This window comes from Oceanobacillus phoenicis, assembly GCF_047238145.1.
In the GTDB taxonomy this organism is placed as follows: domain Bacteria; phylum Bacillota; class Bacilli; order Bacillales; family Amphibacillaceae; genus Oceanobacillus.
In genome coordinates this window covers 2,407,819-2,465,489 of sequence record NZ_JBDFME010000001.1, presented here as the reverse complement: position 1 = coordinate 2,465,489, position 57,671 = coordinate 2,407,819, and the positions used below count along the sequence as shown (strand labels likewise).

The following is a 57,671-nucleotide window of genomic DNA, read 5'->3' as shown; positions in this document are numbered from 1 at the left end:
AAGGAAAACAAACTGCAAAAGACTTATTTTCTATCTCCCTACCTACCTTGGGTAGCAGAATGATTGGTTCTTTCTCTAACTTTTTAGATCCAATTTTGGTTGTTCAAAGTCTTGCAATTGCCGGAGTAACAGCTACAGTCGCTACGAAGCAATATGGTGAGCTCACCGGTTATGCGATGCCATTATTATTTCTACCAACATTTATAACAAGTTCTTTATCTATTGCCCTTGTCCCTTCTATAGCAGAAGCAGAAGCGAATAAACAAATGAGTATGATTCATAATCGAATTCATCAATCAATACGTATTTCTTTTGCATCTGGAGCAATTTCAACTGTTGTTCTTACGATCTTCGCTACAGAGATACTTACCTATATGTACGGTACAAGTTCTGCAAGTAAATTTCTATTGTTGATGGCACCTTTTTTCATATTTCTTTATATACAAGCTCCCCTACAATCTGCACTACAAGCACTTGATTTAGCTAGACCAGCTATGTGGAATAGTCTTATTGGTATGGGGATGAAATTTATAGTAATGATTTTATTTGCATCCAATCCTTCATTTGGCATATTAGGTGCTGCTATGGCAATTTGTGCAAGTGTCGTAATTGTCACTCTGCTTCACTTAGCCGTATTAAAGAAAAATATTAATTATATGATTCCATTTATTGACTTTGTAAAGATGATTGTCTTGATTATTGTTACATTTGGAATCGGATATGCTTTGAAACAAATCATACCTAATCTTGACGGGCAGATAATAATTTTTGGTGCGTTATTGATGGCATTGCTTTTGATATATATCCTATTGTTATTTATATTAAAATTTATTACAAAACAAGAGCTTCAACAAATACCTATATTCAGAAAAAAGTAACCCTTTCTAGTCACACGTTTTAAAACATGGAAAACAAAAATAACGAACAATAGTTGGATTTGACATGCTTACCCTTAAAGCATGCACATTCAAATATCCTAATTATTGTTCGTTATTTAATTTCATTCAGTGATCACGTATTTACATATTGGTATACGGTAATAAATAGCGAAAATAAATATATATGGAAGAAACAATTAGTGATATAAATACGATTATCAATCCAAATTTCATAAAACGAAGGAAAGATATTTTTTCACCTGCAGTCTCTGCCATCCCCGCAACAACAACATTTGCTGAAGCACCAATTAACGTTGCATTACCTCCTAAACAAGCTCCTATTGCTAGTGCCCACCAAATTGGGTCTAAATATATCATTCCATAAGATTCAAATTCTTGAATTACTGGAATCATAGCTGCAACAAATGGAATATTATCAATAAACCCAGAGAAAATCCCAGACATCCATAATATAAGAATTGTAGTCGTTACATAGTCCCCTTCTGTAGTTGCAACTAAAAATCTTGCTAGTTCATCAATAATACCAACCTGTTCTAACCCACCAACAATAGTAAATAAACCAATAAAGAAAAATAATGTTACCCACTCTACTTTAGAGAATACTTTTTCTGTATGTAAATCTTTTTCTGTAAGCAGTAGAAGAAGAATAGCCCCTGATAATGCAATAGCAGTCATAGAAACATGTACAATTGAATGAAATATAAAACCCGTTATGGTTAGCAATAATACACTTACAGATTTATATAATAAAGGAGAGATTAGTAATTTTTCCTTTGCGTTCAGTTTCGCTATTTTCTCAACTTCTGGTCGTGCTTCCTTTAAAGATTTTCGAAATATAACTAACAAGAATAATAGCTGGATAACAAACATTATTATTGCCACTGGTGCTGTATGTTGAAGAAATGATAGAAATGTAAAATGATCGACAGCTTGTCCAATCATTATATTTGGAGGATCACCAATCAATGTTGCAGAACCTCCTATATTTGAACTAAAAATGATCATTAATAAAAAGGGAAACAACGGTAAATTTAATAATTTCGTTATTTGAATCATAACAGGTACAAAAATTAACACAGTTGTTACATTATCTAGAAATGCTGAACCAATAGCCGTTAGAATACCAGACCCAATCAGTAAAGCAATCGGATTCCCCTTTACTTTTTGCGCAAAACGAATTGCGATAAATGTAAATAGTCCTGTTTTTTCAGTAATTGAAATGAGGACCATCATAGAAAATAATAATGCAATTGTATTCCAATCAATATACTGCGTAAATACTTCATCTATCGTATATACCCCTGTTAATATTAGCAGAGTTCCTCCTGCTAGTGCGATAATTGCTCGATTTACTTTTTCCGTCATAATAAATATATAACTTACGATAAAGATAATTGCTGTAAGAATTACTTCCATATTTTTTATCCTCTCGTTACAAATATTTATTTATTCCGTATGTAACTGGCAATAATACCCCACAGAGTAAATTTTCACACTTTATACCGTGATAAGGCGACAACAAAACTCCGTAAAATACTAGAAAAGAAGGTAATATGTTCATGAGAGTATCATTCGCTAAGTCTTACCAAACGTCGTCAGTAATTAATCCACCTATTGAAGGAAGTCCCCTCTATAACACTATATGCAAAGATAGAATGAAATATCTTCTTCTAAATTGAATTCTTAGGAATAAACTGTATTAGATGAGGACAAACACTTTCCAAAGGGGGATAATGGTTTGAACAGAAATCAATGGACTGCGTTGTTATATGGATGGGTAGCTTTATTTGGCATTCTAATCATATCCAGTTTAATTCTTGCTTTGCTTCTTAATTTCACAGAATTTAGTGAGTCAGCTTTAAGTTTAGTTACTTTAATAATTGGTATTTTAGCTCTATTCATTGGAGGATTAATTGCAGGATTAAAAGGAAAAACTAAAGGATGGATGATTGGAGCTATGATTGGGGTGGGTTTCACATTATTAATATTTTTAGTACAATATCTAGGTTATCAACAAGGATTCACATTAAAACAGTCTGCTTATCATAGTCTTTATCTAGCTGTTGCACTTCTAGGTGGTATAATAGGTGTGAATTTATCTGGCACTACAGAAGTTGAATAAAAATAAAGGAATTAAAAAAAGCTAATGTTGATGTATTTGCCCTTTTAAAGCGCAACATCGTCATTAGCTTCTTTTATCTTCCCATAACTACATCATATGTATATATGGGCTAAGTGAAATTAGTCTTGTTTAACTTCACGAATAGCATTACGATCGTAAGTTAACTTCGTACCTTCTTGTGTAATTAAAACAATCGTACCTTCATCTAATGCATGGATTTTAGCGTGCAATCCACCAATAGTAATGATATCATTACCTTTTTCTAAATTATCCTGCATTTGTTTTACTTGCTTTTGACGTTTTTGTTGTGGACGAATAAGTAGGAAATAAAAAATCGCAAACATTATTATAATCCACATAAATGGCATAATAGCCTCCATCTACCTCAACTCCTTTCTAAAAGTTCTTTGGATTAGTTTTGTTTAATCCATATTGTTCAAAGAATGACTCTTTGAAATCACCAAGTCGATCTTCTTTTATAGCAGTTCGGACTTGCTCCATTAATTTTAACAGAAAATGCAAGTTATGATAAGTCGTAAGTCTGAACCCGAGTGTTTCATTACATTTTATGAGATGTCTGATGTACGCTCTTGTATAATTTTTACAAACATGACAACTACAATTCTCATCTATCGGACTAAAATCTCGCGCATATTTAGCATTTCTAACTACTAATCGTCCATTTGACGTCATGCATGTACCATTACGTGCAATTCTAGTTGGTAATACACAGTCAAACATATCAACCCCACGAATAGCTCCGTCTATAAGTGCATCTGGCGAACCAACCCCCATTAAGTAACGAGGTTTATTCGATGGGAGAAGCGGTGTTGTAAATTCTAATACTTTATTCATTACATGTTTTGGCTCCCCAACAGAAAGTCCACCAATGGCATAGCCAGGAAAATCTAATGAAACAAGATCTTCTGCACTTTGCTTTCGTAATGCTTCATATTCGCCACCTTGGACAATTCCAAACAAACCTTGGTCATTGGGACGTGTATGTGCCTGTAGACATCTTTCCGCCCAGCGTGAGGTTCTTTCTACCGAAGATTTCATATACTCGTATTCTGCTGGATATGGAGGACATTCATCGAAAGCCATCATAATATCAGATCCAAGAGCATTTTGAATATCCATTGCCTTTTCAGGAGATAAGAAAAGTTTCTCACCGTTTAAGTGATTACGGAAATGGACTCCCTCTTCTTTTATTTCACGCATATCACTCAGACTAAATACTTGAAAACCACCTGAATCGGTCAGTATTGCACCATCCCAATTCATAAATTTATGCAGTCCACCTGCTTCACGTATAATATCTTCACCTGGCCGTAACCAGAGATGGTAGGTATTCGATAATATAATATTTGCTTCCATGGATTGCAAATCTTCAGGACTCATCGTTTTAACTGTAGCCAAAGTCCCTACAGGCATAAATGTTGGTGTATCAAAGGAACCATGAGGAGTATGAACTCGTCCTAATCTTGCTCCTGTTTGTTTATCCGTCTTAATCAATTCATACGTTATAGGATTCATTTTATTCTTCCTTTTTATAAGATTAACATAGCGTCACCAAAACTAAAGAAACGATACTTCTCTTCTACAGCTTCATTGTAAGCATGAAGGATTGCTTCTTTACCAGCTAACGCACTTACCATCATAATTAATGTTGATTTAGGTAAATGGAAATTTGTTATTAAACCATCAATTGCTCGGAATTCATATGGAGGATAGATAAAGATATCTGTCCACCCTCTAGTAGCAACAAACTTACCATTATTGTCGCGCGCAATCGTTTCTAGTGTGCGAGTAGAGGTAGTTCCTACAGTGATAATTCTCCGACCTGTTTCCTTTGCTTCATTAAGTGTTGCTGCTGTTGCTTCCGACATGGAATAAAACTCTGAATGCATATCGTGTTCTTCAACTGAATCAACACTAACTGGTCGAAACGTACCGAGTCCTACATGTAGTGTGATAAACACAATACTGACACCCATAGCCTTAATATCTTCTAATAGCTTATCTGTAAAATGTAACCCTGCAGTTGGCGCAGCTGCAGAACCTTTCTCTTTCGCATAGACAGTTTGATATCTATCTTGTTCAGGCAATTGTTCTTTAATGTATGGAGGTAGTGGCATCTCACCTAACTGATCTAAAATTTCATAAAAAATACCTGTATAAGAGAAGGTCATTATTCGTCCACCGTGATCTTTATAGTCAATACATGTCGCTTTTAACTCCCCATTACCAAAAACAATTTCTGTACCAACTTTTACCTTTTTAGCTGGTTTAACGAGTACTTCCCATGTATCTCCTTCTTCTTGGTGTAATAGTAAAACTTCTATTTTTGCACCAGTGTCTAATTTCACGCCATATAATCTTGCAGGTAGTACTTTTGTGTCATTTAATACCAAACAATCTCCCTTTTGAAGATAACTAGTAATATCTTTAAAATGACGGTGGGTTATTTCACTAGTCTGTTTATCCAGAACACATAAACGTGAAGATGTACGATCCTTAAGTGGCGTTTGTGCAATTAATTCTTCTGGTAAATCAAAATCAAAATCTTCTATTTGCATGTTTATCTCCTTCATTTAACGAAATCTTCCAATGATAAACATAATCAATGTCAGTATGATACTAACAACGATTGAGGTTACAATTGGAAAATGAAATGTAAAATTACCTTTATTTATTGTGATATCCCCGGGTAATCTGCCAATAAACGTCCACAGAATACCAATTATGATAAAAATAACTCCAATGATAATAAACATTTTACCCATGTTTAGTCTTCACCAGTCCTTTTTATTCCTAAATGGTCATACGCCTTAGACGTAATGACTCTTCCCCTAGGTGTTCGTTGGATAAAACCAAGTTGTAACAAGAAAGGCTCATAGACTTCTTCAATTGTTTGTGATTCCTCGCCAATAGTAGCTGCAATTGTATCTAAACCTACCGGGCCACCATGAAATCCTTCAATAATTCCTTTAAGCAATTTATGATCAACATGGTCTAAACCTGCATCGTCTACTTGAAGCATCTGCAATGCTTCTTTTGTTGATTCCAGACTTATTTCCTCTTCTCCTTTTACTTGAGAAATATCTCTCACACGTTTTAAGAGCCTATTAGCAATTCGTGGTGTTCCCCTTGATCGTCTAGCCACTTCAATAGCTGCTTCTGAAGCAATCGGCATGTTAAATATATCTGCAGTACGCTCTACAATGTTGCACAAATCCTTTATTTCATAATACTCGAGGCGGCTAAGTACTCCGAACCTATCTCGCAAAGGAGCACTTAATAATCCGGCTCTTGTTGTAGCTCCTACTAGCGTAAAAGGAGGTAAATCAATTCTTACAGACCTTGCACTCGGACCAGAACCAATAACAATGTCAATAAAGAAATCCTCCATAGCAGCATAGAGCACCTCTTCTACTGATCTAGGGAGTCGATGCACTTCATCAATGAATAGAACATCTCCTGGCTCAAGGGATGACAATATTGCTGCTAAGTCTCCCGCTCTTTCAATAGCTGGGCCGGAAGTAGAACGAAATTGAACTCCCATCTCATGAGATATGATGGATGCTAAGGTCGTTTTCCCTAAACCTGGCGGACCATATAATAACACATGATCTAACGGTTCTTCACGCATTTTAGCTGCTTGAATAAAGATAGTTAGGTTTTCTTTTACTTTATCTTGTCCAATATATTGAGAAAGTGTGGATGGACGCAGACTAAATTCTATCTCTACATCTTGATCTTGAAGTTCTCCGTCTATCATTCGATCATCCATTTATTCTCCCCCCTTCCTATTTTGCTAATAATGCCAATGCTTTTCGAATAGCTTCATCTATACTTAGTTCACCATTTTCTTTTTTCAAATGCGGCAGAACTTGCTTAATTTCTTTATCCGTATAGCCTAATGCTTTTAGTGCTTCCTTCGCTTCAGAGAACACTTCATTATCACTGACATTAATGTTACTATTTTTCTGCTGTTCATCTGTTATCGAAAGCTCGCTTGTTAATTTTCCTTTTAAATCAAGGATAATTTGTCTTGCTGTCTTTTTACCAACACCAGGAAAACTAGTTAAAAACTTATCATCCTCATTTTCAACTGCAGAAATAAATCCTGATATATCCACTCCTGCTAAAATGGCTAAAGCTCCCTTTGGACCAATGCCTGAAACAGATATTAGTTTTGTAAATAAGTATTTTTCATCTTTATTTCGAAATCCAAACAGAATTTGTGCATCCTCTCGCACATGATGATAGGTTTGTATATGTATTTGCTGATTTAATAAATCTTGAAAAACAAAAGGATTTGGACACACTATTTCATAACCAATTCCACCTACATCGATGATAAGCGATTCATCCCCTAAGGAAACCAACGTCCCTTTAATATATGCAATCATATTTTCATCCCCTATTTAATTACATAAAAGAATGAATAAACTTCTATTTCATTATGAAATAGAAGCTTAAACATTCCATTAACTAATTTCTTTCTTCTAAATTATGATGGATATCTTGAACGTCTTCACTTTCCTCAAGCGCATCTATTAACTTCATCATCTTCGCTTCATCTTCTGAAGATAATTGATTGTAGTTCTGCGGGAATAATGTCACTTCAGAGTCAGCTAAGGTATATTCATTATCTTCTAGATATTTTACAACTTGTTGGAAATTTTCCGGTTCTGTATAGAGTTCAAAAGCACCCTCTTGTGGAACAACATCTTCCACACCTGCTTCTAAAGCATCCATAGTAATCGTATCTTCGTCTAACGTACCCTCTTCATTTTCAATAACAATATATCCTTTACGATCAAACATAAATGATACACTGCCATTTTCCCCAAGGTTTCCACCATTTTTCTTGAAAGCATGTCGTACTTCAGCAGCAGTACGGTTCTTATTATCAGTAAGAACATTAACAATTACTGCGACTCCACCTGGTCCATAACCTTCGTAAGTTATTTCTTCATAGGTTGCTCCATCAAGTGAACCTGTAGCTTTTTTAATGTTACGATCAATATTGTCATTTGGCATATTATCAGCTTTTGCTTTATCAACAGCTGTACGCAACGCAGCGTTTGTATTTAAATCCCCGCCACCTTGCTTAGCTGCAAGATATATATCTTTAGCATGACGCATAAAAACTTTACCTTTTTTGGCATCTTGTGCATTTTTACGTTTTTGTATATTTTTCCATTTGGAATGACCAGCCATAAGATCTTCCCCTCTCTTCAAACTCTTTTTTTACTATATCAAAAAAAGCCTAATTGGAAAAGGGATAAAGACTTCTATCATTCATTTGTGTTTAACTGAAATATATCTTCAAATAAGCTCTCCACTTGTTCTCCGATTTCTTCTGCCTGGAGCCTGGAGTCCAAGTTTTTCATGCGGTCCCATTGTACATCATCCGTATAAACAATAATTTCTTTATTCGAATCTTCAAGTTGTCTTTCAATATGCTTAACTAGTTTATCTCCAGTATCTGGACTTGCATGTTCTTTTAATATCACTCCGACTACAATACGTTCTTCCGTAGATGCTACTTGTGCTTGTACAACGTCGACACGATTTCGCAATGACTCCGTCAATCGAATAGACTCTTCATTCGTGAAAGCATCCGTATAATGATTTGCACGAGTTTCATTTACACCATATTGTCTACTTTGAATATAACCACCTTGTTCTCCAATTGATTGTTGATTAGAATCTTCCATGTCTTGATCTTCAAAGTGAATTGGTTGTACAGATTCTGATTCTGTACGATTATTATTTTGCAGATCGCTAGCAGTATTATCATCCGTACAACCCATTAATACTGTTCCGAGAACTACGACGGATATGAGCAAATTAGAATTATATATTCTCATCATAAAAACCTCCCTTAAACTTATTTTGTATAAGGAAGGTTCTTTTACACAGTTAAATATAGGTAATTTCGAGGGAAATCAATTTGTCCCTTCAAAACGATGTTATTATCAAAAAAGTCAATTGGTGGATAAACTGCCTGGAAATGTTCGTCCTGTTCAAAAAATCTTCAGGTCATGCCCATGTTTTGGAACATTTAGTGGCGGAAGAACGAAAACCCGCCACTAAATAAAGTTTTACTATATTCATTTTTCTTTACGAGGATGAATTTGGCGATTGAGGGTAAAATGGTGGTTTTGGATAAACTGAACGATGTTGACTATCTATAAATTGTGCAGGATATGTTTGTTGAGAATTTGTTGGAACCTGATGTGGTTGAGCATTTACTTGCTTATGCTGTTGGTTTGGCTCAGGTTTATTTTCATTTCTATTTTCACCACTATTTACAGAAGGCAGTGTTCCTGGATATTGTATAAAATTATTTTCATTTATCGGTCTGTCAAAGCCTTGAACCATTTGTCCTTGATTCATATTAGGGAACATCCAATTCATATCCTGACCATTATTCATAGAAGCATCTGTATTATTTTGTTGTTGTCCATTCATCCAATTTTCTGTTGAACCAAAATTCCCCTGCCACATTCCATTATTGTCATTGCCTTGGTATCCAGCAAAATTCATTGCGGAATTATTTTTTCCTCCACATCCACAATCTCCACCATGTGTTGCTCCTGGATGAAATCCATGACCCGGATGCATCATAGGCATTGGTGCAAAGCAAGGGTCAAAACATGGTGGCGGTGGACATGGAACAAAATAGACCGGGCCCATATTTGGCGGACAAGGCATCGGTGGACAAGGTACTTGAATTGCCCCTGGTGGACAGAAATCCTCCACTGGTTTTTCCTTTGGCTTCTCTTTTGGTTTTTCTTTTGGTTTTTCTTTGGGTTTTTCTTTTGGCTTTACTTTAGGTTTTTCCTTTGGCTTTACTTTAGGTTTTTCCTTCGGTTTCTCTTTTGGCTTTTCTTTTTTAACTTGTTCTTTCGGTTTTTCTAAGATCGGCATACTTGGCATCGAAGGCATTGCAGGCATCTTAGGTTTTGTTTGCATTTCTTCTTTTGGCTTTTCTTTCTTATACTCATCTTCTTTAACTACAGCAATAGGTGTGGGAGATTGATCCTTATAAGGATGTTGGGTTTCTTTTTTTGTTTCCTTTTTTGTAGTCTGTTGCGTCTCTTTTACGGATGTTTCTTTTTTAACTTGCTTCGCTGAACCTGGTATTTTTATTTTCATCCCTGGCATTATTTTTTCTGGGTTTGATAACTGTGTATTTACATCTTTTAATTCTTGAAAATCAACTCCATACTTTTTGGATAACTTCCACAAGGTATCTCCCTTTTGTACAATGTGTATTTTCAAAATGAACGAACTCCTTTCCCTTCATTTCTGGGCTGGGCTAATACTCTATATCAGCATATGCACTAGAAATAAAAAGTTGCATATATGGAAAAAGCAGTTCTTTATAATTCCAATAATAAAAGGCTATCGATTTCAATCGATAGCCAAATGATGGTTTTCTTTAGTTTTAGGATTGCAACATATGATATACAGGATAAGTACCTAAAATTGTTACTTGACACCCAAGTGCCTCCAGTTCTGATTTCACTCCTGGAAATAGTATATCATCATAAGGTTGATCAACATCAATTATAAAGAAATAATTACCTAACCCTGTCTTTGTTGGACGTGATTCAATTTTAGAGAGGTTTAGCTTTCTCCATGAAAACGCAGATAATATTTGATGCAGCGCACCTGACTGATCGTTCGGTAAAGTAATCAACATTGTCGTCTTCTCCGAATCTTTCTTGTGTTTAATGTGTACCTTCTCCGGATGATTTGAAAGAACTAAAAATCGCGTATGATTATTTGGATAATCATGAATATTTTCTTGCAAGATATGTAACCCATATTCTTCTGCTGCTAATCGATTTCCGATTGCAGCAATGGGTTTTTCTGTGTTACTTACAATTTCAGCAGCTTTTCCGGTCGAAGACGTATGCTTTGTCATTGCGGATTGCAAATGGCGATGTAAATATTGGTGACATTGTGCAATTGCATGACTATGCGAATATACCTCATGGATATCTGATAGGGTGCTTGTCACTTCTTTGCGTACAAGTAAATGTTGTTGAATCGGTACTACTATCTCAGCAACTACTGGCAAACGCACTTGATGTATTAGGTAGTCAATTGTCAATTGAACAGTTCCTTCAATCGCATTTTCTATCGGCACGACTCCAATATCTACTTCTCCTTTATCGACCGCATCGATACATTCTGGAATCGTTCTATACCCATTTTTCATTTCCCCGTTAAAAACAGAATCTACTGCCATTTTAGTAAATGTACCTTTTGGTCCTAAATATCCTATACTTGTCACTTTACTTCCCCCTTGCAGCTACTGTCACATCGTATTACTCAATAAATTCAAATTCATACTCAAGCAATCTGACAACGTCCCCATCTTGGGCTCCTCTTTCTCGTAAAGCTTTATCTACACCCATTCCACGAAGTTGTCTAGAAAAGCGCTGTACAGCTTCATCGTGTTGAAAATCAGTCATCTTAAATAATTTCTCAATACGTTGTCCATATAATACAAATGCCCCATCCGGGTCTCTCGTAATATGGAAAGGATCTTCTTCCTTTTGGAATCTGTACACGACTGTATCGTCTGTTTCTTCTAATTCTTTTTCATATTTTGGAATTGTTTCTAATTTATCCGCTATCGCAAATAAGAGGTCTCTCAATCCCTCTTTCGTCAGTGCTGAAATTTCATAAATAGGTATATCAACTTCCAATTTTTCTTTGAAATGAATAAGATTCTCTTGTGCGTTCGGCATATCCATTTTATTCGCTGCAATAATTTGTGGACGAACCATTAGTTTTTCATCATAATCACTTAGTTCTTGATTAATCATTATATAATCTTCATATGGATCTCTACCTTCAGTTCCTGCCATATCAATCACATGTAGGATAACTCTTGTCCGTTCTATATGTCTTAAAAATTGATGCCCTAACCCTACTCCTTGTGATGCTCCCTCGATTAAACCTGGCAAGTCAGCCAGAACAAAACTCCGTGAATCCTGAGTATCAACAACACCTAGATTTGGTGATAACGTTGTAAAATGATAATCAGCAATCTTCGGTTTTGCAGCACTAACCACAGAAAGTAAAGTCGACTTACCAACACTTGGAAAGCCTACAAGACCTACATCCGCAATTAATTTCAATTCTACCTTTATATTTCTTTCTTGACCTGGTTCACCATTCTCAGCCATATCTGGTGCAGGATTTCTAGGTGTTGCAAATCGTGTGTTCCCACGACCTCCTCGCCCACCTTTTACAATTACTGCTTCTTGTTCGTGTTTTGTAAGGTCAGCAATTACTTCTCCTGTATCTTCATCAATAACTGTCGTACCAGGGGGTACAGGGACTATAAGTGGCTCAGCATTTTTCCCATGCTGAGTTTTACTCATACCATTTTCTCCTCGTTTTCCTTTATAATGACGGTTATAACGAAACTCCATTAAAGTATTTAAACCTTCATCTACTTTAAAGACAACATTTGAACCATTTCCGCCATCTCCACCAGCTGGGCCGCCTTTAGGAACATATTTCTCTCTACGATATGCTACAAGGCCGTTACCACCATCACCAGCTTTTACATATACACTTACTTGATCGACAAACATTTTATTTCACCTCATTATTCTCTAGTTAGCGAGAATACGAATTGCAACCGGTCATTAAATCGTTCGATTTGTATATTTCCTAAACTACTTTGCCAAACGTCAACTGCCATATTTGGAATTTTGCCTTGTATAGCATAAACAATATCCCATTGGTCTCTTTTGATGTTATCAATTATTCGTATTTCCACTTCATACATGCAATCAGAATTTAAATGATTCTGTAATACATGCATTATTTGATTACATTTACTTACTATCCATTGATCATTTATTGGATGATTAGAGGTAGTGGAAGTCACTTCTATAAAATAAGATATTGAATAAGAACGGTAGTTTTGTTCGAATTCTAATATCCATAGCATTAAAGAAGGAGCATGTAATTGCATTAATTTCCTCTCTTCTTCATAATATGCAATTGCCTCATTTAATTTATCTTCTGCTTTTTCTACTTTCCCCATACTCAAATATCCAGAAACTAGTTGTAATCGATTCATTAGATCATGGCGATAATGTTGAATTATATGCAGTACATCCTCAGTCATCGATTTCACCTCATTAAATCTGAGTATAGCAGAAAAAGAGAGAAAGCAAAAGAATGACTCATTAAAAGTAAGAGGAAAACTTTTTAAAAGACATAGAAAAAAGAACTCCAGCTATAATAAACCGGAGTTCTTTATCTTAAGCATATAAAATTATGCTTCTTTAGCAACTGGATATACACTTACTTTTTTACGGTTACGACCATAGCGTTCGAATTTAACAACACCGTCGATTTTTGAGAAAAGCGTGTCATCTCCGCCGCGACCCACGTTTTCACCTGGGTAAATTTTTGTTCCACGTTGACGATAAAGGATAGATCCACCAGACACAAATTGACCGTCCGCACGCTTAGAACCTAGACGTTTCGATTCAGAATCACGTCCGTTTTTAGAACTACCTTGCCCTTTTTTCGTAGAGAAAAATTGTAAATCAAGACGTAGCATAGAAATGCACCTCCTTATTTATAATTCACTTGCATATGATCTCCATATTCCGCTTCAATTGTTTGAAGGGATACTATCATACCTTCTAATAGTAGTTGAACTCGTTCAGCTACCTCTAGATCAAGATCTTTAGGAATCTCTACATATAAGTAGCCTCCGTCTTTCCCTTGATCAATATGCAAATCTGTGTCACATAATTTAATTACTGCATTCACTCCTCCAAATGATACAGCAGATACTCCTGCACAAACAAGATCATAACCATATGGGCCACTATCTGCATGTCCAGAAAGTTCAAATGCTGTTATTTGGTTGTTTGCTTGGAATACAGTAACTTTAATCATTATAATCCACAGAACCTTTATGCATTAATTTTGTCGATTACTAACTTCGTGTAAGGTTGACGATGACCTTGTTTACGATGATAGTTCTTTTTCGGCTTAAACTTGTGTACATCAATTTTCTTTTGACGACCGTGTTTTTCAACTTTTGCAGTTACAGTAGCACCGTCAATTAATGGAGCACCAACTTTAACGTCATCCCCACCAATGAATAGTACTTTGTCGAACGTTACAGATTCATTCACGTCAGCTGTAACTTTCTCTACATAAATTTCTTGGCCTTCAACTACTTTAATTTGCTTACCACCAGTTTCAATAATTGCGTACATGTTCTTGCACCTCCTCATTCAACTCAGACTCGCCATTTAGGTAATCCAATGCGGATTTTTAAATGTTCAGCACAACCAGCGATTGCTACTTACGCTTTTCCCATTCACCTATTCTGTGCGGTTGTAGCACGGGTGCTACGATGAATAACAGATTGATGTTACCATGTTTTGATCTAGTTTGTCAAGCACTCATCCAAAAATCCGATTACTTAAACAAAAAAGAATCACCAATTCTACCTTTAATTTGATTCTCTTGAAAATAATGTTCTAGACATTCACTATCATCAATAAAAATTCTTGATTGATCCGGATATTGTATATAAATTGGATGTTTTTTTTCACGATGAAAGAAAGACAATACCTCTCCATATGTACTTTCAGATGATACATATAAAGGCTTCACAGAACGTACAACATGTTTTCCTTCATATCGGTGAAGCAAAAATCTTATAAACACATAGAAACGTTGCTTCCACTCTCTCCAATTTTCTACAAATAGAAATGCCCAAACAAAAAATGCACTCAGTGTAAAAGGTAAGAACAAGAATTGTATAGCAACAACAAATGCTATCATAACAAATGAGGATATAATCGTAAAATGGTATGCTCCTTTAAAAGGAAATAAATACGAACAAAGCAATAATAATAATTTACCGCCATCTAATGGCCAAACAGGAATTAAATTAAAGAACAGTATCATCGAGTTATAATAGAAAATTGAAGAAATCAACGCTTCCGGTAATAATTGAAACCCATCCACAAAAAATAAACCAACATAAATAAGAATATGAATAAAAGGGCCAGCAATAGTTACAACTAATTCTTCTCGAATCGGTTTATTACCATGTTCATCGGTTTTCATTACTCCACCAAATGCCCACAAAATAACTAAGGGAATTCTCCATTTATAATACGTAGCGGCAAAGAAATGCCCGAGTTCATGCAAAAGAACAAGAGAAAATATGATCGCCATTTCCATAATAGTACCTGTTAAAAAGGACACTATTATAAATATTAATAATATTGGATGTATACGAATTGGTGGTATCCACCTTTTAATTATTGTCATCAACTTGAATCACCTGAGCAGGATCTACATAATGATTATCCTTCTCAATCGAAAAGAAAACCGATTGTTCGTCCGTAGTAGGTGTAAAAGTTCCTACTAACTCATTTGCTTGAATAAATTGATATAGATGAACATCCACAGAACTTAAATTTCCATATTGAGATATCGAGCCATCTGCATGTTGAACCTTCACTGTTTTTTCTGTATTTGTATCATTTCCTGCAAATACAATGACCCCCTCATTTATCGCAGTTACATTGGTCGATTGTCCTGGATCAATCATAATACCTATTCCATTTGCTTCAAATGACTCAGAAATATTTCCGGTAACTGGTAGAGCCACTGGTTGAGAATTATCCCCTTCAGTCACTACACTAGGTGTAAGAGACAGAGGTCTTCCAAATACTTCTTTATACCAAACATTCACTTTAGCAAATGGGAATTGATCAGTTAATGCAGAAGCTGCCCATGCTTTTGGTTTGTTCAAAGCAGTAGATTCCGATTCCCATATGATTGCTGCTCCAAGAAAAAGCATAAGAGATAATATTGCCTTTACGGCATATTTTGCTACTGGAGAAGAGCTAGTTGTTTTACTTTGACCTGTACTTGTTGGAAATGCAGGATAATATCCATGTGATTCTTCCGTGTCTGGTAGAGCATGTGATCGAAGGTATTCCTTTCCTTTAGATTGATCTGTCTTTATTCCTCTTGCTTTTTTTCGCTGTTCAATTGATTTTCTAATCTTTTGAATATCCTTATCCATAGCCTCACATTCCTTCAATTGATTTATAACATGTATATGTACAAGCATCACATTGTATGAACAGGAATACCGTATGGATTAAAAAACACCTCAAAACATATCCACTGTTTTGAAGTGTTTTACAATAGTTTATATTTTAAAAAACTCTTTTACACGTTGAAAAATACCTTTTTCATCATCAAGTGCTTGGAGTGGCACTGTCTCTCCTAATATTCTTCTAGCAATATTTCGATAAGCAATAGATGCTTTAGAATTTGGATGAAGCGCAATTGGTTCTCCATTATTAGAAGCTTTAATTACCTCATCATCATCTACAACGATTCCAATTAAATCAATCGATAGTAAATTAACGATATCATCAATATCTAACATATCGCCATTTTTCATCATATGATTGCGAATTCGATTAATAACTAAACGAGGTGTATCTTTCATATCTTCTTTTTCTAACAAACCTACAATTCGATCTGCATCACGAACACTGGATTTTTCTGGAGTAGTTACTACTATCGCTCGATCTGCTCCAGCAATCGCATTTTGAAAACCTTGCTCTATACCCGCTGGGCAATCAATTATAATATAATCATATTCTTGTTTTAATTCCGCTATTATCTCTTTCATACCATGAATCGTAACAGCAGTTTTATCACTCGTCTGCGCTGCTGGTAAAAGCGTTAGATAATCAAAACGTTTGTCTTTAATTAGAGCTTGTTTTAATTTACATCTTCCCTCTATTACATCAACAATATCAAAAATTATTCTATTCTCTAACCCCATAACAACATCCAGATTTCTTAGCCCAATATCTGTATCTATTAAACATACTTTTTTCTCCATTAATGCCAGGGCAGTTCCGATATTCGCTGAAGTAGTTGTCTTTCCTACTCCTCCTTTACCAGAAGTAATTACGATAGCTTCACCCATTATTCATTCTCCTCTCAAATCCACTTATTTCTTTCCGTTTTTTTGAAAGAACCTTTAGGGAATCGATAGTGATTTTATCTTGATCTGTATCAATAATACCACATTCCATATAAACACCATCAGATTCATAGTCAGGTGCCCGACTTATATAATCAGCAATTCGCAATTGTGTTGGTTTCATGTAAGACGCTGCTATAAAAGCATCTTTATCCCCATGATAACCTGCATGAGCAACCCCTAATAGATTACCCATTATATAAATATTCCCACTAGCTATAACTCGTCCTCCAGGGTTTACATCGCCAACTAATAGTAAATCTCCTTGAATTTCTAATATCTGCCCGGATCTAACAACACGGTTAATTACTTTAACTTCACTTTCGTCCATCCATCTCTTAGCATCATTGATAGGAATCAAATTTGAATCGATTCCTATCACTTGAAATCGCTGGTCAGTAGTAATAATTTGACGAATCTGCTCTTCTTTATCTTCACTTACATATCTATCTCCTAGTTTAACTTTAACAGAAACAACAGGCTCGTCTTGTTTAGGTTTACTATACTGAATTTTTTCTTCTAACTCTTTTAAAATCTCTTCAAATGAAGCATCTTCATCTATAAATAGACTTAATCCGTCTCTGGTACCTTTAATTGTAATGATTTGTTTTAGATCTTGCACGCTCTAATCACCTCATTTTCACACTCCATTAATGATATATGTATCATACATCTCACTTAACGCATTCGTTCTCCAAGTGGAATTTCTGTTTTCCATTTATCGAGCCTTTTTGATGAGAATGGATAAATAACAATTAAAAAGACAAGATTTAATAAGATTGTTGGAGCTAATCGATTTAATATAAAACTTTCTAATGAAATATCTACCATTCCAACAACAGAGAATATTCCATAAATCGCAAATTCTATTAATACTATACCAAACGTGGCTAGTAATAATAGAACATAGAAATTACCTTGCAACATTTTTTTAATTCCATGAACAATATAAATTACTAACGCATAAGAAAACATATACACTCCGAGAATACCCGTATACACAACATCAAAAAGCAACCCAAAAATTAATGCATATAATACGGAATAATACGTATCGTTATGGTCAAAAAATACAGCTATATAAACTAAAAAGATAAATAGCCAATGAGGTACGATGAAATAGTCTCCCGATAATAATTGTAGTGGTAGTAACTCTAATGCTAGCCCTTCTAATACAATTATTATAAATAAAATGAGAGGTAATACAAGGCGCCTAATCAAGACTCATCCTCCTCATCTCCATCTTCATTTTCTTCCATTTCTTGTGGTTGTTCTATAGCACGATCTACCACAATGACATTGTTGATATCATAAAGGTCTGCAGCCGGTTCGACCATAGCAATTCGAGTAAGTCCATATTGATCAGATACTACTTCCTTAACTTCTCCGATTTTTAAACCTGCAGGGAATTTTCCACCCTTCTCAGAAGAATATACTACATCTCCTTCTTCTACATTTTTCTCAGATTCTTCAATAATACGGAATAATAAAGAATTCGATTCTTTATCAAACCCTTCAATCATTCCAAAGACATCTTGATCATCTTCTTTTGTTATTGTAGCTGATATACGATTAAATTCATCAAAACCTGTAAGTAATTGTACAGTCGCTGTAACATTGGATATTTGTAACACTTTCCCGATCATTCCATCAGCAGTAATCACTACCATGTTTGCTTCTACCCCATGTTCTGATCCACGGTTGATGGTCACTTGATCCATCCATTGTTCCGGTGAGCGAGAAATAACAGACGCGTGGATAGGATCATAATCTCTAACCGTTTCAGTCATCCCAATTATTTCTCTTAGTTCTTCGTTCTCTTCTTCTAATTTTTGTACATCATATAATAAAGAATCTTGTTGAGCAATTTGCTCTCTTAAAACTTGATTCTCTTCATAAGTATTTTTCATATCATCGATATTAGATATAATACCCGTTACAAAGGAAACTGGTGCATGAATTGTATTTTGCACCCAACCCACAGTATCATTGATAATGGTCTCAACAAAACTCATATTTTCTCTATCTCTTAAGGAATATCCGATTAGAGCTACTAAAACAATGACTCCAATTAGGATAATAAAAAGCTTTTTGCTACGTAAAAATTGCATATTAACACACCTACTTATTAATTTAACGGACGAGCAGACACACTTGGACTATTTCTAAATTGATTGATATACTCTAAAGATTTTCCAGTTCCTATTGCAACACTTTCTAAAGGTTCGTCCGTAACAAATACTGGAATCTTTGTTTCATCACTAATTACTTGATCTAGATTTTTTAATAGTGCCCCTCCACCAGAAAGTACGATTCCACGATCCATAATATCAGCTGATAATTCTGGAGGTGTTTTTTCCAATGTTGTTTTTACCGCATTGACAATAGAATCAACTGTATCATCTAATGATTTAGATATTTCTTCGGATGTTACTGTAATGGTTTTTGGAAGTCCAGTCAACAAATCTCTACCTCTAATCTCCATTTCTTCAGCATTTTTACCACCTTTTGCTGATCCAATGTCCATTTTAATAGATTCTGCTGAACGTTCTCCAATCATAAGATTATAATGTTTACGAATATAATTGATAATGGCTTCATCCATATCATCCCCGGCAATTCGAATGGATTCACTTGTTACGATACCCCCAAGTGATATTACTGCGATTTCAGTAGTACCACCACCAATATCTACTATCATACTTCCAGTAGGCTCCCAGACAGGCAGACCAGCTCCAATTGCTGCAGCAAATGGCTCCGCTATTGGATACGCTTCTTTCGCTCCTGCTTGTTTGGTTGCATCAATTACAGCACGTTCCTCTACCATTGTAATTCCAGAAGGAACACATACCATAACATTTGGCTTTTTTGCAAATAAGGAACGCTTTTTCATTGCTTTTTTCATGTAATAATTCATCATTACAGAGGTAGTATCATAATCTGCAATTACTCCATCTTTCATTGGACGGATAACAGAAATATTTCCTGGAGTCCTTCCAATCATGTTTCGTGCATTACGACCTACAGCCTCAATATTACCTGTCTCTAGATTTTTTGCTACTACAGATGGTTCCCGCACAATAATCCCTTTCCCTTTAACAAAAACAAGTGTATTGGCTGTGCCCAAATCAATCCCTAAATCCTGTGAAAAATTAAACATACCCAAGTGTATCTCCCTTTCCATCAATCCCTATTTTCTTTATGTATCTCGCTTTTATCACTATTATACTCTATTCATTATAAATGATAAGAAGCGCCTCTTCCTTTCTAACAATGAAAGATGGCGCTAAATTTATCAATTCTTATTTAATTATACGAAAAAACTTATAAAATAGATAGTATTTATAAATAACCTTTTTCTTTTAGAGATACGAATTTTTTATCGCCAATGATGAGATGGTCTAACACTTCAATTCCGATTAATTTACCAGAGTCCACTAAACGTTTCGTCACATGAATATCTTCTTGTGACGGTGTAGGGTCGTAGGGTAGGAAAAATACGCCTTTCTACATTGAAGTTAGAAGGTTTTATTTTCCCTCCCTCAGAACCGTACGTACACCTTTCAGCGTATACGGCTCGCTAGTTGAAATTAAGCAAGTCAACAGGAAAGACTTTGGGTTACTTTTTAGAGATTAGCAGTAGAACTTTCTTACGATGTAACTTTAAATGATGCATTTTAATAAATACGAAAAAATTACTATTCCCATACCTATCTATACATATAAGACCCATCCTTCCATTTTGTTGTTGTTTCATAGACAAAGCGATTTGCTTAGATGTAGTCTTATATTTAAAAGCAATCGTTTTTAAAAAGCTGCTTTCTGCTAAATGAACGATTTTTTCAATATCATTAAAATTCGCAGCAAAGAGATAATGATTAGCAAATGAAATAAGCTCCTCATTGTATATCCTTAAGATTCGTTGGGCAGAAAATTGTAAAAGGCTTTTTCTAGATAAAGGTATATACTTTTGCAAATCACCATATCCTTTTTGAGATACCCACTGGTTCATTTGTTGCTTAGGAATAATTAATCTAAGTTGCTGTTTTCTATTAGAAACTAACTCATCATTTCTTTTATATAAGAGCTGGAATTTTTGAAAATAGATTTTATCGCTTATATGACGTAGGTTTGATTGTATATTGCAGAAAGAATGAATACCATTCTGGTTAAGCTCATTATTAATATGGTTAAGCAAAACAGACGCATGAAGTTTTGCCCCATTTATACCAACTAGCAACTCCTCTTTATAAAAAACAACTTTATGAGAAACATCATTATTTTCAAATTCACCAATGATATCTTGTATGTTGTGAGCAATCGATTCCCAGAAAATAGTTTTTAAAATAGTCATTAACTTATTCCTTGGATAGGTATAAGAGTGCCAATGTTTTTGCTGATTCGATGCATGAAAAACGAGTTGAATAAATCTATAATCATTTATCTTACCTTTCATAATAGCCATTACAAATTTAACAAACTGTTCTGTACATGTAATTTTCTCAAAAGTTATTTTTATGCACCAGTTTATGTCATTCCATGTTTTTAATTTTTGGAGTGTAGAAAATGGAGGATTAATTTTTGTTGGTAGTGATTGATCAAAGCTCTTTATATGATAAATATGCTCTAATATAACGACTACTGATTCTATTACTAATATATTCTTAGTATGGAGAGGGTCATTTATCTTGTGGGAATTCGAAAACCAAAACCTTCCTAATCTTAATTCATAAATAATTTCTTCTATCATGTTGTTTACAATATGACTCTGTACGTTACTTAGATGATTTATACGCTTAATAACTATTTGCCATAAATCTTTCTTATACAATAACCGGTAACAATCGAATATTGTCCTTTCCTGTTGAGATGCTCTCTGTATTACGTCCAATTGAGGAAATGGATGAATCGTCATGTTCATGACTCCTATCGTCAAGACGTATTTCAACCTGTCTCCCTTCCCCTTGCTAAACTTATTACAAGCTAACATTGAGTACTATGAAGACTCCGTTACCATATGCCAACTGATACGGCACTTAGGCAATCCCTGCATTATGTCAATATATAGTTACGTGATGTTTAGGTACCCATTTCGATGGTTTCTTCTTTTTGAAGATGGGAGGATAATCCTTACAATGAGTTAGAAAGCGGTGAATTCTTGACTCATAATATCCTAACTATTTAATATAATAGCTACACACCCACTATCCCTTCATCTTGGGTTCAAGCAATTTAGCTTTTACCATGCACCACTTGATCTGAAGGACAATAATATAAGACGCTTACTATTTCCTCCTTTTCACATCATGCTATTGTCCCCTAATTGGTTTCCCAATCAAGGTAAGATGCTGACCATAGAACATTGTAAGGGGTTCTAGATACTTCAAAGTATCACTATATAGAGACACCTTGCAGGCGCACACCGCTCGGGTGATTGTGGGCTACAATTAATGATGCTGCAGAACGTTTAACTGCTTCTTTAAATACTTCTCTTGGATGAACTATCGAAGCATTTAAACTACCTATAAAAACTGTCTGGTAATGAATAATTTGATTTTTGGTATTTAGGAATAGGACTACAAAATGTTCTTGGCTTAAGTAACGCATTTCTTCCATAATATAGCTGGCACCGTCTTCCGGAGATCGTATAACATAAGGGCCATCGGGCTTATAGGCATTCAATCTTTTCCCTAGTTCAATGGCAGCAAGAATGATAAGTCCTTTTGCTGTGCCTATGCCTTTAATTGCTATAAGTTCTTCAATAGTCGCATCTCTTAATAATTTCATCCCTTCAAAATGCATTAGAATTCGATTGGATAATACATTCACTGAATCTTGTTTGGTCCCACTTCCGATAAGAATGGATAGTATTTCCTGATTCGATAAATGGGATGCTCCATGTTTTAGTAATCTTTCTCTAGGTCGATCTTCTTTTGGTACATTCTTCATAGTTAGTACCGACGTTTTCATCCTCTCCCTCCTTTCTTCGTTTAGCATATCGGTAGGAGGGAAATACAACAAATGTAAAAAATTGTATTTCACATTAAATTTTCTAACATATAAAGAGTATTTATCCTTAAAGAAACTTGCAAAGAAACCTAGTCGAAGTTATAAAAAATATAAATCCATATCAATTTGAACCACGTCAAAAAGCTTGTGAAGAAACCAGATAGATTTCCTCACAAGCTCTATATTACCTTTGTAGCATCTCGTACTCATGCATTAATCTTAAGAGTTGCTGAGAAGATGGTTCTCCGCTCGTCTCATTTAAAGTCTCTACCAATTTATTTATTGCATGTGTTTCTTTCGGAACATTCTCTATCAATGGTTGAATTTTATCGCTAGTGATTGGATCTGTCGCATTCAATTGATTTGTTAACTCCGTCTGCCAAAAAGAATGTAATGAATCTATCCACTGTACTTCTTCTTTTGTTAAATCTGCCTCACCTTCAGTGGTACTCCATTCTTTCACATATAGATCAACATTACCTTGTTGACTTATCGACTCTGCAATAGATTGACCCAATTCTTTTGTAGGAGCAACTCCTGCTAATAAAAAATATTGGTCTTCTCTTTCCCAAATAATCGTTTTGATATCTAACTCGGTATAATTCTTTTGCCATTCAGCAGCGTTCGCTTCTTCAGAAAAAATTCCCACTTGTATAATATAAGAATGTAATGGTTCTAATTGATATGATTCTTCAGACATCGCCAATGATGGTTCAGTACCATTCACCCCTCCGGCAGTTGGGACTGAACCGTTGGTTGAAGATGGAGAATCCACTTGTACAAACATCCGAATTAAAGTAAAGCCAAGAATCGACCCGATAATTACTGCGGATATAACTGCCATAAATAAGGGCTTTAACTGAAATGACTTTTGTTTTTGTTTATTAGAAAAGCCTTTTTTAGATTTTTTTAAAGCGGTTAATACTGGCAGTTTATCCTGTTCATGGTTTTCTTGGGCAGCAGCTGATTCTTCTGGTGAACTTGAGAATTCTTCTGTAGGTAACTTATACGTCCATTTTTTTCCATTTTTCTCTACTAATATTGGTTTCTTTTTCTCCACATTATGTTCCTCCTGTGCCCAGTAGTATGTTCCTCACTCTAGCACAGGAGATATAAAAAGTAAGACGAAATCTGACACTAGCACTAAGAATCGTTCAACATATTTCGCTTTTGTTCAAGTACATATTGCCTTACTAATGATATAAAGTGTAAGGATCCAGTGATATAATAACAACTAGCCTTGTTTTCAAAAGTCTTATCCATGTATTTTTTCCAGTCATAAACAATTGCTTCTGGATGATTCGTTTTTAATTGTTCCAATTCCTTAAAGGTTGGTGCTCGAACATGGTCAAACGTTGTCACACTTATGTTTGACAAATTTTCTTTTAGACAATTTATCATGTTGTTTACGTCCTTATCTTTAAAAGCTGCAAACAATATATGATGATCATTAGAATGTTGTCGTTTTATCGTATCAACCAAAGCATGTATACCTTCTAAATTATGCGCACCATCTACAATTATTGACGGGTTATTATGGATTTTCTCTAATCTTCCGGATAATTTAGCTTGTTCCACTCCTTCAATTATCTTATCTTCTTTCATCTGCCAGCCTTGCTCACTTAATAGATGTAATACATAAAGAGCTATAGAAGCATTATAGTGTTGATGTTTTCCATTCATACTTAAATTTATATGGAGTTGCTTATTAGATATAAAAAATTTAAAACGGTTCAAGGTTATAGATTCATAAGTAAAATCTTTATCTAAAACAAATAATGGTGAATTCATTTCTTCTGCTTTCTTCTCAATTATGTCATACGAAGGTGCAGTATCACTGACTCCGGTAACCATTGGGATCATAGGTTTAATTATTCCCGCTTTTTGTTCAGCTATTTCTACTAACGTTTCTCCTAAAAATGCAGTATGGTCGTAAGAAACCGTAGTGATTACAGTGAGTATTGGTGAAATTACATTTGTAGTATCCCACATTCCTCCCATGCCTGCTTCGACGACTGTAATATCCACATTATCTTTGAAACAAACAAAGCTTAGTACAGTTAATATCTCAAAATTACTAGGGGAGTTCTCTTCTTTATCTAACATTTCAATTGCAGGCAATATCTTTTGAAATGCATGTGAAAATTCACTTTCCGAAATTGGTTGTTGATTAAATTGAATAAATCCTCTTATTCCATAAAAGCTAGGAGAGGTAAATGAACCAACTTTATAACCATTAGCTATGAGTGCAGATTGAACAAATTGACTCGTTGACCCTTTTCCATTTGTACCAGCTATATGAATAATAGATAGGTTTTTATCTGGATTGTCGACAAACTTCAATAATTTGTTCACTCTTTCTAATCCAGGTTGAACACCAATCGTTTCTCTTTCATTAAAAAATTGCTCTATTTGTTGAAATAACATACTTTCCCTACTTTCCAAACCATCATATAATAATTATATCAGAAAGGATGATTCGTTTAATGAAAAAGACTGGATGGATTATTGTCAATGGCAATCTAACAACGAATAAATTCATCGATTATGCAGAAATGATACAATCGGCTGCACAAAAGCGGCATATGGATGTCAGTATTATTAAAAACAATGAAATTTTACTTGATTTATCTGATAGGCATCCGCTTGGATTACATAGACAAACGTATACATTGCCTGATTTTGTATTCTTTATTGATAAAGATATCTACTTGGCAAAATATCTAGAACAACTTGGAATTCCCGTTTTCAATAGTTCTGCTACGATAGAGATGAGTGATGATAAAATACAAACGTATCAAAAACTCACAGATATTGGAATCCCTATTCCACATACAATAATTGCTCCTAAAATCTACTCTACAGGTATACTATCTGATGATTATCTACAGTCAATCATTCACAAACTAGGTTTACCACTAATAGTTAAAGAAGCGTTCGGTTCTTTTGGTGAGCAAGTGTACCTCGTGCACGAATTTAAGGAACTTAAAAAATTGACGAATCAATTACAAGGAAAACCTTATTTATTTCAATCTTATATTTCTTCTAGCCATGGAAGAGATCTAAGATTACAAGTTGTAGGAGATAAAATTATTGCAGGAATGGAAAGAAATAATGATCAAGATTTTAGAGCAAATATAACAAATGGTGGAAATATGAAACCATTTACACCTGATCAAAAGGCAACTAATATCGCTATTGCTGCTGCACAAGCTATTAATGCCGATTTTGCTGGAGTAGACTTATTATTTGGGCAGGAAGATTCTTACTTGGTTTGTGAAATTAACGCCAATGCTCATATTCGGAATCTGACGGAATGTACGAGTGTGGATATAGCGGATGAAATGATAACCTATATTGAAGGGAAAATAAGATGACTGTAGGCTGGTTAATTTATTCAGAAGGAGACGCCATAAAGAATGCAAGCTATATTGAATGGTTTCAATTGGAGGCAACAAAACAAGGCCTGTCTTTACAATTAATTATTCGTGAACAATTAACTGTTGGAATTAATACAAATCAACCTATACTTTGTTATGACAATAAACAGATAACCATACCGGATTTCGCCATTGTCCGATATATGGATCCATTATTAAGTAAGCATTTAGAGGGGATAGGAATAAGTGTATTCAATTCCTCCACCATCTCACAAATTTTCAACCATAAAGGCTATACCCATAATGCTATAATCCAAACTGGAGTCTCTATGCCAGATACCTATTATTATTCAAATGGTCTCCTGCCACACAATCCGCCACTTGGATTCCCGTTCATAGGCAAAATAGCAAATGGAAAAGGCGGAAAGCAAGTTTCCTTAATTCATAATATGAACGAATGGGATACATACAGGTTAAATTGTCATTCAGATATCATACTTCAATCCACTGAAGATATTCAGTTTGGTAAAGATATACGAGTATTCGTGATTGGTAAACAAATCATTGGTGCCGTATTGCGAGAAAGCAAAACAGACTTTCGAGCTAATTATACACTGGGAGGAACTGCATCCTTGTATAATTTAACCTCTCATCAACGATCTCTCGTACAGAAAATTATAGATGAATTTCATTTCGATATGGTAGGAATTGATTTTCTTCTATCTACTGAAGGAGAATTACGATTCAATGAAATTGAAGATGTTGTAGGTTCACGTACGTGGAGTAAAGTGAGCAATATAAATTTACTCGAGCTTTACATCAAACATATTAAATCATCTATTTAAATGAAGTTCGACCATTGTCGAACCACCCCTCCCTGATAAAACAGGGGCGCACTCGCTACGTTGCTTACGAGCGCTTGCGCCTTTGTTTTTGTTATCTTACTATTTTAGTTCAGATAAACGTGTCTTGACTTTTGCTTGTTTATCTAAATAATCTTTTTCTTTTCGTTTTTCCTCTTCCACCACTGATTCTGGTGCTTTACTTACAAAACCTTGATTAGATAGTTTTTTCTGTACTCGTTCCACTTCTTTCGTCCATTTTGTAAGTTCATTTTCTAATCGTTTAATTTCTTTTTCAAAATCAATTAAACCTTCAAGCGGAAGGAATATTTCGGCTCCTGTTACTACAGAAGTCATTGCTTTTCCAGGTGCTTCTATATCTGTTGAGATAGACAATTCACTCGGATTACAAAAACGCTCTAAATAATCTCGATTTTTCTCCAATTCCGTAGTTAGCTGTTGATTTTCTGTTTTTATAAGCATTTTAATTTGCTTCGACATTGGAGTATCTACTTCTGCACGACTATTTCGTACCGAACGAATAATGGATACTAAGCGTTGCATCTCTTGTATCGCTTGATTGTCCTCAAATTCAGAATTAACCTCTGGCCAGTTACTAACTGTAATCGATGGTCCTTCATGAGGCAACTGTTGCCAGATCTCTTCTGTAATAAATGGCATAAACGGATGTAACATTCGCATCGTTTGATCAAGCACATGAGCAAGAACAGAACGAGTTGTCTTTTTCTTGTCTTCATCTTCTCCATATAGTGATAATTTTGCCATCTCAATATACCAATCACAAAATTCATCCCAGATAAAGTTGTATAGATGTCTACCAGCTTCACCAAATTCATACTTATTTGAGTTTCGTGTCACTTGTTCAATGGTTTCATTTAATCTCGCTAGAATCCAACGATCTGGAAGAGATAGATTTCCTGTTAAATCAATATCTTCATAAGTGAATCCTTCCAAATTCATGATAGAAAAACGAGATGCATTCCATACTTTATTAGCAAAATTCCACGTTGATTCTACCTTTTCCCAATGGAATCGCAAATCTTGACCTGGTGTTGACCCTGTCATTAAGAAATAGCGTAACGAATCTGCTCCATATTTCTCAATAACATCCATTGGATCTACTCCATTTCCAAGTGACTTACTCATTTTTCTTCCATCAGCATCACGAATAAGTCCATGTAATAACGTATCCTCAAATGGTTTTTCATCCATAAATTCTTTGGATTGGAAAATCATTCTCGATACCCAGAAGAAAATAATGTCATAACCTGTTACTAATACATTCGTTGGGAAATAACGTTTTAAATCTTCGGATTCTTCATCCGGCCATCCCAATGTAGAAAATGGCCATAACGCAGATGAGAACCATGTATCTAATACATCTTCATCCTGCTCCCAATTTTCAATATCAGTTGGTGCTTCCTTACCAACATATATCTCATTCGTTTCTTTATGATACCAAGCTGGAATTCGATGTCCCCACCATAATTGACGAGAAATACACCAATCGCGAATATTATCCATCCAATTAAAATAAGTTTGTTCAAATCGTTCAGGGACAAAATTTACTCTTTGGTCCGCATCTGCTTGCATATCGAGTGCTGATTTTGCCAAAGGATCCATTTTAACAAACCACTGTGTTGAAAGATATGGTTCCACAACGGCTCCACTACGTTCAGAATGGCCAACCTGATGAGATCGTTCTTCAATATCGAACAATACTCCTTGTTCCTGAAGATCTTTTACGATTTGTTTACGACAATCAAAACGGTCTAACCCTTGATATTCTAAAGCATTTTCATTCATAGACCCATCTTCATTCATCACTAGGATGCGTTCTAATTGATGTCGATTACCTATTTCAAAATCATTTGGATCATGTGCTGGTGTTATTTTTACTGCTCCAGAACCAAGTTCCATATCAACATAATCGTCTGCTACAATTTCAATTTCTCTCCCAACGATAGGTAATATAACTGTTCTACCGATTAGATGCTGGTACCGCTCATCTTTCGGATGAACAGCAACTGCTGTATCTCCCAGCATCGTTTCTGGACGTGTTGTAGCTATTTCAATAGTTTCATTACTACCTTTAATCGGATAGCGCATATGATAAAATTTACCTTGAACTTCTTCGTATATTACTTCAATATCAGATAGAGCTGTCTTGGTGGACGGATCCCAGTTAATTATATATTCACCACGATAAATGAGCCCTTTCTCATATAACTTAACAAATACTTCTCGAACTGCATCAGACAATCCCTCGTCCAATGTAAACCGTTCTCTTGAGTAATCTAGACCTAGCCCAAGTTTTTCCCATTGTGAACGAATAAAGCTAGCATATTCTTCTTTCCATTCCCATGCTTTTTCTAAAAATTTCTCACGACCTAATTCATAGCGATTTGTGCCTGATTCTTTTAATCTTGCCTCCACCTTTGCTTGAGTCGCAATACCAGCATGATCCATTCCTGGGAGCCATAAAACATCATAGCCTTGCATACGTTTCATCCTTGTAATAGTATCTTGCATCGCCGTATCCCATGCATGCCCTAAATGTAATCGTCCAGTTACATTTGGAGGTGGAATAACAATAGAAAATGGTTCCTTATCGGGATCTCCTGTTGCTTCAAAAAACTTTCCATCCAACCAAAATTGATATCGACCATCTTCCACTTCTTTTGGATTATACTTTGGAGAAAGTGATTGCTTTTTACCCTTGTCCTGTTTCATTTATAAACCTCCTTTTAATAAAGCAAAAAACCCTTTTCATCCTTATAAAAGGACGAAAAGGGTATAGTTTCCGTGGTACCACCTTTGTTTGCAAGCAATGACTTGCACACTCTTGTTCGGATAACGGCTTAATCGCCGGTCTCCCCTACTTTTTCTTTCAGAGAAACTGCATCAAGGACGACTTCAAGAACAACGTACTTAGGAAATTTCCAGCTCAAGATTTCCCTCTCTAAAAGTGTGTATTCTTTACTACTCCCTATCTTCGCATTTATTTTGCTTATTCGTATTATTATTTTATCTGGAACTTCCTATAGCGTCAACTGTTATTTATTATAGGCACGAAACAAGCTTATTTATACATAATATACTTTAGAATAAAAAAGGTGTGCACATTCACTAAAATTCAGGAGGTTATTTAATTATGGCAAGGTTTTATCGTTTTCGACTTCCACCTTGGGCACGAAAGTGTATTATTATTATAGAAGTATCGGTAACACCCATTATGGTATTTCAACTTGTTCGAACATTACTGATTCCAACTACGTTTGATATACTTTTAACTGGTGTATTAATTGGATTAGTAATTGCCTTCTATCTTGAATGGATTTAATTTGTATCAACATTTATCGTTTCGTACTCTTCTTGTATAAAATCGACCCATTTCATTCCAAATTGTAACCGTCTAAATTGATGTTGAAGTTCTCTCGTTTGTTCAAACATAGATTTTTTTGTTCTTTGCTCAGTAAAATTTTGAACAACACTTATATAAAAAGCAGGATTTAATAAATTTATAGTTAATAAATGCATCTCTTTTACGGTTAGGTGATTTGTTTTACGATATAACTTAAAAGCTTGCTGAATCTCTTCAATTGGTTGGTCATATTGACCAGTAAGATGTTGAAAATAGTTAGCAATATCAGTAGAAGGATGGTCAAAACTGGCCTCTTCCCAATTCAACAAATATCCACCTCTACAATGTGATGGTTCTACTTTTCCATGGCATAAACTCTTTGACCAGGAAATACTCTCTTCTTCCTGATCGAATATAGCATTCATTTTATTTTGAAGTAATTCTGAAGCGTGTACGACACCTTTATACTGAGAACATGCAATTAATTCAAAAGGTGACATGTACCTTCTGCTTTCAAAATGAACGATATTTTCTTTTAGACCGTCCGGCACCTCTCTACAAAACGATTGGAATCCTTCAAAGTCCTTTTTCATTGTGTCGATTTGAATCCGTTCAGTTTGCTTTGTTTTTTTGTGAATAAGAGCCAATGTCTGCATCGTACTCTCGATTTGATAATTAATATCCTTGTTTCTTGGAATATCAACCCATGGAGTTAAATAATAATAGAAATGTTCATGTCTCTGATAAAGTGATCCATCTTTTGTTACATATACAGGTAGGATTTCAGAGATATTCTTTTCGCTAGCAACATGATAAATACTGACCCATGATTCAATTGTATCTTCATTTAGAAAGCTGCGTTTTAAAGCATAATCACGCATTCCATCATATACTCGAAAAAGTCGATTCGTAACTTTTTCAATTTCTAGAGGATAAATGCTGTAATGTTCAAGTACTTCTTTTAATATCTCCACCTGTTATCACCCCTTAAGAAACACAAAATTAATTAACTATCCTCATTCACTAATTATGTATACCTACGCAAAGCTTGTTTGCGCAGGACCTCCTTATTTTGGAGGGATATACAGTAATTGACCTTGATTTACTTCAAAGTCTGACTCTAATTGATTATGTTTGATTAATTGTAATGGACTAATAGAAAACCTTTGTGCAATGGTTTCTATAGTATCATCCTGTTGAACAATACATAGGCGCATTTTTGTATACTGTTCTTCTTCTGCATTACGGAAAATATCAGACAAATAAGTTGCATCTTCCGGATTATCTTCATTATCGAGAATATCAAGATCTTCCTGTTCCTGATCATTAACTTCGTAATCAGTTTCTTCTACAAATTCTTCTTCATAATCATCATCTTCTGGGGACGCTTCTGCTTCCGAAATACTTTGAAAGTACTCTGATAACGGTTGAGACTTCACCTTCCAACGATCAGGGTCATCATTTGAATCTTCATCTTTATTTTCCTCTGTTCTCTCAAGTTTTACTGCGTCCTCTTCTTGTATTGGATGTTCTATTTCAAAAGAAAAAGAATCTTCTTCTTCTGAATTTTCCCTGGCTGATTCTGGCTCTAGATTATTATCCTGTTGTATACCTTCAATATCTATAGAAGCATATACTTTTAATTGATCCTCTTCCAATAATTCATAGTCAAAAGACTCAATTTGAACAGTCACATCATCAAGATTAGCTACTCGATATGGCGGAACAGAAATTTCTACTGGAAATGTGTGAGAAAATAGATATAATCCATTTATTTCCTCAATTTTTTCTACGTAGCGTTTGGATTGAATTTGATCAAAATCCAATGTTTCTTCTTCTATTTCTGTATAAGGAACCTTTTGATATTCACCTTGCAGTTCAATCACACCACGAATTAAAATATAGTCTTCATACGCATGAATAGATATCTCCGGTTCCAACGATATTCCTCTGATTTCCTCCACTTCCTGTCCTTTTTCAAAGAACAAGGATTCTTCTAATTCAAACGTAAAAGCATTGGAATCAGTCGACAAGTCTTATTCCTCCCTTCACATAGCTTCCTATGCCACTTTTTCTTTATCATTTATATGTGCTTACCAACAAGGATATGCAAAAAAGCAATGTAAAATGAAGCTCTCACCTCATCAAACATTGCTTTATAATGAACTTTTATTTTTCTATCTGTTCAAAAGCTTTATAAATAGCTTCAACAGTTTTTTCTATATCTTCATCAGTATGAGCAGTCGATAGGAACAATCCTTCAAATTGAGAAGGTGGTAAGAAAATGCCTTCATTAACCATCGCACGATAATACTGTGCAAAGTAATCAAGATTAGAGGTTTGTGCTGTCTCAAAGTTAATTACTTCTTCATTTGTGAAAAATACACCAACCATTGAACCTGCTCGATTAATGTGGAGTGGTATATCAAACTTCTCTGCAGCTTCCTTAAAGCCCTGCACTAACTTATCTACTTTATTATTGATATCTTTATAAGATTCCTCGGATAAAGCAGATAAAGTCTCATATCCTGCTGTCATGGCTAATGGATTACCAGATAGTGTACCAGCTTGGTAAATCGGACCGGTAGGAGCAATCTGTTCCATAATTTCGCGCTTACCACCATAAGCACCAACCGGTAATCCACCACCGATTACTTTTCCTAGGCATGTTAAATCAGGAGTTACATCATAATGACCTTGTGCACAATGATAACCGACTCTAAATCCAGTCATTACTTCATCAAATATTAATAAGGAACCATTTTCTTCCGTAATATGTCGAACATATTGTAAGAAACCATCTTTCGGTGGAACTACTCCCATATTTCCACATACCGGCTCCATAATTACTGCTGCAATGCGATCTCCATATTGTTCAAAAGCTAGTTTTAAGCTATCCATATCATTGTAAGGTACAGTAATGGTATTCTTTGCAATATTTTCAGGTACTCCAGGACTATCAGGTAATCCAAGTGTTGCCACACCTGATCCTGCTTTAATAAGTAGGGAGTCACCATGACCATGATAACTTCCTTCAAACTTTATGATTAAATCTCTATTCGTATACCCACGAGCCAATCGAATGGCACTCATCGTTGCTTCTGTACCTGAATTAACCATTCGAACCATTTCAATTGAAGGAACGCGATTAATTACCAGTTTAGCTAAATCATTCTCTAATAGGGTTGGCGCCCCAAAACTTGTTCCTTTAGCAGTAATATCTTGAAGCTTTTTAACAACACGTTCATCAGAATGTCCAAGAATTAATGGTCCCCAACTTAAAACATAGTCAATATATTCATTGTTATCAATATCTACTATTTTAGAGCCCTTGCCTTCTTTCATAAAAATTGGATTCATTCCAACAGATTTAAATGCTCTTACTGGTGAGTTAACCCCACCCGGCATTAGATCTGCCGCTTCCTTATACGCATCAATTGATTGATTTATCGTCATTATACTACCTCCTTAATTCGATTCCTGTAACCATTTCGCAACATCCTTAGCAAAATAAGAAATAATTAAATCAGCACCAGCTCGTTTCATCGATATAAGTTTTTCCATTACTAATGCTTTTTCATCAATCCATCCTTTTTGTGCAGCAGCTTTTACCATGGAGTATTCCCCACTAACATTGTATGCTACTACTGGCAAATCAAAGTTATCACGAATCTCACGAACGATATCAAGATAAGACATAGCAGGCTTCACAATTAGGAAATCAGCGCCTTCTTCTACATCCGAACTTGCCTCGCGAATTGCTTCTAAACGATTTGCAGGATCCATTTGATACGTCTTACGATCTCCAAATTGAGGAGTGCTATCAGCAGCGTCTCTAAACGGACCATAAAATGCAGAAGCATATTTTACTGCATATGACATGATTGGAATATGACTAAACCCTGCTTCATCTAGAGCTTTACGAATTACTACCACAAACCCATCCATCATATTAGATGGCGCAATAATATCTGCACCAGCTTTAGCTTGTGAGACAGCAGTTTTAGCCAATAATTCTAATGAAGCATCATTATCTACATCTTGGTTCTGTATAACGCCACAGTGACCATGAGAAGTGTACTCACATAAACAAGTATCCGCTACAACCAATATATCAGGAAAAGCTTTCTTAACCATACGTGTAGCCTCTTGGATAATTCCATGATCATGAAATGCCTCAGAGCCTATCTCATCTTTATTAGACACCACACCAAATAAGATTATTGAACGTATACCTAATTCATATGCTTCTTTAACTTCTTCTAATAAATGATCAAAGGATAACTGATAAATCCCCGGCATTGAAGATATTTCATTTTTTATATTTGATCCTTCAATTACAAATATAGGGTAAATAAAATCAGTCGGTCTTAAGTGAGTTTCTCTTACTAATGAACGCATTGACGATGAAGAACGTAAGCGACGATGACGTTTAAAAGACAATTGTTGATCCATATTAAGTTACACCCTTTCGTAAAACCAAATCAATCATAACTTCTATCATTGCCTCCGTAGTAAATTCACTAGGAACATGACGATTTGGTATTTGTAATTTTTCTGCTTTCGCTTCTGTAGTTGTTCCAATACAAATATAGTCACATGAAGATGGTATATCTTCAACTAGTTCACTTAATGCCATCACTGTTGAAGGACTTGTTAATGTGACAAAGTCAACATTACTAATCGTATTTTTTAATTCATGCTTCGCTTCATAACGATAAGTAGTTTCATATACGTCTAATGTATCAAAGGAAATTTTATAATGAGAAAAGGCATTTGGAATAATCTCTCTGGAAAGATTTCCTCTTATAATTAATATTGGTTGTTCTCGTTTATAATTTTGTATAAACTCTTCTGCCATTGTCTCTGCATCAAATTTAGTGGGAATAAATTCCGGTTTCAATCCATACTCATTTAAAGCGAGTTTTGTTTTTGATCCGACAATACCAACTTTTATATTAGTCGGTAATTTAATACCTAACTGATGTAGGTAATGAAAAAAACCGTGAACTCCATTTGAACTCGTAAAAAGAATCCATTGATACTTTTCTAATTGCAACCAAATCGGATTTTCTATATCACTTTTATATTGTATAGACAAAAGTGGAACAACCATTGGTTTACCACCAAAACTTTCAATCTGTTCAGCAAAAACTTTTGCTTGTTGTTCTTCTCGAGTAATCAAAACACTCTTTCCTTGAAGAGAGTGGCTCATTACTGATCCATCTCCTCTTTCACCCGATCAACGATTTCTTTTGCGCCTTGATTAATTAATAACTCAGCTGCTTTTTTTCCTACTTCTGTAGGTTCTGTACCCCGAACTGTTTCTTTTAAGATTGTCGTTCCATCTGGCGTTCCTACTAAGGCGGTTAATACTACCTCATCTCCATCTAAATACGCGTAACCTCCGATTGGGACTTGGCATCCACCTTCTAATAAATTTAGAAACGTTCTTTCAGCACTTACAGTCTTCGCAGTATAAGCATCATGAATCTTTTCAACTATATTTGTAAGTTCTTTATCATCTTCTCTGCTTTCAATTGCCAGTGCCCCTTGTCCTACTGCGGGAACACACACCTCTGGTTCCAAGTACTCTGTAATTAGTTCTTCACTTAGTCCCACCCGTTTTAATCCAGAAACTGCGAGAATAATTGCATCATAATCTTCTTCTTGAAGTTTACGAATTCGAGTTTCAATATTTCCTCGAATCCATTTTATAGTCAAATCCGGTCGCTCTGCTAAAATCTGTGCCCCTCGACGTAAACTACTTGTACCTACAATGGCACCTTCAGGAAGATCTTGCAAAAGAATATTGTCTTTTGCAAGATAGGCGTCACGATGATCTTCACGCTCTGGAATAGACGAAATTGTAAGTCCTTCTGGTATTGCAGCAGGCATATCCTTCATACTATGTACTGCAAAATCAATTTCCTTATCATACATTGCTTTTTCTATTTCTTTAACAAATAGTCCCTTACCACCAACCTTAGATAAGGTTACATCTAGAATCTTATCTCCTTTTGTAACAATCTTTTTTATTTCAAATTCATTTTTTACGCCAGCTTTTTTCAACTGATCGATAACCCATTCTGTTTGAGTTAAAGCAAGATTACTTTTTCTTGTGCCAACAATAATTTTCCTCATCTAAGATCCTCCTAGTAATGAAAGTTTGATAACGTACTGGATAGGAAAAAATTAATTAATAATACCAAAAACGAAATAATATTATACAAAGCTATGCCCTTCCCTCGATATCCTATAACCCGCATAAACAAAAAGATTATATACATAATTAAAACAACGAAGGAGCCGATTGTTTTCATATCAAACCATATGAATGGCCAATTAGAAACATAAGCCCATACAATCCCTAAAATTATAGCAATTAATAATATTGGTACTCCAATACGATTAATCTTAAAGCTTAGTTTATCTAGTGTTTGAAGATCTCCAAATCGAGACATCCACCGATAACCCTTCTTTTTTTTTAGTAGTCCATACTGTATATAATACATACATGATAGAAAGAATCCAATCGTAAATAGACCATATGAAATAAGTGCTAATGTTATATGAGCTATTAGCATTTCTTGTGCAAACTGAATTGTTCCACCTGGAAATTGAGTATCAGCATGGGCGGTCATATACATTAACATTAGTATATAAGCAAAACCGTTAATAAACAGGACAATAGAACGAATAGAATATAGCCGATAAATTACCAAAGATAAACCAATTAATATCCATGAGTAAAAATATAATCCATCTATAACTGTAGCTACCGGAAACGCCTTCTCACTAAAAACATGATAAAAGAAAAAAACGGTTTGAATAACCCAAACCATTGAAAGCAACCAGAAAGCAATTCGTACCGCTTTCCGGTTCGTATGAATAAAATCAATCATAAATCCGATAAGACTAAAGCTATATAGCAATAACAACAATTCGTATAGCCACTTTATTTCAACCATCTCGGTATCCTTTCTTTCGATCAGGCTGTTGTGATTTTTTCAAGCATTGGAAAAGAAGACGGTTCTTCTTTAGCAATCTTCATTAAAGTTTCATTTTTTTTTGCTTGTTTAACTAATTCTTCCTTAACCTCGTCTTCAATGCCAAATATATCTATAAATAACTGCAATGATTCTTCTGCGTCTTCTTTACCTGCAAATTCTTTTGCTTGTGTAACAGGTTCTTTTAATAGTTGATTTATAATACTTTTTGTATGCTTATTTAATACCTTTCTTTCCCTGTCAGTAAGGTTTGGGATTTTACGTTCTATACTTTGCATTGTTTCTGCCTGAATGGTTAATGCTTTTTGTCTTAGTGCGGAAATGACTGGAATTACTCCTAATGTTTTTAACCATTCCTTGAACGTAACAATCTCTTCTTCTATTAACATTTCTATTTTTTCAGCGGCATGTTTTCTAGACTCAAGGTTGTCATCAACAATATGCTGTAAGTTATCAATATCATATAAGAATACATTTTCAAGTTCAGAAATCTCTGGATCCATATCACGCGGTACTGCAATATCAACTAGGAAAAGCGCACGACCTTTTCTCTGTTTTTGCACTTTCTCCATCATCTCTTTTGTAACAACAATCGAATCAGCACCAGTAGAGCTAATTAAAATATCAGCTTGCTTTAAGATAGCTGGAAGTTGATCTATACTTGCAACATCTGCATTAAACTTTCCTGCCATTTCTGTAGCATTTTCAAGCGTACGATTTACTACAGTAATCTTTGTAGCGCCTGATCCTTGAATGTTTTTTGCTGCTAACTCGCCCATTTTTCCTGCACCAAGAATAGCTACATGTTTTTCTTGCAAATCGCCAAAAATTTTCTTTGCTAATTCCACTGCCGCATAACTAATAGAAACTGCGTGTTCTCCAATCGCCGTTTCCTTATGTGCACGTTTCCCAAAAGTAATAGCTTGTTTAAATAGCTCATTAAATATGGTTCCCGTAGTATTAACTTGTTGCGAATTTAAGAAGGCTTGTTTTACTTGGCCAAGAATTTGCGTTTCTCCAAGCACCATGGAATCTAAACCAGTAGATACTCGAAATAAATGCTCCATTGCTCCATCATCTTCTGTTATTCTTAGATAAGTAGAGAATTCTTCTTTTTCAATACCAAACCAATCAGATAAAAACTGTTTTATATAATATCTGCCAGTATGAAGTTGATCTACAACCGCGTAAATCTCCGTACGATTGCATGTAGAGATAATTACATCTTCTAATATGCTTTTTTGATTTTTCAATTCCACCATTGCATCTTGCAACGATTCTTCAGAGAATGTAAATTTTTCCCTAATATCAACAGGGGTTGTTTTGTAATTAAACCCAACTTTTAGAATATGCACAGTACTACCCCCAAAATCTTTAAATCGGACTTTTTTAATATTATTATAACCTAATACTTATTATAACATGTAAATTATATCGTGAATCTTTAAAATGTGAACAGAATCTGAAACAATATGTTAATATATATTGGAAAGAATCAATTCGACTGTACTTTAACACAACAACACCGGGATAGCAAGGAATCAACTCAATATTGGAGGCAAATAGAATATGAAAAAGCAACATTCCTTAATTGCATATTTATGTATTGCAATAGGGGTATATTTTTTATTTAGAGAACTAAAACTACCTTTCTTTACTGATTTTTATTCATGGCAAACATTACTGATGATTATAGGGATTGGTGTCCTCATACATAGTTACACTACACGTACATATAGTAACCTTTTTGCTGGTACATTAATACTTGGAATCGGGATTCATCTTCATGGTGTTAAACATTATAATTTCTGGATTGATCATTGGGGAGTATTCCCTTTAATTATTGGATTAGCATTACTCGTACGTTACTCTAAGACAAAAAAAGGATTATTATCAGGCATAATCATTGTGATTATTGGATTACTACTTATTTTCTCCGATCAATTATCATATTATACCGAATGGATGAATCCAATAACTGAATTAGTAGATCGTTTTTGGCCTTTATTGCTGATTCTTCTAGGATTCTATATGCTGAAGAAACCAAAAAAATAAATAAAACCAACGTAAGACTACCAGTTATCTATCAGGTTTCCGTCTTTCGTTGGTTCTTTTTGTATTACCGAGCTAAGGAAGTTTTAGGTTCGTTTTTCAAGAGATTTGTAAATATTTCTGTTGGTGAACCTACTTCAACTATTTTTCTATCATGCATATATACGATTTGGTCTCTTACTTCTTTTGCAATTCCTATTTCATGTGCCACAATGACCATCGTCATTCCCTCATCTGCCTGTTTTTTTATCTAATAATTTCCCCATTTTTTTCATTTAGTTACTCCCTTAATTTCATGTAGTATAGTATAACAATTTACTAAACGTTGCCCAACTTACGAATGCTTAATAATTTGTACAAGTTATTAAGCAATTGGCATTTATATTAACCATGCAGTTATATAACCCTTTTATAACGGTTTTTAATCTAATTTTCCTAAATATTAATATCAAATATTGCTTTTAAGTATTAAAAAAGTAGTGAGCACAATGAATGATTGTACCCACTACTTGTCATATATAATTTATCTTTTTATATATTGGGAAAGAGCTGACCAGGCTTCATCCTTTCCATCACCTATTTCAGCTGAGAATGGAATAAATATATCAGCCTCATCTATATTTAATACTTGCTTCGCTCTATTAATATGTTTTTGACGTTTGTTTTTTGTTATTTTATCTAATTTAGTTCCAATAATGATTACAGGAAGATCAAAGTACTTAATAAAATCATACATTTGTATATCATCTTGAGTAGGATCATGCCTTAAATCGGTAACAAGTACTACTGCTCGAAGCGTATCTCTTGTTTGGAAGTACTCTTCCATCATACGTCCCCATTTTTCTCTTTCTTTTTTCGATACTTTTGCATATCCATAACCCGGTACGTCCACAAAATAAAACGACTCATTTATACGGTAAAAATTTAATGTTTGTGTTTTACCCGGCTTTGAAGACGTTCTTGCAAGATTTTTTCGGTTAATTAATCGATTTATAAAAGATGATTTCCCAACATTCGATCTACCTGCTAGTGCAATTTCAGGTAATAAATCATCAGGATATTGCTTTTTACTTACTGCACTAATGACAATTTCCGCATGGTTTACTTTCATTCTTATTCCTCCAAAAGCGCTTGTTCTAGAACTTCGTCTAAATGTTTTACTGGTATAAATGTTAAGTCATCTCGTACACTTTCTGGGATATTTTCAATGTCTTTTTCATTTTCTTCAGGAATTATAATGGTAGTTAATCCAGCACGATGCGCACTTAACGCCTTTTCTTTTAATCCTCCAATTGGCAATACTCTTCCGCGCAACGTGATTTCGCCAGTCATCCCTACCTCTTTTTTAATTGGTCTGCCTGTTAATGAACTTACTAGAGCAGTGGCAATAGTTATGCCAGCAGATGGCCCATCTTTTGGTGTTGCTCCAGCTGGAACGTGAATATGAATATCATATTTCTCATAAAAATCAGGTTCAATATGAAAATGATTCGTTCTTGAACGTACGTAACTAAATGCAGCTTGTGCAGACTCTTGCATTACATCGCCTAATTGCCCGGTTAAAGTTAATTTGCCTTTTCCAGGATAATGACTTACTTCAATGGAAAGTATATCTCCCCCAGCAGAAGTATAAGCAAGACCCGTTGCTGCACCTATTTGATTCTCTTGTTCCATCAATCCATAACGAAAATATGGTTTTCCTAAATAATCCTCAATAGTTTGATCCGTAATTATAATTCGTTCTTTCTTTGTATCCGTTATTAGCGTTTTAGCTGCTTTTCTACATAATGTTGCTATTTGTCTTTCTAATCCCCTTACTCCAGCTTCACGAGTATATCTACGAATAAGTTTCATTAATGCCGATTCTCGCATTTGTAGTTTGCTTTTTGTCATTCCGTTTTCTTTTAATTGTTTTGGAATTAAATGTTGCTTGGCAATATGAAGTTTTTCCACCTCTGTATAACCGGCAATAGAGATTAGTTCCATTCGATCAAGTAAAGGTTCAGGGATACTTGATACATTATTTGCAGTAGCGATAAAGAGTACATTGGATAAATCATACGTCTCTTCTATAAAGTGATCACTAAACGCATGATTTTGCTCCGGATCTAATACTTCTAACATCGCTGAAGATGGATCACCACGAAAATCATTGGACATTTTATCAATCTCATCAAGTAGAAAAACAGGATTTATGGTTTCTGCCTTTTTCATTCCCTGCATGATTCTACCAGGCATTGCTCCAATATAAGTTCTTCTATGCCCTCGTATTTCCGCTTCATCTCTAACTCCACCTAGGGAGATTCTCACAAACTTCCTATTGATGGAATTTGAGATAGAATTTGCTAAAGAAGTTTTCCCAACACCAGGTGGTCCAACTAAACACAGGATTGGCCCCTTTATGGAGTTTGTTAACTTCTGAACAGCTAAATATTCAAGAATACGTTCTTTAACCTTATCCAATCCATAGTGGTCCGTATTCAATACTTTCTCTGCTTTTTTAATATTAATATTATCTTTGGTTTTATTTTGCCACGGTAAAGCAACAAGCCATTCAATATAATTTCTAATAACTGAACTCTCTGCAGATGATTGAGGAACTTTTTCATATCTACCCAATTCTTTTAATGCTACATTACGAATATGATCAGGCATGTCCGATTTCTCTATCTTTGAGTGCAATTGATCTAAATCTGTCGCCTTACCATCTCTTTCACCCAATTCTTTTTGAATTGCTTTTAATTGTTCTCTGAGATAGTATTCTTTTTGTGTTTTTTCCATTGAAGATTTTACTCTTTGTCCAATTTTCTTTTCTATATCTAACACTTTCTTCTCGTTTGAAATAATCTTCAATAGTTTTTTGATTCGCTCATTAATGTTAAGTGATTCCAAAAGCTCTTGTTTTTCTTTCACCTTTAACGTAACATGGGATGTTATTATATCCGCGAGTCGACCTGGCTCTTCAATGTCACCTACAGTTTCAAATGTATCTTCTGTTATTTTACGCGATACTTTAACATATTGTTTAAAATAGTCTAGTAAGGTTCTCATTAAAGCTTCTATTTCATTTTCTTCACTTTTCGTTTCCTCTAATCTCTGAACTTCTACTAGATATTCATCTTCATTATCAATGTGACGAATTAATTCTCCTCGGTACATACCTTCCACTAATACACGATTCGTTCCATTAGGAAGTTTTAACATTTGCTTAACTTTTGCCACTGTACCAATTGTATATATATCTTCTGGTTGAGGATCATCTATATTCCCCTTTTTTTGGGCAGCCAAAAATATGTATTGATCTTCCACCATAGCTCGTTCTATAGAGGCAATTGATTTATCACGCCCCACATCTAGATGCAGAACCATGGAAGGAAAAACTAATAGCCCACGTAATGGCAGGAGGGGAATCTTTTTAAATTCAGTTGTCATTTTGTGTACCTCCACTATGTATCAAAAAATAAAATGCGATATATAAACTATCTTTAAATATTTTATTATTATGAATCAATTTCCTCATCAGAGTATAAATTCTGAATGATGTTCTGTTTGATTTCCATTTTAGACGAACGACTTTCAAGCAGAGGTCACCGTCTTTCATTGTTATCAAAGTCAAGCATTTCCTATAAGTTCAAACATTAAAATTGAACTTGGCGATGAAATTGAAAATACTCGTATTATTAAAATACACAAAATTCGCTTCTCATATGTATTTGATAAAAAAAAACGGAGAAGGCAGATTGAACATAACTGCTACATCTCCGTCCTAATTTGTATTAAGCACTTTCTTTTGGTAACTTTTCATTCCCAAGCTTTACTGTGCCGTCTCGAAATACAAGTTTCGGACTACCATCATCCTCAGAAACAGTTTCTTTTGTGATAATACATTTCTCTACATCTTCTCTTGAAGGAATGTCAAACATTACATCAACAATAATACCTTCAATAATGGATCGTAGTCCTCTAGCACCAGTTTTTCGTTCAATTGCTTTCTTGGCAATTTCTTTTAGTGCTTCTTCTTCAAATTCGAGTTCAACATGATCTATTTCGAATAATTTTTGGTATTGTTTTACCAAAGCATTTTTTGGCTTAGTTAGAATTTCTATTAACGCTTCTTCGTCTAATGGAGTTAGACTTCCAATTACCGGGATACGACCGATAAACTCTGGAATCAGACCGTAGCGTAATAAATCTTCAGGTAAAACTTTTGAAAGTAATTGACCAGTGTCTAAATCCTCTTGTTTTTCATTTGCACCGAAACCAATAACTTTCTTACCTAAACGACGTTTGATTACTTGATCAATACCATCAAACGCACCACCAACGATGAACAAAATATTCGTTGTATCAATTTGAATGAATTCTTGATGTGGGTGCTTTCTACCACCTTGAGGTGGAACACTAGCTACGGTACCTTCAAGTATTTTTAGCAACGCTTGTTGTACACCTTCACCAGATACATCACGTGTAATAGATGGATTTTCAGATTTACGAGCTACTTTATCGATCTCATCTATATATATGATACCTTTTTCCGCTTTTTCCACATCATAGTCGGCAGCTTGAATTAGTTTTAGAAGAATATTCTCAACGTCTTCCCCTACATAACCAGCCTCTGTTAGAGAGGTAGCATCTGCCATTGCAAATGGTACATTAATAATCCTAGCTAATGTTTGTGCTAATAATGTTTTACCGCTACCAGTAGGTCCAATCATTGCGATATTACTTTTGGCAATTTCTACTTCATCGTTACCTTTTCCAGAATTCACGCGCTTATAGTGATTATACACTGCAACCGAAAGATTCTTCTTTGCTTTATCTTGACCGATTACATAATCATCAAGTATATCGCAAATTTCCTTTGGTTTTGGAATTTCGTTCATTTCCATTTCTTCTTCTGTACCTAATTCTTCTTCGACGATTTCAGTACAGAGATCTATACATTCATCACATATATACACGCCTGGTCCGGCAACTAATTTTCGTACTTGCTCTTGACTTTTTCCACAAAAGGAACATTTTAATTGTCCTTTTTCTTCATTAAATTTAAACATTACTTTTCACCCCTAAACGTGCTGAAATCGTTCAGCAATCAACTTTTATAGTCATCATATCAGATACAAAATAAAAAACAAAACAATATACCTTTTAGTGTCTCCCATTTGTCAGTGATAAATAAGTCTGTTCTTTCATTATGGGTTTTTTTAATAAAAAGTCAACAATTTTACAAACAATTATTTCCACTTCCACTATATGTTTCATCCGTAACGAATTATCCATATAATTCCTAGAAATATGAAAGACAAGGTGCGACAAAAATCGCACCTTGTCTTCTATCCAACTGTCATTGTTATTTAGTCTTGCTGTTTTCTGCTAAGAAGTCAATTGCTGCTTTAATTTTCAAATCATTTTCCAATGTCTCTGTGTTTCCACCAAGCATTTGTACAAGTTGATCAACTTCTGCTCCGTACATAGAAGCCATTTTTTCAAGCTCTGCTTTAACATCTTCTTCAGAAGGTTTAATTTCTTCTGCTTCAGAAATAGCTTCCAATGTTAAATTAGTTTTCACACGTTTTGCAGCATCTTCACGCATTTGTTCTTTCAGAGCATCTTCATCTTGCCCTGAGAACTGAGCGTACATATCTAATGTCATACCTTGCATTTGAAGTTGTTGTTCGAATTCACGAACCATTTGATTAACTTCCGTATCCACCATCGCTTCAGGAATGTCTACTTCAACGTTATCTGAAGCTTTTTGGATTAGTTCTTCACGCTTTTTATTTTCAACTTCTTGCTTTTTGTTTGTTTCTAACTCTTCACGTTTTTTCTTTTTCAACTCATCTAATGATTCGACTTCTTCATCGACATCTTTCGCGAATTCATCATCAAGTTCTGGTAACTCTTTTGCTTTCACTTCATGAATTTTCACTTTGAAGACAGCTTCTTTACCAGCTAAATCTTCTGCATGATATTCTTCTGGGAAAGTAACTGTAACTTCTGTTTCATCGCCAGCTTTCTTACCAACAAGCTGTTCCTCAAACCCAGGAATGAATTGACCAGAACCAATTTCTAATGAATGATTTTCCCCTTTACCGCCTTCAAAAGCTACTCCATCTTGGAAACCTTCAAAGTCGATTACAGCAGTATCACCATCTGCAATTGCTTCATCTTCTTTAACTATAAGTTCAGCGTGACGCTCTCTTAAGTTTTCAATTTCTTTTTCAACGTCTTCATCTGTAATTTCAACAGATTCTTCCTCTACTTCTAAACCTTTATATTCACCAAGTTTAACTTCTGGCTTCACTTCAACTTCAGCAGTAAAGATTAATTCTTTTCCTCTTTCGATTTGCTCAATATCCACTGCAGGTTGAGCAATAGGGAAGATATCCGTTTCTTCTACTGCACTTGTATATGCAGCTGGTAATACAATATCTACCGCATCTTGATAAAGTGCTTCTACGCCAAAACGTTTTTCGAATATTCCACGAGGAATTTTCCCTTTACGGAATCCTGGAATTTGAACGTCTTTCGATACTTTTTTGAAGGCTTGATCTAGTGCCTGCTCAAATTCCTCAGCAGATACTTCAAACGTTAGTACACCTTTATTACCTTCTTGTTTTTCCCATTTTGCTGTCATTATTTATTCCCTCCAAAATCTATAATACAAATTTCTTGTTTTCATTAATGGAATGATCACTGATCGCTATTTACAACCATCTCATTATAACATAATTGCTAATGGTTTCAAGCATTTTAAGCTATTCTTCAATGATACTTAAATATAGTGAGTCGCACATTTGAATGGAATCCATCCATTTCTTCACATCATCTGTTATTTCCTCAATATCTATATCCATTTGTAGATAACGTTTTGCTAAATAAATTGCTGCAGTGATAAATGAATCCAATTGTTCATTCAGTGTTTCAAAAGGATATATCACATAAAAATATCGGTAAATAAGCTGATCGATCAGTTGCTGCATAGAAGGATTGTTTTCCATCCTAATTTCCAACTCTTTCTTAGCTAAGTGATATTCTCCTAAATCTTCTATTGCACTTATCTGAGTAGGTATAATATCCAAACTTACATCAAACTTATGTATGGTAATAACTTCACTAACTTTACAATCAACAATCCATTCGACTAGACAGGTCTTCACAACAGGATGTATTTGATTATTTTCAAGTAATGGAAACATATCAGATGTAGGACTTACCTTTAATGCTCTAAGTTTTTTTATAAGCTGCCATTGCTTTTTATGTTGATCCTGATTGATTGCTTGCTGTAACTCATCTATATGAATTGAAGAATGATCTTTTTCAATATCTATCTTCATACTTTGACTCATTTCATATAGTTGTTGAAATGGTTCCCTTAAAAGCTCTGGTACATTATTTTGTTCAAACTCATAATCCACTTGTTCCATAAGTATTTCATACTGACTCGTCTGAAACAAAATAGTTAAGTAAATATGTAGGTAATGGTAATAATGTTCATCTTTATTTGCTATAAGTTCTTCACAAAGATCTTGTGCATCTTGATAATTGCCTAACTCCATTAAACACATTAGTTTTCCTATGTATATCTCATGACTGCTTGCATGATATTCTATTAAATGGTTGAGCTTGTCCAAAGCTTCTTCATACCGTTTTTCCTGTAATGCCCTTAAACTTTCATCCTCTAATGTTTTCTTAACTGAGGGAAACAAAACTACATTATCTACTTCCTTATAATTCATTTCTTCACCCCACTTTCTACATACAAATTAACAATAATTTATATATACCCTATAAATTATAACTTAAACACCCTAAAAATAGCTACATGCCTTCATGTAAATATATCTAAGCAAAAATATTAATACTTAAACCATTTCGATGTACATTAATACATTCTAGAATTTCTTACTTAAATCCTGCCAATAGACAGAACTTCTGAATAGATGATTAATTTTAACAAAATTCGACTAAAATCACCATTCTTGAGCCCTCATCTCAAAATATATCTCTACTAAACTATTTTCTTATTTTTTCTTTCACTCTTGTACATCATGGATAAATGCAGTGATACCAATAGGTAGCAGCCGTTCCTAATACATTTAAAAATCTATAAAATACAGAAGCTGATTAATTGAATGTATATTTATTAGGAGGTCAACTATGAAAAAAATAAACAATATCACAAACCATTCCTATGTAAATTCAAAAGTAGGAGTAATTGGCATGGGTTATGTCGGACTTCCTCTAGCTTTATTATTCTTAAACAAAGGATATCAAGTTACTGGAATTGATATTAATCAATCTAAAATTAACCAATTACAAGACGGAAAAAGTTATATCCCAGATATTAAAGACAAAGAACTACATGAAGCGCTACAATCCGATAGTATTATATTCACTTCAGATTATGATGTAATAAGTCAATTAGATATTATCGTAATATGCGTACCAACGCCTTTAACGAGTAAACAAATTCCTGATCTTAGTTATATCAAAAATGTAAGTGAAGAAATCTATCCAAGACTGCAAATTAATCAGTTAGTTATTTTGGAAAGTTCCACTTATCCAGGAACTACTCGTGATATTCTCTTACCTATATTAGAAAAAAGCAAATTACAGATTGGCTTAGACTTCTATCTAGGGTATTCTCCTGAAAGAATTGATCCCGGAAATAACACATTGAAAGTAGAAGAAATTCCGAAAGTAGTTGGCGGTATAACCGATGATTGCCTGCAAAAGGTATCCGATTTCTATCAAAATGTATTTGATGAAATAGTTCCAACTTCTTCCGTTGAAATAGCTGAGTTATGTAAATTACTGGAGAATAGTTACCGTTTTATAAATGTATCCTTTATTAATGAATTGGCAATGCTTTGCGACCAATTAAAAATTAATTTATGGGAAGCAATAGATGCTGCTAGTTCGAAACCATATGGTTTCCAACCATTTTACCCAGGTCCTGGTATTGGTGGGCATTGTATTCCCATTGATCCACTGTATTTGTCTTGGATAGGTCAACAACATGGATTTCAAAACCAATTCCTTTCTTTGGCAGAGGAAAAAAACAAAGATATAAGTCAATATGTAATCAATCAAATTAACAATCTAGTTAATGAAGAAAAACCTACTAGTGAGGCAAATATTCTTATCTGCGGAATATCTTATAAAAAAGATTCGAATGATGTTCGTACATCTCCGCCTTTAGATATCATGAAAGCCTTATTAAATAATTTTAAGAACTTGGAGTACTTTGATCCTTCAGTTCCAACTGTTACAATCAACCAGAAAACATATCACAGTACGAAAATAACTCCTCAATTATTGAAAGAAATGGATATTGTTGTCTTATTGGTGGATCATTCCACCATTCCTGTTCAGGAGATACTAGATCACGCAAGTAAAGTTTATGATACTAAAAATGTAACGGCTGGATTATCCGGAAATGCTAAAGTATTTTTATTAGGTAACGGAAATATGTCTTCCTAGGTGATGGATTATGATATCAATTATTACTTGTACAAATCGAGACCATATGATGGAAAATATCTTCCATAACTATATTTCACAATCTCTAGAGAACAAGGAATTAATTATCATTCTAAATAACGATAGCATTAATTTAGACATGTGGTTATGCAAAGCTACCAATTATTCGAATGTATCTGTTTTTCAATTACCTGAATGGAAATCAGCTAGCGAGTGTAAAATGTTTGCAGCTCAACAAGCATCCTATGATTATATTGCAAAATTTGATGACGATGACTACTATGCCCCCAATTATTTAGCATCCATTTGGTCTATTTACAAGACCAATAATGACGTAGATATTATAGGAAAGAGTACGGTTTATGTTTATTTTCAGAAGAGCAATTACCTTGGTATCTTACATTCTAATAAAGAAAACCAATATACAGATCGAGTAGTAGATTCAACATTGACTTTCAAAAAAGAAGTGTTATCCAAAGTGCCTTTCATTAGGAGTAAGTATGGCTCTGACACAAAATTTCAGAAGGATTGTATTTATTATGGTTTTAAGATTTATTCTACAGACAGATTTAATCATGTTGTTTTCCGTAGCGAACACCTTCAACAACACACGTGGAAAATTACAGATCATCAATTAATGAATGCATGTACAGATCTTATCTGTACAAATGATTTTAATTCTATAATTCAACAGTAATTACAGAAAATGTATGCCTATTTTGTAGATATCAATTATATCCCCCCTATACGCATTTTCATAATTTTCATAGTATATCTAGATCTAGCTTCCAAGCTATAAGGGGGAATGAAATTGACAAGATATTTAGTTACTGGTGGTGCTGGTTTTGTAGGGTCAAATATTGCAAGAAAGCTTATAACAAATGGCGAATCGGTTAGATTACTAGATAATTTCAGTACTGGAAATAAGGAAAATATAGCAGATATCAGTGATAAATTAGAGATAATTAATGGAGACTTTACAAGTAATGCAATTGTTAAAGAAGCTATAAAAGATGTAGATATCATTTTACATCAAGGAGCTATTCCTTCTGTTCCAAAATCAATCGACAATCCAATATTATCTAATTACGCAAATGTGAACGGTACACTCACTCTTCTAAATGCTGCAGTAGAGGAAGGTGTTAATCGATTTGTATATGCTGCATCTTCTTCCGCTTATGGTAATAACAAGAAGTTACCAAAACAAGAAGATATGACCGCTAATCCTATGTCTCCATATGCTGTTAGCAAATATACAGGCGAATTATATTGTAGAGTATTCTATGAAATATACGGATTAGAAACAATCTCCTTACGTTATTTCAATGTGTTCGGTCCTAGACAGAATCCGTATTCAAAATACGCTGCAGTCATTCCAGCTTTTATAGATTCCATTATTCATGATCAATCACCTATTATATATGGAGACGGTACGCAATCAAGAGACTTCACTTATATCGATAACATTGTATCTGCTAATCTACTTGCTGCTACTGCTAAAAAGTTACAAGGGGAAGTAATTAATATCGGCACAGGGTCACAAATTCAATTAAATGAATTAGTAGATCGAATTAATAACATCTTGGGGAAGAACATCCCTGCTATTCACACAGAGGACCGTGCAGGTGACGTTAAACATTCTTTAGCTGATATACAGCGTGCGAAAAAAATTATAAACTATGAACCAATTACAACATTTGATGAAGGCTTGGAGAAAACGGTTAAATGGTTTGACCAATAGAAACACAACAGAAAAAACAAGTGGGTAAAGTCATAAACAGTTGATTTTGCTCGCTTTTTCTTTTCTTTCTTAGATTTCATTTCGCACTACAATATACTTTATGAAATCCACTAATGTGTAGCACTTTTACGCACTTCTCCTAACACTTCCAAGTTTCTAATTCATACTATGTATAAGATGTTATTTAAATACTGGAGGAAATCATAATGATAAATAAATCAGAAAAAGACAACCCATTAAAAGGAAAACATATTTTAATCTATGATCGACTATGGTGGATTCAAGGACAGAGAGCGTTGCTTTTACAAAAATATCATCCAAACTTAGAAATAATGTCCTATCATGATTTTATAGATTTAGTAAAGGAAAAGGGAGTCAAAGGGATTAATAAGGAATACGAAATAATATCAACCTTAGGTTTGTGGACAGCTGAACGCCTAATTCAATACAATGTCCATGTAAATTCTTCTGTTGCTGGTTCATATAGTTATCTAGCTTCAAACCAAGATGACTTTCGCGAATGGTCTGAAGAAATCAAGCCGAATTATAGGTACATCAAACAGGTAATTAATAAAATAGATAGGATTGGTGCTGTAAATAGGAAACTAGCCAAGACAATTAAAAAATACTGTCCAGATAAACATGTAGAATATATGAAAGCTTTTGTTGAAACAGACAAATTTAAGCCAATGTCGTTAACTATGAATGACTCATCGACATTTACCATTGGTTGGGTAGGTAATGCCGATAAGCGATCGAAGAATTATCATACGGTATATAAAGCAATAAAAGATCATTTTAAAGATGATCCTACAGTTCAATTTAAAGAGGCAACAAAAGAAACTCGAATTGATAGAGAAGATATGCCAACATTCTATAATTCCATTGATTTATTACTTGTTACTGGAGTAAATGAAGGTCTTCCAAACCCCGCTATGGAAGCTTATGCATGTGGAGTACCCGTATTAGGTACTAATATTGGTATCATTAAAGATTGGGCATCACCTAATGCAAAGACTTTAATTCTTAATTCCGATGACCCTAAAAAATTTATAAATAAAATTAACCAATTAAAATCTAATCAAAAACTTCATCAAATCCTAAAAAAAGAAGTTCGTAAAAATACAGAAAACAACTGGACAATTCAACACAATATTGATGACTGGTTATATACATTATTCAATATAGGGGGTGAACGTTAATGAAAAAAATATGTATAGCTGTTTATGTTTTTGGAGATTACACTCGCTATGCGCCCTATTATATTTATAGCATTTTAAAAAGTTATTCAGATTACTATGTGAAGGTATTTTGTAAAGATCCTCTTTCAGCAAATGAAAACAAAGCCTTAGACCTAATCCGAAATCAAGTTTCACCTAATTTCGAAATTGTAAAAGGATATCTAGACGAATATATTAATCTAGAAGAACCATCAAAAATGGTGGGTAGTATTGGAACTTTATTACGATTCTTAATTCCTTATGAGGAATTTAAGGACTTTAACTACGTTTATATAGGAGATATCGACTTTTTAATTATTCGAGAAAAGCCCACTTTATTAGAAGTTCATAAAAAACATTCCAAAAAAATTGGCGTCCCTTATAGTAATGTCATCCGTCCCAATTCAAAACGACTTACAGGTCTTCATTTTTTCAAAGTAAAAGAGTACTATGAAAAGATGAACCCTATCATTCTAAATTATTTGAATAATCCCGATCAACTCTATAATGAAGTAAAAGAATTACGTTACGATGAAGAGTTTTTGTATACAATTATCGAGAAAGGTATTGGTTTTGGCAAAATTGAGGAACATTTTTTTCGACCTCCACACGGTTTTCATATTGGAGTAGGAAGACAAGGAGACGATAAGGAAAGACTAAGAAAAGTAGATCGTTATTTAAATCAGAAAAAACTAATTAACCAAGGAGTTATTGATCAATTAGATGCATATTATAACGATCCGATATTTAAGGAAATAATGCTATTAAGTCCGGATAAAGATATTAAATTTCTTGAAGAACGAGTAAAGCACTTTAAATCACGATAGAAAAAGTGAACCTTGATGGTTTTCATATAGTAAAAACAGCGATAAATAATTCATCGCTGTTTTTTACAATTTTTAGTTAAACAAGTTGCATTATTGGATAATTACTTTCAATATAACGCAACTGTTTACTTTTTCCATCTGCAAGAACAGAGTGTGTTATATAATGCTCATTCTTACACTGTATCCCTTTTAAAAATATATTAGAGGTAATTCCTGTTGCAGAAAATATACAATCATCTGTTGAGACCAACTGTTGATGTCGTAACGGGGCTTCCAGTTCATATATCCCCATCTCATTACATCTTCTAATCTCATCTTCATTTCGAGGGATTAATTTGGCTTGCATTTCTCCCCCTAGACAACGACTAGCTACAGCTCCTAATACACCTTCAGGGGCTCCTCCAATTCCATAAAACATATCAATATCTAAATCTTCCATACATGTAGCTGCTGCATATATAACGTCACCGTCCGAAAACAAGTTTACGTTGGCTCCAATATTTCTGATCTCATCAATATACTTTTGGTGCCTTGGTCGATCCTGGATAAGAATATTTAAATCCTCAATATTTTTCCCTGTTGCATCAGCAACCCTAGAAAGATTTATATCTAGAGTTGCTTCTATATCAATAACCCCTTTTGCATTAGGACCTACAACCATTTTTTTCATATACATGTCAGGGGCATGTAAAAGTGTACCTTGAGGTGCTGCAGCAATTACTGTTATTGCATTTGGTTGACCATTTACTGTTGGTGTCGTTCCTTCTATTGGATCTACAGCGATGTCAACAGCTAATGCAATTCCAAGGCCCACCTTTTCCCCGATATATAGCATAGGAGCTTCATCTATTTCCCCTTCTCCAATAACAACTGTTCCATCTATCTCCATTTTATTTAATTGTTCCCTCATTGCTTTCGTTGCAGCTCCATCAGCAGAAATTTTATCACCACTTCCCACCCATGGTTTTGAAGCTATCGCTGCTATTTCAGTAACTTTCAAAAAATCAAACAGTAAAGACTGCATGAAGTATATCCCCCTTGGATTTAGCTGCAATGTGAATCTGCAGCTACTTCTTGATTTTGTTTTGCTAAGAATTTATTTTCATTTTCTGTTATTTTATCGACCTTTCTCTTTGAACCTTCTGCCCAGCTTACATTTAAATATGCTTCCACTACTTTTATTGCTACTTCTTCACCAATAATTTGAGCACCTAACGTGATTACTTGAGCATTGTTACTCAATTGCGCTCTTTCTGCAGAATAGACATCATGAGCAAGTGCAGCACGAATACCAGGGTATTTATTTGCAGCTATACAAACACCAATTCCTGTACCACAAATTAATATTGCCCTATCAATTTCTTCTTTACTAATTGCTTCTGAAACTTCATATGCAACATCCGGATAATCAACAGCATTACAAGAATAACAACCATAATCTACAATTTCATGTTCTGTTCCAGATAAATATCGATTAATTGCTTCTTTTAAATCAAATCCATTATGATCACTACCAATTCCAATTTTCATGGTGTATCCTCCTACTTTTACTTTGTATTTTCATTTTAGTTTATAATATATATTTTTTCAATCATTTGTTTTCATTTATTTTTATTTAGTTTCGTTTTGAAGTTTTTTATCGAAAAAAAAGAATCAGAATTTGTGATCTGACTCCTTTTCTTATTTGTTTTTACGAACTACAAATACAAATACAAATTAACTTGCTTGTGATTGTTGTTCTTTTATAAAGGATAAAAATGCATGAAGAATAAGATAAGAAGACGTTGCTCCCGGATCTTGAGCACCTACAGATCTTTCTCCTAATCTACTAGAACGTCCTTTTCTAGAAATTAAATCCTTTGTTGATTCCATTCCTTTTTTCGCTTCTACAACAGCACTTTCAAATGAAGTATAAAAGTCTTCGTTTGTATTAAATTTTGCCTCTAATTCTCTAGCAAACGGAGCAAGTGTATCTACCATAGTTTTATCTCCAATGTCGGATTGTCCTCTTTCTTTAATCCCTTTCGCGAATGCAAGCCAGTAATTGATTAAATCTTCCTCATTTAATATTGACTTATTTTTTACTTGTTTTGCACCTCTCATAAATCCAGTAGCATAAAGTGGCCCAACCGATGAACCAACTGCATTCAAAAATGTTTTACCAACGGTAAGATTTATCTTGGCTATATCTTCTTCATCAGAAAGATCACCATCTAATTTTTCCTTCACTGCTTGCCATCCGATTGACATTGTTACACCGTGATCTCCATCTCCAATTTTACGGTCCAATTCACATAAATAATCTTTTTCTTCTTCAATCATATCTACAATATTTTGAAAAAAATCTTTAAATTCTCTTGATGTAAATTCCATGTTAATCCTCCTAATACTGTTGATCTACTTCTGAACAAACATTGGACAATTGACAGGGTGATCAATTGCTTTCTTAAGTTCATCATCTAGTTTCATTAAAGTTACGGAACAACCGCCCATTTCTAAAGAAGTTATATAATCACCAACATATGAACGGTAAATATGAATACCTTTTTCTGATAGCATTTGTTCTACTTTTCGAAATATAATATATAATTCCATGCGTGGGGTGGAACCTAATCCATTTACTAATACAGCTACTTCATCTTGATTTGTCAAAGGCATATCATTTAAAATATCCGTTACAAGTCGTTCTACTACTTCATCTGCAGTACCAAGTGGTCCTTTTTCAAGACCTGGTTCACCATGATGACCAAGACCAATTTCCATTTCATTTTCACCTAACTCAAAACTAGGTTCACCTGTTTGCGGTAAAGCGCACGGAGATAGACCAACACCCATTGAACGAGAATTTTCATTTGCTTTTTCTGCCATACGAATTACATTGTCTAAGTCATAACCAAAATCGGCTGCTGCTCCAGCTGATTTGAAAATAAAGAACTCGCCTGCAATCCCTCGACGTTTCTCTTTTTCTTCTTTAGGAGCAGAAGCTACATCGTCTGAGCCTAATGCAATCTTAACTTTAATATCCTCCTCTAAGTCCGCCATTTCTGCAGCCATACCAAAATTCATTACATCTCCAGCATAATTACCATGAAGATAGGCAACACCAGCTCCTTTGTCAATAGCCTTTGTAACCTCAAAAATTGGATCAGGAGATGGAGATGCAAAGATATTTCCAATTGCTACTCCATCTGCCATTCCTTCACCTACATACCCCAAGAAACCAGGCTCGTGTCCAGAACCTCCACCTATCAAAATACCGACCTTATTCTCTTTTGTTTCACGTGTGGTTACTAATGCACGTTTATTTTGAACTGATTGTTTTATAAAATCTGGATGTGCTTTGACGTAACCTTCTAACATTTCTTCTACTACATGGTTTGGATTATTTAAGAGTTTTTTCATTGTTGTATGCACCTCTCATTAATTAATCTTTATTTTATGTTAACATAAAGCGTTTACACTAATATTAAGTCTCAATATCAGTGTACAGTCTATTCATTAAACGATAGCTTCGTCCTTTGATCCTTTTGCTTTCTCTTCTTCGGGTAATTTCAAGAACCTTGTCATAATAGCTGCTGCAAAATATAATCCTGCAAGTAACCACATTAATCCTTGAGTACCAATGAAGTCATAGAATAAAGCAACAAGAGCCGGACCTACGAATACACATAAACCTGCTCCCAGATTTAAGATAGACATTGCAGCACCTTTGTCCCCGTCTCCAACTAACGATGGAGTTAAAGCAGAGAGTGGTACAAAACCAGCTAAACATGCCCCCCATAACATTCCAATTGCTCCAATTAAGAATACGTTTCCAGTAAACACTTGCGGTACATAGAACATCATTAACGTAAATACACCACAACCTACTGCACCAATCCAAGTAATAGTATTTCTCCAACCAAATTTATCACCAACATAGCCAAATATTAAATTAAATGCGATGTTTGAAATAAAGATGGTTCCCCAAATATTCAACCATACTGTCGTTGAAATTCCTTGTCCTGATAAATAAATTGGCAAGAACAACGGAAACGCATATTGCGACGCTTGGTTAATTATTCTGACAATACCTGCTATAGCAACTTTGGGTTCTCGTTTTAAAATAGTTACCCCATTTAACAATTCTTTAAATTTACTACTTTTACTTTCTTTCTCTTCTAGGTCAAACTTATCTTTGTTAACAATTAAAGCAAAGTAAGCTCCTAATATTACCCAGAATACTGCACTCCACATAGTTGGAATATGTCCAACCCAATTAATCATAATACTAGAATAATATGCACCAAGTACACTTAGTCCACCTGTAAATACAAACCAGAACCAACCTACCGCTGTGCCTAGTTGATGTTTTGGAGTACGGTAGGTGACCCATACAAGAAATGAATAAGCAAACAACGGATACCCAAATCCACGTAGTGCGTACGTAGGAATCATTAACTCATATACTAAGTTTGGCATAGCTAACCCAACAAAAAGAACGTGTCCAAGTAGATAAAGCACTAATCCCATCGTCATTGTTTTCCTTGGACCGAACGCCTCTACTAGTACTCCAGATAACCACGCTGCAATTGCAATTGTTACACCATAAGATGTA

Annotated in this window: 58 protein-coding genes, 1 pseudogene and 2 other annotated features (2 of these 61 only partly in view); of the genes and pseudogenes, 11 read left to right on the top strand and 48 right to left on the bottom strand. The window is 34.6% G+C overall.

The features are described from left to right. Positions 1-878, top strand: partial view of a stage V sporulation protein B gene (gene spoVB / locus ABC346_RS12195; RefSeq protein WP_413235100.1) — the 3' portion only. The gene continues 670 nt to the left of window position 1, outside the view; only the last 878 of its 1,548 coding nucleotides appear in the window; its start codon lies beyond the left edge, outside the window; it ends in the stop codon at positions 876-878. A 141-nt stretch (positions 879-1,019) separates the two neighbouring features. Here the strand turns inward: spoVB and ABC346_RS12190 are convergent, their stop codons facing one another. Beyond that, positions 1,020-2,315 carry an ArsB/NhaD family transporter gene (locus ABC346_RS12190; RefSeq protein ID WP_413235099.1) on the bottom strand — a complete coding sequence of 432 codons (1,296 nt, stop codon included), beginning with the start codon at positions 2,313-2,315 and terminating at the stop codon, positions 1,020-1,022. Between the two features lie 322 nt (positions 2,316-2,637). On the opposite strand from ABC346_RS12190, the gene ABC346_RS12185 reads away from it, so the two are divergent. After that, positions 2,638-3,021, top strand: coding sequence for a TIGR04086 family membrane protein (locus ABC346_RS12185; RefSeq protein ID WP_413235098.1), 384 nt, complete (start codon positions 2,638-2,640; stop codon positions 3,019-3,021). Positions 3,022-3,140: 119 nt separating this feature from the next. On the opposite strand, the gene yajC is transcribed toward ABC346_RS12185, so the two are convergent. The 27 genes and pseudogenes from yajC to ABC346_RS12050 form a co-directional block, all read right to left on the bottom strand. Further along, positions 3,141-3,401 carry a preprotein translocase subunit YajC gene (gene yajC, locus ABC346_RS12180; RefSeq protein WP_413235097.1) on the bottom strand — a complete coding sequence of 87 codons (261 nt, stop codon included), beginning with the start codon at positions 3,399-3,401 and terminating at the stop codon, positions 3,141-3,143. Between the two features lie 16 nt (positions 3,402-3,417). After that, on the bottom strand, positions 3,418-4,557 hold the full coding sequence (gene tgt / locus ABC346_RS12175) for a tRNA guanosine(34) transglycosylase Tgt (RefSeq protein WP_413235096.1): 1,140 nt from the start codon (positions 4,555-4,557) through the stop codon (positions 3,418-3,420). Positions 4,558-4,571: 14 nt separating this feature from the next. Next, positions 4,572-5,600, bottom strand: a complete 1,029-nt coding sequence (gene queA, locus ABC346_RS12170) for a tRNA preQ1(34) S-adenosylmethionine ribosyltransferase-isomerase QueA (RefSeq protein ID WP_413235095.1) — start codon at positions 5,598-5,600, stop codon at positions 4,572-4,574. A 15-nt stretch (positions 5,601-5,615) separates the two neighbouring features. Beyond that, positions 5,616-5,807: a DUF2905 domain-containing protein gene (locus tag ABC346_RS12165; protein WP_413235094.1), complete on the bottom strand. Its 192-nt coding sequence runs from the start codon at positions 5,805-5,807 to the stop codon at positions 5,616-5,618. Positions 5,808-5,809: 2 nt separating this feature from the next. Beyond that, a complete protein-coding gene (gene ruvB, locus ABC346_RS12160) occupies positions 5,810-6,814 on the bottom strand; it encodes a Holliday junction branch migration DNA helicase RuvB (protein ID WP_413235093.1) in 1,005 nt (334 codons plus the stop codon). Between the two features lie 16 nt (positions 6,815-6,830). After that, positions 6,831-7,436, bottom strand: coding sequence for a Holliday junction branch migration protein RuvA (gene ruvA / locus ABC346_RS12155; protein ID WP_413235092.1), 606 nt, complete (start codon positions 7,434-7,436; stop codon positions 6,831-6,833). A gap of 82 nt (positions 7,437-7,518) precedes the next feature. After that, positions 7,519-8,250 (bottom strand): YebC/PmpR family DNA-binding transcriptional regulator, encoded by a 732-nt coding sequence (locus ABC346_RS12150; protein WP_413235091.1) that lies wholly within the window; start codon positions 8,248-8,250, stop codon positions 7,519-7,521. Positions 8,251-8,327: 77 nt separating this feature from the next. Next, entirely contained in the window at positions 8,328-8,903 is a 576-nt protein-coding gene (locus ABC346_RS12145; RefSeq protein WP_413235090.1) for a YhcN/YlaJ family sporulation lipoprotein, read from the bottom strand. Between the two features lie 253 nt (positions 8,904-9,156). Beyond that, positions 9,157-10,320 (bottom strand): SafA/ExsA family spore coat assembly protein, encoded by a 1,164-nt coding sequence (safA, locus tag ABC346_RS12140; protein ID WP_413235089.1) that lies wholly within the window; start codon positions 10,318-10,320, stop codon positions 9,157-9,159. A 166-nt stretch (positions 10,321-10,486) separates the two neighbouring features. Then, complete coding sequence (gene pheA / locus ABC346_RS12135; RefSeq protein WP_413235088.1) at positions 10,487-11,341, bottom strand: prephenate dehydratase; 855 nt, start codon at positions 11,339-11,341, stop codon at positions 10,487-10,489. 34 nt (positions 11,342-11,375) lie between these two features. After that, on the bottom strand, positions 11,376-12,656 hold the full coding sequence (gene obgE, locus ABC346_RS12130; protein WP_413235087.1) for a GTPase ObgE: 1,281 nt from the start codon (positions 12,654-12,656) through the stop codon (positions 11,376-11,378). Between the two features lie 14 nt (positions 12,657-12,670). Next, positions 12,671-13,198: a Spo0B domain-containing protein gene (locus ABC346_RS12125; RefSeq protein ID WP_413235086.1), complete on the bottom strand. Its 528-nt coding sequence runs from the start codon at positions 13,196-13,198 to the stop codon at positions 12,671-12,673. Between the two features lie 150 nt (positions 13,199-13,348). Continuing rightward, entirely contained in the window at positions 13,349-13,639 is a 291-nt protein-coding gene (gene rpmA / locus ABC346_RS12120; RefSeq protein WP_011066439.1) for a 50S ribosomal protein L27, read from the bottom strand. A 14-nt stretch (positions 13,640-13,653) separates the two neighbouring features. Beyond that, positions 13,654-13,983 (bottom strand): ribosomal-processing cysteine protease Prp, encoded by a 330-nt coding sequence (locus tag ABC346_RS12115; RefSeq protein ID WP_413235085.1) that lies wholly within the window; start codon positions 13,981-13,983, stop codon positions 13,654-13,656. A gap of 17 nt (positions 13,984-14,000) precedes the next feature. After that, the gene (gene rplU / locus ABC346_RS12110) at positions 14,001-14,309 is read right to left on the bottom strand and encodes a 50S ribosomal protein L21 (protein WP_011066441.1); all 309 of its coding nucleotides are present in this window, start codon (positions 14,307-14,309) and stop codon (positions 14,001-14,003) included. Positions 14,310-14,324: 15 nt separating this feature from the next. Beyond that, positions 14,325-14,442, bottom strand: a sequence feature (ribosomal protein L21 leader region). 72 nt (positions 14,443-14,514) lie between these two features. After that, positions 14,515-15,378, bottom strand: coding sequence for a site-2 protease family protein (locus ABC346_RS12105; RefSeq protein WP_413235084.1), 864 nt, complete (start codon positions 15,376-15,378; stop codon positions 14,515-14,517). Continuing rightward, positions 15,365-16,141 carry a peptidoglycan DD-metalloendopeptidase family protein gene (locus ABC346_RS12100; protein WP_413235083.1) on the bottom strand — a complete coding sequence of 259 codons (777 nt, stop codon included), beginning with the start codon at positions 16,139-16,141 and terminating at the stop codon, positions 15,365-15,367. The genes ABC346_RS12105 and ABC346_RS12100 overlap by 14 nt, the downstream gene beginning before the upstream one ends. Before the next feature lie 129 nt (positions 16,142-16,270). Beyond that, positions 16,271-17,065, bottom strand: a complete 795-nt coding sequence (gene minD, locus ABC346_RS12095; RefSeq protein ID WP_413235082.1) for a septum site-determining protein MinD — start codon at positions 17,063-17,065, stop codon at positions 16,271-16,273. Then, on the bottom strand, positions 17,058-17,744 hold the full coding sequence (gene minC / locus ABC346_RS12090) for a septum site-determining protein MinC (RefSeq protein ID WP_413235081.1): 687 nt from the start codon (positions 17,742-17,744) through the stop codon (positions 17,058-17,060). Before minC ends, minD begins: the two co-directional genes overlap by 8 nt. A gap of 56 nt (positions 17,745-17,800) precedes the next feature. Continuing rightward, positions 17,801-18,343 carry a rod shape-determining protein MreD gene (gene mreD / locus ABC346_RS12085; protein ID WP_413235080.1) on the bottom strand — a complete coding sequence of 181 codons (543 nt, stop codon included), beginning with the start codon at positions 18,341-18,343 and terminating at the stop codon, positions 17,801-17,803. Continuing rightward, on the bottom strand, positions 18,340-19,233 hold the full coding sequence (gene mreC / locus ABC346_RS12080) for a rod shape-determining protein MreC (protein ID WP_413235079.1): 894 nt from the start codon (positions 19,231-19,233) through the stop codon (positions 18,340-18,342). Before mreC ends, mreD begins: the two co-directional genes overlap by 4 nt. A gap of 17 nt (positions 19,234-19,250) precedes the next feature. Then, the gene (locus ABC346_RS12075; RefSeq protein ID WP_413235078.1) at positions 19,251-20,282 is read right to left on the bottom strand and encodes a rod shape-determining protein; all 1,032 of its coding nucleotides are present in this window, start codon (positions 20,280-20,282) and stop codon (positions 19,251-19,253) included. Positions 20,283-20,464: 182 nt separating this feature from the next. Further along, positions 20,465-20,605 (bottom strand): annotated as a pseudogene (locus ABC346_RS12070) (JAB domain-containing protein); the annotation flags it as partial. Positions 20,606-20,741: 136 nt separating this feature from the next. After that, positions 20,742-22,037, bottom strand: a complete 1,296-nt coding sequence (locus ABC346_RS12065; protein WP_413235077.1) for a hypothetical protein — start codon at positions 22,035-22,037, stop codon at positions 20,742-20,744. Positions 22,038-22,516: 479 nt separating this feature from the next. Next, the gene (gene radC / locus ABC346_RS12060) at positions 22,517-23,092 is read right to left on the bottom strand and encodes a RadC family protein (protein WP_413235076.1); all 576 of its coding nucleotides are present in this window, start codon (positions 23,090-23,092) and stop codon (positions 22,517-22,519) included. Between the two features lie 223 nt (positions 23,093-23,315). Further along, positions 23,316-24,191 (bottom strand): hypothetical protein, encoded by an 876-nt coding sequence (locus ABC346_RS12055; RefSeq protein WP_413235075.1) that lies wholly within the window; start codon positions 24,189-24,191, stop codon positions 23,316-23,318. Positions 24,192-24,274: 83 nt separating this feature from the next. Continuing rightward, positions 24,275-25,558: a bifunctional folylpolyglutamate synthase/dihydrofolate synthase gene (locus ABC346_RS12050; RefSeq protein ID WP_413235074.1), complete on the bottom strand. Its 1,284-nt coding sequence runs from the start codon at positions 25,556-25,558 to the stop codon at positions 24,275-24,277. Positions 25,559-25,617: 59 nt separating this feature from the next. Here ABC346_RS12050 and ABC346_RS12045 point away from each other — a divergent pair, with 59 nt between their 5' ends. Together ABC346_RS12045 and ABC346_RS12040 are read left to right on the top strand one after the other, a co-directional pair. Continuing rightward, on the top strand, positions 25,618-26,508 hold the full coding sequence (locus ABC346_RS12045; RefSeq protein WP_413235073.1) for a RimK family alpha-L-glutamate ligase: 891 nt from the start codon (positions 25,618-25,620) through the stop codon (positions 26,506-26,508). Beyond that, positions 26,505-27,356, top strand: coding sequence for an ATP-grasp domain-containing protein (locus ABC346_RS12040; protein WP_413235072.1), 852 nt, complete (start codon positions 26,505-26,507; stop codon positions 27,354-27,356). Before ABC346_RS12045 ends, ABC346_RS12040 begins: the two co-directional genes overlap by 4 nt. Positions 27,357-27,455: 99 nt before the next feature. Here the strand turns inward: ABC346_RS12040 and ABC346_RS12035 are convergent, their stop codons facing one another. Next, the gene (locus ABC346_RS12035; RefSeq protein ID WP_413235071.1) at positions 27,456-30,107 is read right to left on the bottom strand and encodes a valine--tRNA ligase; all 2,652 of its coding nucleotides are present in this window, start codon (positions 30,105-30,107) and stop codon (positions 27,456-27,458) included. A gap of 45 nt (positions 30,108-30,152) precedes the next feature. Further along, positions 30,153-30,379: a binding site (T-box leader), on the bottom strand. 149 nt (positions 30,380-30,528) lie between these two features. Here ABC346_RS12035 and ABC346_RS12030 point away from each other — a divergent pair. Further along, complete coding sequence (locus ABC346_RS12030; RefSeq protein ID WP_077596543.1) at positions 30,529-30,717, top strand: hypothetical protein; 189 nt, start codon at positions 30,529-30,531, stop codon at positions 30,715-30,717. Here ABC346_RS12030 and ysxE read toward each other — a convergent pair. The 8 genes from ysxE to hemA form a co-directional block, all read right to left on the bottom strand. Then, positions 30,714-31,712, bottom strand: coding sequence for a spore coat protein YsxE (ysxE, locus tag ABC346_RS12025; protein WP_413235070.1), 999 nt, complete (start codon positions 31,710-31,712; stop codon positions 30,714-30,716). The two genes, ABC346_RS12030 and ysxE, sit on opposite strands and share 4 nt — an antisense overlap. A gap of 93 nt (positions 31,713-31,805) precedes the next feature. Beyond that, a complete protein-coding gene (spoVID, locus tag ABC346_RS12020; protein WP_413235069.1) occupies positions 31,806-32,771 on the bottom strand; it encodes a stage VI sporulation protein D in 966 nt (321 codons plus the stop codon). A gap of 136 nt (positions 32,772-32,907) precedes the next feature. Next, positions 32,908-34,194 carry a glutamate-1-semialdehyde 2,1-aminomutase gene (gene hemL / locus ABC346_RS12015; RefSeq protein ID WP_413235068.1) on the bottom strand — a complete coding sequence of 429 codons (1,287 nt, stop codon included), beginning with the start codon at positions 34,192-34,194 and terminating at the stop codon, positions 32,908-32,910. Between the two features lie 12 nt (positions 34,195-34,206). Beyond that, complete coding sequence (gene hemB / locus ABC346_RS12010; protein ID WP_413235067.1) at positions 34,207-35,193, bottom strand: porphobilinogen synthase; 987 nt, start codon at positions 35,191-35,193, stop codon at positions 34,207-34,209. Position 35,194: 1 nt separating this feature from the next. Then, on the bottom strand, positions 35,195-35,953 hold the full coding sequence (locus tag ABC346_RS12005) for a uroporphyrinogen-III synthase (RefSeq protein ID WP_413235066.1): 759 nt from the start codon (positions 35,951-35,953) through the stop codon (positions 35,195-35,197). After that, positions 35,953-36,882 (bottom strand): hydroxymethylbilane synthase, encoded by a 930-nt coding sequence (gene hemC, locus ABC346_RS12000; protein ID WP_413235065.1) that lies wholly within the window; start codon positions 36,880-36,882, stop codon positions 35,953-35,955. Before hemC ends, ABC346_RS12005 begins: the two co-directional genes overlap by 1 nt. An 11-nt stretch (positions 36,883-36,893) precedes the next feature. Next, a complete protein-coding gene (locus ABC346_RS11995; protein ID WP_413235064.1) occupies positions 36,894-37,709 on the bottom strand; it encodes a cytochrome C assembly family protein in 816 nt (271 codons plus the stop codon). Positions 37,710-37,729: 20 nt separating this feature from the next. After that, positions 37,730-39,103, bottom strand: a complete 1,374-nt coding sequence (gene hemA, locus ABC346_RS11990; protein WP_413235063.1) for a glutamyl-tRNA reductase — start codon at positions 39,101-39,103, stop codon at positions 37,730-37,732. Between the two features lie 214 nt (positions 39,104-39,317). Between hemA and ABC346_RS11985 the strand changes: the two genes are divergently transcribed. Then, entirely contained in the window at positions 39,318-39,803 is a 486-nt protein-coding gene (locus tag ABC346_RS11985) for a LiaI-LiaF-like domain-containing protein (RefSeq protein WP_413235062.1), read from the top strand. 64 nt (positions 39,804-39,867) lie between these two features. Here the strand turns inward: ABC346_RS11985 and ABC346_RS11980 are convergent, their stop codons facing one another. The 6 genes from ABC346_RS11980 to ABC346_RS11955 all read right to left on the bottom strand — a co-directional run bounded on the left by ABC346_RS11980 (position 39,868) and on the right by ABC346_RS11955 (position 47,539). Further along, positions 39,868-40,020 carry a hypothetical protein gene (locus ABC346_RS11980; RefSeq protein WP_413235061.1) on the bottom strand — a complete coding sequence of 51 codons (153 nt, stop codon included), beginning with the start codon at positions 40,018-40,020 and terminating at the stop codon, positions 39,868-39,870. Positions 40,021-40,323: 303 nt separating this feature from the next. Beyond that, positions 40,324-40,911 (bottom strand): ribosome biogenesis GTP-binding protein YihA/YsxC, encoded by a 588-nt coding sequence (yihA, locus tag ABC346_RS11975; RefSeq protein WP_413235060.1) that lies wholly within the window; start codon positions 40,909-40,911, stop codon positions 40,324-40,326. A gap of 2 nt (positions 40,912-40,913) precedes the next feature. Continuing rightward, positions 40,914-43,232 (bottom strand): endopeptidase La, encoded by a 2,319-nt coding sequence (lon, locus tag ABC346_RS11970; RefSeq protein WP_413235059.1) that lies wholly within the window; start codon positions 43,230-43,232, stop codon positions 40,914-40,916. Positions 43,233-43,576: 344 nt separating this feature from the next. After that, complete coding sequence (gene clpX, locus ABC346_RS11965) at positions 43,577-44,854, bottom strand: ATP-dependent protease ATP-binding subunit ClpX (RefSeq protein ID WP_413235058.1); 1,278 nt, start codon at positions 44,852-44,854, stop codon at positions 43,577-43,579. Positions 44,855-45,150: 296 nt separating this feature from the next. Further along, on the bottom strand, positions 45,151-46,437 hold the full coding sequence (gene tig, locus ABC346_RS11960; RefSeq protein ID WP_413235057.1) for a trigger factor: 1,287 nt from the start codon (positions 46,435-46,437) through the stop codon (positions 45,151-45,153). A 121-nt stretch (positions 46,438-46,558) separates the two neighbouring features. Continuing rightward, positions 46,559-47,539, bottom strand: coding sequence for a tetratricopeptide repeat protein (locus ABC346_RS11955; protein ID WP_413235056.1), 981 nt, complete (start codon positions 47,537-47,539; stop codon positions 46,559-46,561). Positions 47,540-47,960: 421 nt separating this feature from the next. On the opposite strand from ABC346_RS11955, the gene ABC346_RS11950 reads away from it, so the two are divergent. The 5 genes from ABC346_RS11950 to ABC346_RS11930 all read left to right on the top strand — a co-directional run bounded on the left by ABC346_RS11950 (position 47,961) and on the right by ABC346_RS11930 (position 53,074). Beyond that, positions 47,961-49,286: a nucleotide sugar dehydrogenase gene (locus ABC346_RS11950; RefSeq protein WP_413235055.1), complete on the top strand. Its 1,326-nt coding sequence runs from the start codon at positions 47,961-47,963 to the stop codon at positions 49,284-49,286. A 10-nt stretch (positions 49,287-49,296) separates the two neighbouring features. Then, positions 49,297-49,983 (top strand): glycosyltransferase family 2 protein, encoded by a 687-nt coding sequence (locus ABC346_RS11945; RefSeq protein ID WP_413235054.1) that lies wholly within the window; start codon positions 49,297-49,299, stop codon positions 49,981-49,983. Positions 49,984-50,091: 108 nt separating this feature from the next. After that, positions 50,092-51,027: an SDR family oxidoreductase gene (locus ABC346_RS11940; RefSeq protein WP_413235053.1), complete on the top strand. Its 936-nt coding sequence runs from the start codon at positions 50,092-50,094 to the stop codon at positions 51,025-51,027. A 206-nt stretch (positions 51,028-51,233) separates the two neighbouring features. Further along, entirely contained in the window at positions 51,234-52,229 is a 996-nt protein-coding gene (locus ABC346_RS11935; protein WP_413235052.1) for a glycosyltransferase family 4 protein, read from the top strand. Next, positions 52,229-53,074, top strand: coding sequence for a hypothetical protein (locus ABC346_RS11930; RefSeq protein ID WP_413235051.1), 846 nt, complete (start codon positions 52,229-52,231; stop codon positions 53,072-53,074). The genes ABC346_RS11935 and ABC346_RS11930 overlap by 1 nt, the downstream gene beginning before the upstream one ends. A gap of 76 nt (positions 53,075-53,150) precedes the next feature. Here the strand turns inward: ABC346_RS11930 and glpX are convergent, their stop codons facing one another. The 5 genes from glpX to ABC346_RS11905 form a co-directional block, all read right to left on the bottom strand. Further along, on the bottom strand, positions 53,151-54,098 hold the full coding sequence (glpX, locus tag ABC346_RS11925) for a class II fructose-bisphosphatase (protein WP_413235050.1): 948 nt from the start codon (positions 54,096-54,098) through the stop codon (positions 53,151-53,153). Positions 54,099-54,118: 20 nt separating this feature from the next. Continuing rightward, the gene (gene rpiB, locus ABC346_RS11920) at positions 54,119-54,604 is read right to left on the bottom strand and encodes a ribose 5-phosphate isomerase B (protein WP_413235049.1); all 486 of its coding nucleotides are present in this window, start codon (positions 54,602-54,604) and stop codon (positions 54,119-54,121) included. A 186-nt stretch (positions 54,605-54,790) separates the two neighbouring features. Further along, a complete protein-coding gene (gene dhaL / locus ABC346_RS11915) occupies positions 54,791-55,447 on the bottom strand; it encodes a dihydroxyacetone kinase subunit DhaL (protein ID WP_413235048.1) in 657 nt (218 codons plus the stop codon). Positions 55,448-55,471: 24 nt separating this feature from the next. Continuing rightward, complete coding sequence (locus ABC346_RS11910) at positions 55,472-56,476, bottom strand: dihydroxyacetone kinase subunit DhaK (protein ID WP_413235047.1); 1,005 nt, start codon at positions 56,474-56,476, stop codon at positions 55,472-55,474. Between the two features lie 96 nt (positions 56,477-56,572). Further along, positions 56,573-57,671 carry the 3' portion of an MFS transporter gene (locus tag ABC346_RS11905; RefSeq protein ID WP_413235046.1) on the bottom strand. 176 nt of this gene lie beyond the right edge of the window, so 1,099 of the gene's 1,275 nt are visible here — the last part of the coding sequence; its start codon lies beyond the right edge, outside the window — the gene reads right to left on this strand; its stop codon occupies positions 56,573-56,575.

Bases quoted from the DNA above. Each gene is read 5' to 3' on its own strand.
- ABC346_RS12125 (WP_413235086.1), bottom strand. From the start codon at position 13,198: ATGACTGAGGATGTACTGCATATAATTCAACATTATCGCCATGATCTA.
- ABC346_RS11940 (WP_413235053.1), top strand. From the start codon at position 50,092: ATGAAATTGACAAGATATTTAGTTACTGGTGGTGCTGGTTTTGTAGGG.
- ABC346_RS12165 (WP_413235094.1), bottom strand. From the start codon at position 5,807: ATGGGTAAAATGTTTATTATCATTGGAGTTATTTTTATCATAATTGGT.
- tgt (WP_413235096.1), bottom strand. From the start codon at position 4,557: ATGAATCCTATAACGTATGAATTGATTAAGACGGATAAACAAACAGGA.
- ABC346_RS11995 (WP_413235064.1), bottom strand. From the start codon at position 37,709: ATGGTTGAAATAAAGTGGCTATACGAATTGTTGTTATTGCTATATAGC.
- tig (WP_413235057.1), bottom strand. From the start codon at position 46,437: ATGACAGCAAAATGGGAAAAACAAGAAGGTAATAAAGGTGTACTAACG.
- ABC346_RS12115 (WP_413235085.1), bottom strand. From the start codon at position 13,983: ATGATTAAAGTTACTGTATTCCAAGCAAACAACCAAATAACAGCATTT.
- glpX (WP_413235050.1), bottom strand. From the start codon at position 54,098: ATGCAGTCTTTACTGTTTGATTTTTTGAAAGTTACTGAAATAGCAGCG.
- ABC346_RS11935 (WP_413235052.1), top strand. From the start codon at position 51,234: ATGATAAATAAATCAGAAAAAGACAACCCATTAAAAGGAAAACATATT.
- ABC346_RS12105 (WP_413235084.1), bottom strand. From the start codon at position 15,378: ATGACAATAATTAAAAGGTGGATACCACCAATTCGTATACATCCAATA.
- ABC346_RS12040 (WP_413235072.1), top strand. From the start codon at position 26,505: ATGACTGTAGGCTGGTTAATTTATTCAGAAGGAGACGCCATAAAGAAT.
- ABC346_RS11945 (WP_413235054.1), top strand. From the start codon at position 49,297: ATGATATCAATTATTACTTGTACAAATCGAGACCATATGATGGAAAAT.
- rplU (WP_011066441.1), bottom strand. From the start codon at position 14,309: ATGTACGCAATTATTGAAACTGGTGGTAAGCAAATTAAAGTAGTTGAA.
- obgE (WP_413235087.1), bottom strand. From the start codon at position 12,656: ATGTTTGTCGATCAAGTAAGTGTATATGTAAAAGCTGGTGATGGTGGT.
- rpiB (WP_413235049.1), bottom strand. From the start codon at position 54,604: ATGAAAATTGGAATTGGTAGTGATCATAATGGATTTGATTTAAAAGAA.
- ABC346_RS11950 (WP_413235055.1), top strand. From the start codon at position 47,961: ATGAAAAAAATAAACAATATCACAAACCATTCCTATGTAAATTCAAAA.
- ABC346_RS12150 (WP_413235091.1), bottom strand. From the start codon at position 8,250: ATGGCTGGTCATTCCAAATGGAAAAATATACAAAAACGTAAAAATGCA.
- radC (WP_413235076.1), bottom strand. From the start codon at position 23,092: ATGAAAACGTCGGTACTAACTATGAAGAATGTACCAAAAGAAGATCGA.
- ABC346_RS12030 (WP_077596543.1), top strand. From the start codon at position 30,529: ATGGCAAGGTTTTATCGTTTTCGACTTCCACCTTGGGCACGAAAGTGT.
- hemC (WP_413235065.1), bottom strand. From the start codon at position 36,882: ATGAGGAAAATTATTGTTGGCACAAGAAAAAGTAATCTTGCTTTAACT.
- hemL (WP_413235068.1), bottom strand. From the start codon at position 34,194: ATGACGATAAATCAATCAATTGATGCGTATAAGGAAGCGGCAGATCTA.
- rpmA (WP_011066439.1), bottom strand. From the start codon at position 13,639: ATGCTACGTCTTGATTTACAATTTTTCTCTACGAAAAAAGGGCAAGGT.
- ABC346_RS11955 (WP_413235056.1), bottom strand. From the start codon at position 47,539: ATGAATTATAAGGAAGTAGATAATGTAGTTTTGTTTCCCTCAGTTAAG.
- yajC (WP_413235097.1), bottom strand. From the start codon at position 3,401: ATGGAGGCTATTATGCCATTTATGTGGATTATAATAATGTTTGCGATT.
- queA (WP_413235095.1), bottom strand. From the start codon at position 5,600: ATGCAAATAGAAGATTTTGATTTTGATTTACCAGAAGAATTAATTGCA.
- ABC346_RS12035 (WP_413235071.1), bottom strand. From the start codon at position 30,107: ATGAAACAGGACAAGGGTAAAAAGCAATCACTTTCTCCAAAGTATAAT.
- ABC346_RS12075 (WP_413235078.1), bottom strand. From the start codon at position 20,282: ATGTTTAATTTTTCACAGGATTTAGGGATTGATTTGGGCACAGCCAAT.
- ABC346_RS12005 (WP_413235066.1), bottom strand. From the start codon at position 35,953: ATGAGCCACTCTCTTCAAGGAAAGAGTGTTTTGATTACTCGAGAAGAA.
- mreC (WP_413235079.1), bottom strand. From the start codon at position 19,233: ATGCAATTTTTACGTAGCAAAAAGCTTTTTATTATCCTAATTGGAGTC.
- ABC346_RS11980 (WP_413235061.1), bottom strand. From the start codon at position 40,020: ATGGTCATTGTGGCACATGAAATAGGAATTGCAAAAGAAGTAAGAGAC.
- ABC346_RS12190 (WP_413235099.1), bottom strand. From the start codon at position 2,315: ATGGAAGTAATTCTTACAGCAATTATCTTTATCGTAAGTTATATATTT.
- ABC346_RS12145 (WP_413235090.1), bottom strand. From the start codon at position 8,903: ATGAGAATATATAATTCTAATTTGCTCATATCCGTCGTAGTTCTCGGA.
- ABC346_RS11910 (WP_413235047.1), bottom strand. From the start codon at position 56,476: ATGAAAAAACTCTTAAATAATCCAAACCATGTAGTAGAAGAAATGTTA.
- ABC346_RS12050 (WP_413235074.1), bottom strand. From the start codon at position 25,558: ATGTTATTTCAACAAATAGAGCAATTTTTTAATGAAAGAGAAACGATT.
- ABC346_RS12100 (WP_413235083.1), bottom strand. From the start codon at position 16,141: ATGGATAAGGATATTCAAAAGATTAGAAAATCAATTGAACAGCGAAAA.
- ABC346_RS11930 (WP_413235051.1), top strand. From the start codon at position 52,229: ATGAAAAAAATATGTATAGCTGTTTATGTTTTTGGAGATTACACTCGC.
- ABC346_RS11985 (WP_413235062.1), top strand. From the start codon at position 39,318: ATGAAAAAGCAACATTCCTTAATTGCATATTTATGTATTGCAATAGGG.
- ABC346_RS12065 (WP_413235077.1), bottom strand. From the start codon at position 22,037: ATGACGATTCATCCATTTCCTCAATTGGACGTAATACAGAGAGCATCT.
- lon (WP_413235059.1), bottom strand. From the start codon at position 43,232: ATGACAACTGAATTTAAAAAGATTCCCCTCCTGCCATTACGTGGGCTA.
- yihA (WP_413235060.1), bottom strand. From the start codon at position 40,911: ATGAAAGTAAACCATGCGGAAATTGTCATTAGTGCAGTAAGTAAAAAG.
- minD (WP_413235082.1), bottom strand. From the start codon at position 17,065: ATGGGTGAAGCTATCGTAATTACTTCTGGTAAAGGAGGAGTAGGAAAG.
- ruvA (WP_413235092.1), bottom strand. From the start codon at position 7,436: ATGATTGCATATATTAAAGGGACGTTGGTTTCCTTAGGGGATGAATCG.
- dhaL (WP_413235048.1), bottom strand. From the start codon at position 55,447: ATGGAATTTACATCAAGAGAATTTAAAGATTTTTTTCAAAATATTGTA.
- clpX (WP_413235058.1), bottom strand. From the start codon at position 44,854: ATGTTTAAATTTAATGAAGAAAAAGGACAATTAAAATGTTCCTTTTGT.
- ruvB (WP_413235093.1), bottom strand. From the start codon at position 6,814: ATGGATGATCGAATGATAGACGGAGAACTTCAAGATCAAGATGTAGAG.
- ABC346_RS12045 (WP_413235073.1), top strand. From the start codon at position 25,618: ATGAAAAAGACTGGATGGATTATTGTCAATGGCAATCTAACAACGAAT.
- hemB (WP_413235067.1), bottom strand. From the start codon at position 35,193: ATGGATCAACAATTGTCTTTTAAACGTCATCGTCGCTTACGTTCTTCA.